A 56,867-nucleotide genomic window follows, 5' to 3' on the forward strand; every position below is an offset into this window, starting at 1 on the left:
GATCCGGGGGCCGGGGGCGTGCCGCCCGACGGACCGGCGAGGCACCGGACACGCGCCGGCGTCGCCGGGCGCACCCGCGGCGCACTGCGCCGACTCACCAGCGCCCGAAAGCGGCGCTGGGCCGTGGCAGGGCTCGCCGTGCTCGTCTGCCTGGTGGGGCTCGTCTCGTACCTCGGCACACGGTCCGGCCCGGAGCCCGGCGACGATCAGGCGGGCCGCCCCGGCGGTGTGCCCGCCGGGGCCACCCGGCCCACCGGCTTGCCGGGCGCGGAGGGACGCACCACCGAGGCTGGGCTGGCGGCACCCAATCTCCGTCCCCGGCAGCGTCCGCCCTCGCCCGACCCGACGCCGTCGGTCAGCGTGCCGGCCGCGCCGCCGCCGTCCCCGTCCGGGTCGACGCCGGTGCTGTCGGTGAGCCGGGCGGAGGTGCCCGCCGAGGTCGACCTCACCGCCGTGGGCAGCCGGGACTGGATGCACTGGGGGCTGCACGGTGGTAACTCGACGGTCCGTAAGCGCGCCGGCTCCGGAGAGATCATCGACGGGGGCGGCGCCGGCACCCGGGTCGGCTGGGACGGCAACCAGGAGGTAGTCAGCTGGCGGGACGGCACGTCGGAGCGCTCGGTGCGTGGCAGCCCGAACGGCGTCTACACCTGCGGCGCCGGCAACGGGTTCAGCCTCGCCGTCGCCGGCAGCGGTGAGCCGCGCGTCGTCCAGCTCTACGCCGGGACCTGGATGGCCCGCGGCCGGCTGGAGGCCCGGCTGTCCACCGGCGGGCCGGTCAGGACCGCGCGGCTCGAGGATCCCTACACCAGCCAGAGCGCCCAGTTCACCATCCGCTTCCAGCTGCCCAAGGGCGCCCGGCTGGTGCTGACCTGGACGGTCGAGAAGGTCTTCACCGAGCACTGCGGCAACGTCGGCATCCAGGCCCTGGCGGTGCGCTGACCGGTCGTCGTCGCCACGCTGTTCGGCCTGCCCGGCACGGGTGGCGGCAGTAGCCTGGGCGCGAGGGCCACCGACCCGTGAGGAGTGCCGATGACGTCCAGCGAGCAGGTGGTGGACAGCCCCGAGGGCTGGGTCGCCGAGCACATCCAGCGGTACGTCGAGACCGGCGGCGCCGAGGGGCACGAGTGGCGGCCGGGGGTCTACACGCTCCTGCTGACCACCCGGGGCCGGCACAGCGGCAAGCGACGCCGCACCGCCCTGATCTACGGGCGGGACGGCGACGACTACCTGGTGGTCGGCTCGCAGGGCGGCGCCCCGAAACACCCGGCGTGGGTCCTCAACCTGCTGGCCGAGCCGCAGGTCGAGGTGCAGGTCGGCGCGGAGACGTTTCCCGCGCGGGCGCGCGTCGCGACGCCCGGGGAGAAGCAGCGGATGTGGTCGACGATGACCGCCATCTGGCCGGCGTACGACGACTACCAGGCCCGGACCGACCGGGACATCCCGGTGGTGGTGCTGGAGCGGGGCTGACCTGGCGTCCGCCACGGCGCACGGGACGGCGGGACAGTTTGTCCGTCGCGGGTGGTCGGTGGCGACGTAACTTTCTGCTGTCCCCGTCTGACCATCCAGTGTGGAGGCACCGCAGATGAGCAGCAGTACCGCCCACCGCGTCCGCCCGGCCGCTACGTCCGGTGCCGGTGACTCCCCGGGGGAGGTGCTCCGCGACATTCCCCTGCCGCCGTACGTGACAGGCGAGGACACCCAGTTCGCGGTGCGGGCGGTGGTGGTGCACGCGCCCCGGCGGTGGTCCGGCGGCGTGGTCTGCCGAAACGACGCCAGCCCGCACCCGTGCCGACTGCACCGCTGGGGCACCCGGGTGCTGGCACTGCGCGGGCTGCGGGCCGCCGAGATCGCCGCGCTGATCGAGCGTGGTGACCCGACCGCCGTGGTTCCCCCACCGGATCGTCCGGCCTGACGCGGCCGGGGGCGCGGTGCGCCCCCGGCCACCGGTCAGCAGGTGATTGGCTTGACCCAGGAGCACTCCACGCCCTCCGGAGTGCGTGGCGTGTCCGGCACCTCCTGCGGCGCCACCCGCGCGGCGGCCGTACCGTTCGCGTCGTAGCCGGCCAACGCCACGGCGATCTGGTCCTCCAGCGTCTTGACGGACGCGGTCAAGTAGTTGTTCAGCAGGATGGAGAACGCCAGCAGCCGGCCGTCGGCGCTGGTCACATAGCCGGACAGCCCGGAGACCCCGGTCAGGCTGCCGGTCTTGGCGTGCACGTTGCCCGCCGCCGGCGTGCCGGCCATCCGGCTGCGCAGCGTGCCGCCGACGAACCGGTCGGGTTGCCCGGCGATCGGCAGCGCCGCGTACCAGGTGGTGAACCAGGGTTCGGCCCGGACGGCGGCCAGCAGGTCGACGAACTCCGTCGCCGGTACCAGGTTGCGCCGGGACAGCCCGGAGCCGTCGCGCTGGCGCAGCGTGCCGGTGTCCATCCCGGTGTCGGCCACGTACTCGCTGATCGCGGTCAGCCCGGCCGACCAGGTGCCCGAACCGGAGAGCACCCGCCCGACCTCCTTGGTCAACACCTCGGCGTGCCCGTTGTTGGAGAGCTTGAGGAACGGCGTCATCAGCTCGCCGAGGCTCATCGAGTCGTGCCGGGCCACCTGGTGGGCGGCCTCCGGGGTGGATTGGCCGAGCACGGTTCGACCGAGCACCCGCACGCCGTGCCGGCGCAGTGCCGCCCGGAACACGTCGGCCGCGTAGCCGGTGGGCTCCCAGACCGTCACCCAGTCGCTGGCCGGCTCGTCGCCGATCGCGATCTGGCCGCTCACCACGATGGTGTTGCTGCCGTGCTCGCGTTCGATCGAGATCGAGGTCTCACCCGTGGCGACCGTCTCGGCGCGGTTGTCGATCCGGACGTACCCGGTTGGTGGGGTGGTGTTGACCACCGCAGGAGCGCCGGCCCGGTCCGCCGGTGCGGCGTGCACGATCACGGTGCCCGCGTCGTAGTCGGTGTCCGGCGCGACGGTCAGCGCGGAGACCTGGGCGGCGTAGTAGTAGGGCTCGTCGTCCCAGGTCCAGTCGGGGCCGAGCCGGGTCCGGTCGTAACGGGTGTCGTCGGCGATCAGGTTGCCGGTCACCACCCGGACGCCGTCGGCCGCGACCTGCGCGGCGAGCGCGTCGTAGTCGGCCGCGAGCATTGTCGGGTCCCCGCCGCCGCGCAGGTAGAGATTGCCGGAGAGCAGCCCGCCGCGACGCTTGCCGGTGGTGCGTACGTCGGTGCCGAAGCGGTGCCCCTCGCCGAGCAGCTCCAGGGCGGCGGTGGAGGTCAGCAGCTTGGTGTTGGAGGCCGGGATCAGCCGCCGGTCCCCGTTGCGGTCGTAGAGGGTCTGTCCCGTGCTGGTGTCGACCACGACCACCGACGCCTGCGCGCCATTCAGCCGTGGGTCGGCGAGGATCGTGTCGATGGCCGCGCGCAGGCGGGTCGTCGCGGGGGTGGGCGACTCGGCGGTGGCTGGCGCGCCGGCCGCGGCCGCGGTGGCGACGAGCGCGACCAACGCGAGGACCCGGGGAAAGAGACGGCGATGCATGCGCTGATGCTGCCACGAAGATATTCGCCAGAAAAGGGCCTCGCGCGAAGGTTATTACCGAACGCGTTGCGCTAGACCTGGATTTCCGCTGCGGCTGGCGACCGCCAGGGACGGGCGCCGAGAAGAAGTCCGGGACAATTCGGGCGGCTCGGTGCGCGAATCGTGGCCTGTGACCGGTGCGACGGTCCGGGGCGGGCAGAGGGGCGACCCGTGCGGCGTTGTGCTCGTCGTGGACACCCACTCCGTCGACGTCGTGGTGATCGGGGCCGGCCAGGCCGGCCTGAGCGCGGGCTACCACCTGCGTCGTACCGGCTTCACCCCGGGCGCCGGCTTCGTCATCCTCGACGGTGACGACGGCCCCGGCGGGGCCTGGCAGCACCGCTGGCCGACCCTGCTGCTGGACCGGGTGCACGGCATCCACGACCTGCCCGGCTGGCCCTTCCCTCCCGGCGACCCGCAGCGGCCGGCGGCTGAGCAGGTCAGCGCGTACTTCGCGGGGTACGAGCGAGCGTTCGAGCTGCCGGTACGGCGGCCGGTGCGGGTCCGCGCCGTGCGCTCCCGTCCGGACGGGCGGTTGGACGTGCGCACCGACGGCGACCAGTGGACCGCGCGGGCCCTCATCAACGCGACCGGCACCTGGACCCGGCCGTTCTGGCCGCACTACCCGGGTCGGTCCTCCTTCCGTGGCCGGCAGCTGCACACCGCCGACTACCGGGGCCCGGACGAGTTCGCCGGCCGCCGGGTGGTGGTGGTCGGCGGCGGCACCTCCGCTGTGCAGCTGCTCGCCGAGGTCTCCACCGTCGCGGCCGCCACCACCTGGGTCACCCGACGGCCGCCGGAGTTCCGCGACGAGAAGTTCGACACCGAGCTGGGCCGGGCCGCGGTCGCCCGGGTGGACGAGGCGGTACGGGCCGGACGTCCGCCGGGCAGCGTGGTGGGCGTGACCGGGCTGCCGGTCACCCCGGAGACACGACGGCTGCGCGAGCGCGGCGTCCTCGACCGGCTACCCGTCTTCGACCGGATCACGCCCGACGGGGTGGCCTGGGCGGACGGGCGGTTCGTGCCTGCGGACGTGATTCTCTGGTGCACCGGCTTCCGCGCGGCGCTCGACCATCTCGCCCCGCTGGGGCTGCGCGGGCCGGGCGGCGGTATCACGATGGACGGCACCCGCGTGGTCGCTGACGAGCGGATTCACCTGGTCGGGTACGGCCCGTCGGCGAGCACGATCGGAGCGAACCGGGCCGGCCGCGCGGCGGTCAACGAGATCCGCGCGTTGCTCGCACCAACCCACGCTCTCGACTGATCCGCCTCTATTTGACGGATCGCCGGGCACGGGGCAACGTAGGCGGTGACGGGGCCCGTCAGCTGCCCCGACGCGATGCGACGGCGACGACCGTTCGCCCCTCCTGTCGCCTCCCACGTGTGCTCGTACGCGGACCGATTGTCCGGTCTGTGCGGTAACCGACCGCGAGCCGAGAATCCACGAGGAGTACCGCCAATGCTCACCATGACCGACAATGCCGTGCTCGTCATCCGCGACCTCGCCAACCAACAGGACGTCGCCGAGGACGGCGGGGTGCGTATCGCCGCCGACGCCGAGGCCGGATCGCTCACCGTGGAACTGGTGCCCGAGCCGGTGGAGGGCGACCATGTGGTCGACAACCAGGGCGCCCGGATCTTCCTCGACGAGGACGCCGTCGAGCTTCTCGGCGACGCCTCGGTGGATGCCACCGTCGACGACGAGGGCATCATCCAGTTCGGCTTCACCGAGAAGGCGTAGCGAGGCTCAGCCGGCCCGGCGACTCGCACCGCCGCGCGACTGCCGCAGCGACCGCCCCCGCTGCGGCGGCTCCGGCCCGGAATGCCACCCCGGGGCGGCGTCGCCGCGCGGGTGCAGCAGCGCGGTCAGCACGTGCGCCAGATGGTGCGACGTGCTCCAGGCCGCCCAGTTGGCGGCCGAGCCGGCGCCGGCGCCCCGGCGGGCCCGGCGTAGCAGCTCATGGTCACCCCAGGAGAAGGCCGCGCCGGTGCGCGGCCAGTGCGGCGCCGCGACCAACGTGCGGCACAGGTCGGCGAACCGGTCGTCGCCCCGCCCGCCCCGCCGCGACCAGCGGTAGACCCACCAACTGCCGTCGGCCGTGTACCGCACGGTGGGCAACCGGTCGCCCGGGTCACCGGTGCCGGGTACGGCCGGACCGACGCCGTAGTCGCCGTAGTCGATCCCGGCGTCGGCCAGCCGCTGCCAGAGCCGCCAGTCCCAGCGGTCCAGCCGAACCGGCTCGTCGGTCGGTAGCCGGGACAGCGTCGCCGGCATGCCGCCGGCGGCCACCGTCACCGACCGCCAGGCGTGCCGACGGGCCCAGTCCAGCAGTCGGCGTACCCGGGGCTCGGCCAGCCGTACGTCCGCCGCGCAGCACACGTCCCCCGCGTCGACCAGCAGGTCGCACTCCTCCGGGGCCAGGCGGGTGAACCGCCAGATCCGCTCGACGGCGGCGGTGCTCTCGTCCGGCCCGGCCCGGTCCTGCCCGGCGCGCAGCCGGACCAGCGCCCGCCGGGCGTACGCCCGCGCCGCCGCGCCGTGCGCGACCAGCCGGCGGTCGCTCTCCGCGAGCCCGATCACCGGCACCAGCGGTACGCCCCAGCGGGCCAGTTCCGTGTCGGGTGCATCGGGCAGGGCGCTGACGTCGACGGCGGGCAGCAGCCCGACCGGTAGCCGGCGCAGAACATCCACCGTGGCGCGATCGGCCGCACCGACCTCCAGGATCGGGGCGACCATCGGGGCGGCCGCGGGGTCGAGGTGAGTCAGGGCGTCCAGTTCGCCGCGACGGCTGGCGAGGATGGGGCGGTAGACCGGTTCCGCCGCCCGGCCCTCGTGGGCGGGCACCATACTTCAATCTAGCCAGGCATGCGCATGTGTCACAGGCCGTCGAGCCGGAATTCGGCTGCCCGGCTGTCGGCTCGGCGACTACGCTCTTCCGATGCTCGCGCCAGCTCACCGCTACCGGTCCGACGACGAGGACAGCGGCCGCTGGGCCGGCTTCCCGTTCCGGGGCGGCGACATCGTGATCAGCACCCGATCCAAGAGCGGCACCACCTGGATGCAGATGATCTGCGCGCTGCTCGTGCTCGGTACGCCGGACCTGCCGGCGCCGCTGACCGACTTGTCACCGTGGCTGGACTGGCTGGTCGAGCCGCGGGACGAGGTGTACCGCCGGCTGGCCGCCCAGTCGCATCGGCGGTTCATCAAGACGCACACGCCGCTGGACGGGGTGCCGCTCGACCCTCGGGTGCACTACGTGGTGGTGGCCCGGCACCCGCTGGACATGGCGGTCTCGCTCTACCACCAGGCCGGCAACCTGGACCGGATGCGGCTCAGCGAGCTGATCGGCCGTCCCGCCCCGGCGGGACCGCCGCGAGCGCGCGTGCCGCTGGGGCAGTGGCTGTCGACCTGGGTCGACCGGGAGGCGGATCCGCGCGCCGAGCTGGACTCGCTGCCTGGGGTGCTCCTGCATCTGAGCGACGCCTGGGCCCGCCGGCATGAGCCGAACGTCGAGCTCGTGCACTACGACGATCTGCGGGCCGATTTGGGCGGCCAGATGCGCCGGCTCGCCGGCCGGTGGGGCCTTGAGGTGCCTTCCGAGCGCTGGCCCGATCTGGTCGAGGCGGCGACCTTCGGCCGGATGCGGGAGCGCGCCGACCAGCTCGCACCGGACACGCTCGGTGTGCTGCGCGACCGCCGGGCCTTCTTCCGTTCTGGCGGCTCGGGGCAGGGACAGGACCTGTTGGACGCGGCCGCGCTGGCCCGTTACCGGGCGCGAACCGCGGCGCTCGCGCCACCCGACCTGCTCGCCTGGTTGCACCGCAGCGGCTGACCTCGACGTGGATGAGCAGCGGGGCGCGCAGACGAGCGCACGGCGCCGCTTCGACCGTGGTCGGAACGTCGCCGCGCTCTGGCCGTCTCCCACCACCGCAGCCGTTCGGCGGTACGCCAGCGGGGACCTGGCTCGACCGGCCGCTCGCACCGGTCAGGGATGTCGATCCCCGGCCGGCACAAATCCAAACCTGCCGAACGTGGGGAATTCCACCATCTGCGAGTCCCGGCGTGACGCGCCGCCGAACGGGGTATGAGCCCGGCATGGAGCATTTCACGATCGCGACCGTCGCCGAGAAGAGCCCGGACTTCCGGCGGGTGCTGTGGACGGGTGAGCACACCCAGTTGGTCATCATGACCATTCCGCCGGGCGGCGAGATCGGCGAGGAGGTGCACGAGGGCATCGACCAGATCCTGACCTTCGTCAGCGGCACCGGCGAGGCCCGGGTCGCCGGCGAGAAGCGGGAGGTCGTCTCGGGTGACCTCGTCGTGGTGCCGGCCGGCACCAGGCACAACTTCGTCAACACCGGCCCCAACCCGTTGGTCCTCTACACGGTCTACGGCCCGCCGGAGCACGCCGACCAGGCCGTGCACCGGACCAAGGAGGAGGCCGACGCGGCAGAGGAGGCCGGCGAGGACGAGCCACCCGCCGCCGCCTGACGCGACGACGGTCTGTTCCGGGCTGATCCGGGTACCCGCGGCGGGTGGAGCAGCAGCCGGCGATCTCCGACTACGGATTCCTGTCCGACTCCCGCTCCGGTGCGCTGGTCGGCAAGGACGGTTCGATCGACTGGTGGTGTCCGCCCCGATTCGACGGCGCCTCCGTGTTCGGGCGGCTGCTCGACCCGCGCGGCGGACACTTCCGGTTGGCCCCGGTGGGCGTGGGCGGGCAGGGCTACCGCGTGGAGCGCTCGTACCGGCCGGACACGCTGGTGTTGCGCACGGTGCACCACACCCCGCACGGCAGCGTGGCGGTCACCGACGCGCTCGCCGCCGAATTCGGCGCCCGCGCCCACGAGCTCGGCATCAGATCACCCGCCGTCCTGATCCGGGTGGTCGAGGGGCTGTCGGGGCGGGTTCGGATGGCGCTGGACTTCGCACCCCGCCCGGAGTACGGCCTGCTCACCCCGTACCTGCACGAGCAGCCGGACGGTGGGATCGTGGCCGCGGCGGGCCCGGTGACACTGTTGCTGCGTTGTGCGGAACTTCCGCTGCGGGCCGGCCGGGACCGGGTGACCCACGAGTTCGAGGTCTCCGCCGGCCAGGTGATCGGGATGGACGTGGCGTACGGCACGACGTACGGCGCCCCACCGGCCCGACTGGACCCGGTGGCCGCGCTCGCCGACACGGCACTGGCGTGGGAGGCGTACCGGGAGCCGCACCAGTATCCGGGCCGGTACCCCGAGCTGGTCCGGCCCAGCGCGACCGTGCTGACCGGTCTCACCTACGCCCGCAGTGGCGCGATCACCGCCGCGCTGACGACGTCCCTGCCGGAGCAGATCGGCGGCGACCGGAACTACGACTACCGCTTCGCCTGGTTGCGGGACTTCTCGATGACCATGCGCGCGCTCTGGGTTGCGGCCTGTCCGCACGAGGCGTCCCGCCTGTTCGCCTGGGTGTCCCGTTCGATCGGCCGCATCGGTGACGAGCCGGTGCCGGTGCTGTTCGGGCTGGAGGGCGAGCGTGACCTTACCGAGCACGACTGCGAGCAGCTGAGCGGCTACGCCGGCAGCCGGCCGGTCCGGCTCGGCAACGACGCCTGGAAACAGCGGCAGCTCGATGTGCCGGGCGAGGTGATGTCGGCGGTCTGGCGGCTGCGCGACTACCTGGGTGGGACGTTCGACGGGGAGCTGCGCGAGATGGTGCTCGGGCTCACCGAGCAGGTCGCGAGCACCTGGCATCTGCCCGACCGGGGAATGTGGGAGGCCCGCGACGGGGACAAGCACTACCTCTCCTCCAAGGTGCTCTGCTGGCTGACCATGGACCGGGCGGTGCGCCTCGCCGACCGGCTCGGCGAGCGGGCCGAACCGGACCGCTGGGCCCGGATCCGCGACGAGATCCGCGGCGAGGTGCTCCGCCAGGGCTGGAACGAGCGGCTCGGCGCGTTCACCGGCGCGTTCGGTTCAGTCGAGCTGGACGCCTCGGCGCTCTTTCTGCCGGTGGTGCACTTCCTGCCGGCCGACGACCCGCGGATGCGTTCCACCATCGAGGTGGTGGAGCGGGAGTTGGGCACCGACGACGGGCTGGTGCGTCGCTGGTCGACCGACCCGGCCGGCTTCGTGCTCTGCTCGTTCTGGCTGGTGGAGTGCCTCGCCATGGCCGGCGAGCGGAGCCGGGCCGAGGCGCTGTTCGAGCGGGTGGTCGGGCAGGCCAACGACGTGGGCCTGTTCAGCGAGCAGATCGACCTGAGCACCGGGGCGCAGCTCGGGAACACCCCGCAGGCGCTGTCGCACATCGGCCTGATCAACGCGGCCTGGCGGCTCACCGAGCCGTACAGCTTCTGACCCCGACTGCGCCGACCGGTGAATCCTGCAACAGACCTGCAAGCGCCAGGCATTGACGCTAATGCATGCACAGTCCTAGCCTCGAAGAGACGGGAAAGCCCTTTCCCACGGCTTTGATCCCGCTTCACCCCGCTCCGGAACCGGGCATCCGACGGGGGCGCACCGATCCCGAGTCAGGGCAGCACGCCGTGCCGGCACGTCCCCGTACGGACGGCCGTGGGATCGCCACCACACGCGTCAAGGAGGACAACTGTGCAGAAGAGACGACTCCCCGGCCGACGACCACTGCTGCTCACGGTGGGCGCCGGCGCGACCGTGGCCGCCCTCGCGGTCGGCATGACCTCGGCCTTCGCGGCCACCGTCTTCACCGACGACTTCAACGACGGCAACACCTCCGGCTGGTCCAAGTCCGGCGGCACCTGGACCGTCGACGGCTCCGGCGTGCTCAACCAGTCCAACGCCGGCAGTTCGCTGGCCCGGCAGTTCGCCGGCCAGACCAGCTGGACCAACTACTCCGTGCAGGCCCGGGTCCGGCCGGTCAGCTTCGGCTCGTCCAGCTCCCTGGTCGGGCTGGCGGCCAGGTCCAGCAGCAGCACCAAGATGTACCGGCTGGCCCTGCTCGGCTCCGGCCGGGCCGAACTCCAGGCCGTCAACGGCAGCAGCATCACGTCCATCGGCTCCGCGTCACTGGGCATCGGCACCGGCAGTTGGTACACGCTGCGCATCGAAGCCAGCGGCAGCACCATCCGCGGGTTCGTCAACGGCGCCCAGATCGCGGCCGGCAGCAACAGCCTGGTCGGCGCCGGCCGGATCGGCCTGGTCACCGCGTACGCCAGCGGCAGCTTCGACGACGTCGCGGTCGACTCGGCCGGCGGCGGCACCCCGACCACGCCGCCGCCGCCCACCACGCCGGGACCGACCAACCCGCCGCCAGCGGGCTGGCCCACGCCCACCGGCAGCCAGAAGGTGGACGCGACGATCCCGGTCTCCGGCACCCTCGACGGCGGGCTCAAGCGTTACTACGGCATCGGCGACGGGGGCCAGAGCGAGAGCCAGGACCCGATGTTCGAGCTGGCCGCCGGGGCCACCCTGCGGAACGTGATCATCGGTGCGCCGGCCGGCGACGGCGTGCACTGCGAGGGCAACTGCACCCTGATCAACGTCTGGTGGGAGGACGTGGGCGAGGACGCCGCCACCTTCCGCGGCGGCACCACGTACACGGTCGACGGCGGCGGCGCCCGCTCGGCCAGCGACAAGGTCTTCCAGCACAACGGCTCCGGCACCGTGTACATCAAGAACTTCCGGGTGGAGAACGCCGGCAAGCTCTACCGGGCCTGCGGCAACTGCTCCACCTCGTACCAGCGGCACGTGGTGATCGACAACGTGATCGTCCGGGACACCGACGCGATCGCCGGCATCAACACCAACTGGGGCGACACCGCCCGGTTCAGCCGGATCACCATCGTCGATGACCCGGACCGCGACACCTCGATCTGCGTCAAGTACCGCGGCGTGCCGAAGGGCAGCGAACCGGTCGAGATCGGGGAGGGCGCCGACGGCGTCAACTGCCTCTACGCACCGTCCGACATCACCTACCAGTAGGCCGGCACGACGGCGCCCCGCGGACCGCACGGCCCGCGGGGCGCCCGCCGGCTCAGGCCAGCACGGGTACGCCGGAGACGTCGACGGTCTCCGGATACTTCAGTCCGGCGCCGGTGTTGAGCACCACCACCCGCTCACCTGCCCGGATCCAACCACCGGCGCGCAACTGGCGCGCCGCGGTCAGGCAGGCGGCCCCCTCCGGGCAGAGCAGCAACCCCTCCCGGGTGGCGAAGTCCCGCAGGTCGGCCAGGATGTCCGCGTCGTCGACGGCGACCGCGGTGCCGGCCGAGGCCCGCAACGCGGCCAGGATCAGCTCGTCGCCCAGCGGCGCCGGCACGGTGATGCCGAACGCCACGGTGTGCGCGTCGGCCCACGGCTCGGCCCGCTCCTCGCCGGCGGCGAAGGCCCGCACGATCGGCGCGCAGCCGGTCGACTGGACCGCCACCAGCCGCGGCAGCTTGTCGCCGATCCAACCCAGGTCGCGCAGCTCGTGCATCGCCTTCTGGATGCCGATCAGCCCGACACCGCCGCCCGTCGGGTAGATGATCACATCGGGCGTCCGCCAGCCGAGCTGCTCGACGATCTCGTACCCCATCGTCTTCTTGCCCTCCAGCCGGTAGGGCTCACGCAGCGTGCCGGCGTCGAAGATCGCCCCGGCGGACTCCGCGATCAGCTCGGCCACCTTCCGGCCCGCGTCGCTGATCAGCCCGTCGACCAGGCGCAGGTCGGCCCCGGCCGCCACGCACTCCCGCCGGCAGATGCTCGGCGCGGCCAACGGCATGACGATGGTGGCCCCCATCCCGGCCCGCGCCGCGTACGTCGCCCACGCCGATCCGGCGTTGCCGTTGGTGGGCATCGCGATCCGCTCGACACCCAGCTCGCGCGCCCGGCTCACGCCCACCGCGGCGCCGCGCGCCTTGAACGAGCCGGTCGGAATCAGCCCCTCGTCCTTGACCATCAGGTCGTCGATGCCGATCTCCGCGCCGTACGCCGGGGCGCGCAGCAGCGGCGTCCAGCCCTCGCCGAGGGTGGTGACGTGTCGGGGGTCGGCGACCGGGAGCAGCTCCCGGTAGCGCCACAGGTCGGCCGGGCGCAGTGGGAAGTGCTCCGGGGTGACCGCCTTCGCCACCGCCGCCAGGTCGTAGCGGGCCAGCAGCGGGGAGCCGCACCCGCACAGGTTGTGCAACTGGTCGGCGGCGTACTCCCGGCCGCAGCGCGGGCAGTCCAGATGGGTCAGGTACACGTCGCTCCTCGCCGTCAGACCGCGTCGATGCTGAGCCAGCGCCGGCTGCGCCTGCCCGGCTCGTAGACCGAGTCCAGCCGCTTGGCGACCACGCCGGGCAGGCCCTGCTCCCGCCCGGTGCGCAGGGCCTCGTCGCCGGCGCCGGGGAACCACGGCGGAGTCTGCCAGTGCGTACCGGTCAGCGCCAGCCCGTCGAGCAGCTCCCGGCGTTGCGCGTACGGCACGTCCACGCTGCTCACGCCCTCCAGCCAGAGCAGGTCGACGAGCAGGTACTGGGCACCCGCCGGGACCCGGCCGCTGGACGGGCGCGCGGGGCGGACCCGGCCGGCGGTGTCGATGCGGACCAGCACACCGTCCAGCACCGCCTCGGTCGGTGCCAGCGTCTCGGCCAGCGCGCGCAGCCACGGGTATCCGCCGGTGATCTCCTCGTCGGTCTCCGAGAGCAGCCGCAGCCGGCCGCCGGAGACGTACGCCATCGCCCGGACCCCGTCCCAGCGCAGCTCGTACCCCCACTCGGCCCGGTCCCGGGGGAGCCCCGCGGCCGGCGTGGCGTGCATCGGGCGGACCAGGTCCGGCATCGGCGTCCAGCCGGGCGGGGCCGGGTCGGTACGCCGGACCATCCAGTCCTTGCCGCCGGTGGCGAACAGCACGTACCGCCCGGCGGTCCGCTCGCCGGCGAGGGTCACGATGACCTCGTCGTCGCGCCACTTCTCCGCGCGGTAGGTGCCCCGGTCGTGGATGACCATCCGGCCGCCGCCGTACTCCCCGGCGGGGATCTCGCCGTGGAAGTCGAGGTACTCCATCGGGTGGTCCTCGGTGTGCACCGCGAGGTGGTTGCGGCTGGGGTCGCGGGGCAGGCCGCGGGGCACCGCCCAGGACGCCAGGACCCCCTCGTGCTCGAGCCGCAGGTCCCAGTGCAGGCTGCGGGCATGGTGCTGCTGGATCACGAAGCGGCCCGTGCCGTCGCCCGCGGCGGCCCCGGCCGGGGCTCGCTCCGGCACCGGCTCCGGTGTCCGGGCCGCGTCCCGCTTGCGCCGGTACTCCTCCAGCCGGTCCGCCACACCCGCATTCTCCGGCAAACCGAACCGGCGCGCTGGGCACCCGCGTGTCCGGTTCGGTCGCATGGCGGGTACGCAGCGGGGTAGAACGGTCCTCATGGACCACAGCGACCAGCCCACCGCACTGCTCCCCGGCGACGTGCGGATGCCCCTGCTCGGTTTCGGCACCTGGAAGGCCACCGGCCAGGCCGGCTACGACTCGGTGCTGGCCGCGCTCGACACCGGCTACCGGCATCTCGACACCGCCACCCTGTACGGCAACGAGCGGGAGGTCGGCCGGGCGGTCCAGGAGAGCGGACTGCGCCGGGAGGACGTCTTCATCACCACCAAGGTCCCGCCGGACCGGGTGGGTCGGGAGCGGGAGACGCTGGAGGCCAGTCTGGAGGCGCTCGGCGTCGACCAGGTGGATCTCTGGTTGATCCACTGGCCGCCGTCCGCCACCGACAGCATCCCGATGTGGCGGGAACTGCTGGCCGCCCGGGACGACAACCTGACCCGGGCGGTGGGGGTCAGCAACTACAGCACGGCCCAGATGGACGAGCTGATCCAGTCGACCGAGGAGAATCCGGCGGTCAACCAGATCCGGTGGGGCCCGATGTTGTACGACCGGCAGCGGCACGCCGAGCACCGCGACCGGGGCGTGGTGCTGGAGGGGTACAGCCCGTTCAAGACCACCGACCTGAGCAATCCCGTACTGACCGGGATCGCCGGCGCGCACGGCGTCTCGCCGGCGCAGGTGGTGCTCCGCTGGCACATCGATCACGAGATCGTGGTGATCCCGAAGTCGGTGACCCCGGAGCGGATCAGCGCCAACTTCGACGTCTTCCACTTCTCTCTGACGGCGGAGGAGATGCGCGAGATCGACGCCCTGGGCAACGCCTGACGAGGCGCCGTCCTGCCAAATTCCTTCAGCGGCCGGCGCGGTGATGAAGGGTATCGACATCGACGGTCATGACGGTATAGCGTGCCCGTCATCACGTTCGTCGATCCGTTTCGAACCCGCCGTCGCTGGAGGATCGCCATGGCCCGGTCACCATCCATCCGTCTGCGCCGCCGAGGGATGCTCGCCATCCCCGCCCTGGTGGCCGCCGCGCTGACCACCGTCGTCCGGCCCGCCCCGGCGAGCGCCGCGCCCAAGCCCGAGTGCCTGGCCGACCTGCTCGGTGGGTCCTGATGGCCACCATTCCCTGGCTGGTGGACGTGCTGCGCGCCGCCGGGGTCCAGGTCGTCGTCGAGGGGGACTGGCTCAACCGGATGCGGCCCGGCTCCTTCGACCCGATCGGGGTGCTCTGGCACCACACCGCCTCGACCTCCAGCGCCAGCAACCCCCACCCCGCGCTCGGCATCTGCATCAACGGCCGACCGGACCTGGCCGGCCCGCTCTGCCAGGCCCTCGTCGACTACAACGGCGTCTTCCACGTCATCTCCGCCGGCCGGTGCAACCACGCCGGAGCCAGCGGCGGCAGCGGGCCGATCCCGGCCGGGGACGGCAACACGCTCATGATCGGGTGGGAGATCGACTACAACGGCGTCAACCAGGAGATGACCGCCGCGCAGTACAACGCGTCGATCGCCGCCACCGCCGCCGTGCTCACCAGACTGGGCAGGAACAGCAGCTACGCCCGGGGGCACCGGGAGACCAGCACCACCGGCAAGATCGACCCGTCCTTCATCGACCTGAACGTGATGCGGGCCGACGTGGCCGCCAAGATGACCGGCGGTGGCACCGCATGGTCCTCCACGGTGGACAACACCACCGCCGGCCGCTTCACCGCCAGCGCCAACTGGGGTGTGTCGTCGTACTCCGGCCAGCGGTACGGCGCCGACTACCGGTACGCGGACCCGGTCGCCGCCAGCGACGTCGCCTGGTACCGGTTCAACGTCCCGGCCACCGCCAGCTACCGGGTCGAGGCCTGGTGGCCGGCGAACTCCGGCTACAACAGCGCCGCGCCGTACATCGTCGCGACCACCACCGGCAACCAGACGGTCCGCGTCGACCAACGGATCACCGGCGGGCAGTGGCGGGTCCTCGGCACGTTCACGCTGCCGGCCGGCGACGCCAACCGGGTGGGCGTGAGCCGGTGGAGCAACTCGACCGGCCTGGTCATCGCCGACGCCGTCCGGCTCACCCGGGTCTGACCGGCTCTTGGCTTGATCGACTCGATTTCCAAGAAGTCGGGGTATCCCAGGTGCGAGGATGCCCCGACTTCAAGGAACCCGAGTGGACATCACCGGTGGGGCGTGACCGGGTGGCCACGCCCCACCGTTGGCCGGTCAGGAGCGCGAGCAGGTGACCCCGTTGAGCGTGAAGCTCGTCGGTGACGAGTAGGCCCCGCTCAGCGTGCCCTGATACCCGAAGCTGGCCGTGCCGCCAGGTGCGACTGATCCGTTGTGGCCCACGTTCCGGGCGGTCACCGTGGACCCGCTCTGGCTCACCGTGGCGTTCCAGGCGTTGGTGACCTGCTGCCCGCTCGGCAGGTTGTAGGTCAGCGTCCAGCCGTTCAGCGCGCTGGACCCCCTGTTGGTGATCTGCACGTCGGCCGTGAAGCCGTTGTTCCACGAGTTCGGCGTGTACTTCACCGCGCACCCGGCGCCGCCCGGCGGAGGAGTGGTCGGTGGCGGCGTGGTCGGCGGCGGAGTCGTCGGCGGCGGTGTGGTCGGGTTGCCGCCGCCGTTGACCGCGGCCGAGAACGAGGTCACCGCCAGGCCGACGCCGCCCTGCCAGGGCTCGAAGCCGGCCTGGATGCTGGTCAGGTACCAGGAGTTGGTGATCGCGCCCCGGTTACGGACGTCGTTGATGAAGTCCAGCACGCTGAAGTTCAGGCTGGTGATCGGCGACGGCGCGACGTACGAGATGACGTTGTTGGAGCCGTTGCTGCCCCGCCAGACCTCCCACGTCCGGCCGGCCAGGCTGGCCGTGCCGACCGGTGAACCGATGGGCTGGATCGAGCCCTGCCGGTTGAGCCAGATCATGATCTCCATCTGGTTCACGCCGTCCCGCCGGGGCGTCGGGTCCAGCCAGATGTCGTACGAGGCGTTGTAGGTGGCGCCGCTGACGTACCGGTAGTTGATGCTGCTGGTGGCGCTGCTGATCTGGCTCACCTGGATCGGCAGGTTCGTGCCGGGGGAGCAGTTGGTGTAGTGACAACCGAAGAACACCGACGGGTACGCCGTCGGCGCGCCGTTGGTGGGGCTGCTGCCGTTCTGGGTGGTGATCTCGAAGCCGGTGTCGGTGACGTTGATGCACTGCTGGGCCGTGGTGCCCCAGCGGTTGTTCTGCACCACGTACCGGCCCTGGATGACGGTCGAGCCGTACTGCTCGCAGATCTGGGTGTCGGCGGAGGCGTTGCCGCCGAGTGCCACGGCGACGATCGAGCCGCCGAGCAGCAGGCCGGCGGCGACCAATGCCCGAAGTGGACGTTTCATGACGCTCCTTGACTGCGGCGCGTGCCGGGCGCCGGACGGGTCGGGCGAAGACGGGAGCGCTCCCACGCTCAATGACACATTTACATGCCTGAAACTGCTGCGCAACCGTACGCGTCAAACTGGTGAAATGTGAGGATTGCCACGCCCGCGCCGGACGGCCGTCAGCGGACGTCCAGCTAACCGGTCCGGGCCGCTCAACGACCGGCTCCGGCCGGGCCGATCGGGCCCTGGTGTGCGCCGATAGCGCCGAGTAGCGTGTTGCCTCCAACGCGTGCCGCATCCCCTCCGGAGGCGTACACCACCATGGGTGGCTCCCCCCTGCGCATCCTCGTCGTCGGCGCGGGCATTGCCGGCCTGGCCGTGGCCCGGGCGCTGCGCCTGGCGGGCTTCCGGCCGGACGTCACGGACAAGCTGCCGACGGGGGAGTCCACCGAGACGGGCCTCTACCTGCCGGGCAACGCCGCCCGCGCGCTGCACCGGCTGGGCCTGCACGACCCGGTCCGCCCGCTCGGGCAGGTGATTCACCGGCAGCGCTTCTTCGACGCCGCCGGCGCGCCGCTCTGCGAGGTCGACCTCGACACCCTCTGGGCCGGCGTCGGCGAATGTCGCGCGCTGCCCCGGGCAGACCTGCACCGCGTGCTGCTCAGCGGAGCCGGCGGCGCCGTCCGCCACGGCGCCGAGGTCCGCACCCTGGACCTGCTGCCGGGACGGGTCGGGGTCACCTTCACCGACGGCACCAGCACCGAGTACGACCTGGTCATCGGCGCCGACGGGCCGCGATCCTCGGTCCGCGCCCTGGCCTCCCTCGGCGGGCCGCCCCGCCCGGTCGGGCAGGTCGTCTACCGCGCCGTGCTCCGCGACGGCCCTCCGGTCACCGAGTGGACCGCCCTGCTCGGCCAGCGCTGCGGGTTCCTGATGGTGCCGATCGGCGCCGGTCGGCTGCACCTCTACGCCGACGAGGCCGGCACCGAGGCGCCCGTCGACCCGCTGGCCCGGCTGCGGGAACTCTTCGCCGACTACCGCGGCCCGGTGCCCGAGGTGCTGGCGGCGCTCGACCAGGTACACGTCGGGATCACCGACGAGGTGGAACTGGGCCGCTGGCACCGGGGGCGGGTGCTGCTGGTGGGCGACGCCGCGCACGCCACCGCGCCGACGCTGTCCCAGGGCGCGGCGATGGCGCTGGAGGACGCCGTGGTGCTGGCCGAGTCGCTGCGCGCCGCGGGCAGCGTGGCGGCGGCGCTCGTCGCGTACGAGAGCCGCCGCCGCCCGCGTACCCGATGGGTGCGGGACCGGACCCGGGACCGCAACCGGACCCGGGACGTCCCGCCGGCGCTGCGCGATCCGCTGCTGCGCGGACGTGGCGACCGGATCTTCGGGGAGCACTACCGGCTGCTGGTCGGCCCGCTGTAGATCGTGTCCCGCCACCCCACGCGGCGCTGCGACCTGCCGGGGACTATCCTCCTTGCGGATGACGGCCCGCAGATAACCAGCGTGTGCCGAGCGGGACAACCGAGAACCGGAGGCCACTCGTGACCACCGTCGCACCCAAGCCGGTCGTGACCCGGCCCTGGCCGGTCCGGGAGCCGGTCAAGGGGTCGGCCATCGCGCGGCTGCTGCGTACCACGGACGCGAAGCAGATCGGGATCATGTACATGGTCACCGCGTTCGTGTTCTTCATGATCGGTGGCCTGATGGCCCTGATCATGCGGGCTGAGCTGGCCCAACCCGGGCTGCAGTTCCTGTCGCCCGAGCAGTACAACCAGCTCTTCACGATGCACGGCACGATCATGCTGCTGTTCTTCGCGACGCCGATCGTGTTCGCCTTCGCGAACTACATCGTGCCGATCCAGATCGGCGCGCCCGACGTCTCCTTCCCGCGGCTGAACAGCTTCGCCTACTGGCTGTACCTGTTCGGCGGCACGATGGCGACCGCCGGTTTCATCACCCCGGGTGGGGCCGCCGACTTCGGCTGGTTCGCGTACGCGCCGCTGAGCAGCGTCGAGCACTCGCCGGGTGTCGGCGCCAACATGTGGATCATGGGTCTGGCCATCTCCGGCCTGGGCACCATCCTCGGCGCCGTGAACATGATCACCACCGTGCTGACGCTGCGCGCGCCCGGCATGACGATGTTCCGGATGCCGATCTTCACGTGGAACATCCTGGTCACCAGCCTTCTGGTGATCCTGGTCTTCCCGCTGCTGGCCGCCGCGCTCTTCGCGCTCGCCGCGGACCGCATCCTCGGCGCCCACGTGTACGACCCGGCGACCGGCGGACCGATGCTCTGGCAGCATCTGTTCTGGTTCTTCGGGCACCCCGAGGTCTACATCGTCGCGCTGCCGTTCTTCGGCATCATCAGCGAGGTCATTCCGGTCTTCTCCCGCAAGCCGATCTTCGGCTACAAGGGTCTGGTCGCCGCGACCGTCGCGATCGCCGCGCTCTCGATGAGCGTCTGGGCGCACCACATGTTCGCCACCGGCCAGGTGCTGCTGCCGTTCTTCAGCTTCCTGAGCTACCTGATCGCCGTGCCCACCGGTATGAAGTTCTTCAACTGGATCGGCACCATGTGGCGGGGCCAGATCAGCTTCGAGACGCCCATGCTCTGGGCGGTCGGCTTCCTGGTCACCTTCCTCTTCGGTGGTCTCACCGGTGTGCTGCTGGCCAGCCCGCCGATCGACTTCCACGTGTCGGACTCGTACTTCGTGGTGGCGCACTTCCACTACGTGCTGTTCGGCACCATCGTGTTCGCGGTCTTCGCCGGCATCTACTTCTGGTTCCCGAAGATGTTCGGGCGGATGCTCGACGAGCGCCTGGGCAAGGTCCACTTCTGGCTGACCATGATCGGCTTCCACACCACGTTCCTGGTGCAGCACTGGCTGGGCAACGAGGGCATGCCGCGCCGGTACGCCGACTACCTGCCCAGCGACGGCTTCACCACGCTGAACGTGATCTCCACCATCGGCGCGTTCATCACCGGTATCTCCACGCTGCCGTTCATCTACAACTGCTGGAAGTCGTACAAGACCGGCCCCGTGGTCGAAGTGAACGACCCGTGGGGTCACGGCAACTCGCTGGAGTGGGCGACGAGCAGCCCGCCGCCGCTGCGCAACTTCGACCGGATGCCCCGCATCCGCTCGGAGCGGCCGGCGTTCGACGCGAAGTTCCCGGAGCTGGCCGCCGGCGGCCAGAGCCTGGCCGGCCCGCCGGAGGGTGGGTCCAAGCCGCTCACCAGCGAGTCCGACGGCGGTGCCAGCTACCGCGAGGACACCGCCAGCGACATCGACCGGCACTGACGCTCAAACAGCAGCAGTACGACGGGCGCCGCCCCCGGATCATCGGGAGCGGCGCCCGTCGCCATGTCCGTCCCTGGTCAACTCGGCCTCGCCTCGTCCGGACCCGGCGCGCCCGGCTCCCGGCCTGCCTGGCTCGGCCTGCCTGCCTGCCTGCCTCGGCCCTGCCCGGCCCTGCTCGGCCCTGCTCGGCCCTGCTCGGCCCTGCTCGGCCCTGCTCGGCCCTGCTCGGCCCTGCTCGGCCCTGCTCGGCCCTGCTCGGCCCTGCTCGGCCCTGCCCGGTCCTGCCCGGTCCTGCCCGGTCCTGCTCGGCCCTGCCCGGCCCTGCTCGGCCCTGCCCGGCCCTGCTCGGCCCTGCCCGGTCCTGCTCGGCCTGCTCGGCTCGGCGTCGGCTAGACACGCCCTACTCGAGTTCCTCCCCGGCTCGTCCGACCACCTGTCGCAGTAGAGCGTGATACCTCTGAGGCATAAATATGACTCAGAGGTATCGCGCTCTTGAGTGCATGCCGCCCGGACGCATGCCGGAACGGCTGGAGGAATCACCGCCACATCGGCGTGGGTCATGTTGACCAGCGGCTGCGCCAGGATTAGCGCCCGCCACCAGGCCCAGCGCCGGAGCAGTCGTAGCTTCGAGCCGAGGGCGGCGGCCGGTGGCCGTCAGGTGTCGGCAGTCGGCAGTCGGCAGTCAGCGGGCAGCGGGAGTGAGGTCGGCCTCGACGGGCGGGGGCAGGGTGGCCGCGTCCGCGGTTCGGCGTCGACGTAGCTCGATCGGGAGGACCACCAGGGTCACCAGCGCGCCCAGCGCACCGGTCACCACGAAGCCCCAGAGCGGGGCGCTGGCATCGATGACCGCACCGGCGAGCGGCGCGCCGACCGCGATGCCCACGGTGACCGCGGATCCGTGCAGGCCCATCGCCTCCCCGCGTACCTCGGCCGGGGCCAGGCGGCTGACCGCGTCGGAGGAGGCCGCGATGGTCGGCGCGCAGAGCGCCCCGGCCGGGATCAGCGCCAGGCAGAGCAGCCACCAGTGGGCACCGCCCAGCCCGACCGGAATGGTGCAGAGGCCGAGCGCCGCCGTCAGCACCAGCGGGGAGACCGAGCGGTGCACCGCACCGTAGGCGAAGCCACCGATCAGCGAGGCGACCGCCCAGCCGGCCAGGACCGCGCCGGTCCAGCCGACCTCACCACTCTCCCGGAGTACGGCGACCACCGCCACGTCGGTGCCGCCGAGCACGAGGGTCGCGGCGGCGCTGACGGCCAGGACAGCGAGCAGCCGGGGGGTCAGCCACTCCCGACGGGGCACCTTGCGTCGTGGGCCGGTGGGCTCGGCGGCGCCGCGGGTCGGTGGATTGAGCAGCCACAGCGCGATCCCGGCGGCGACGATGCCGGCGCCGACCAGGTAGAGGGTGGTCCGCGCGGAGATCGCGGTGACCAGGGCCACCGCCAGCGCCGGGCCGACCATGAAGGACAGCTCCACCGACATCGAGTCCAGCGCGTACGCCGGGCGGCGCCGGTCCTCCGGGACCAGCGCGGCGATGGACTGCCGGACCACCGAGAAGATCGGTAGGGCCAGCGAGCCGGCGACGAAGGCGGCCGGCAGCAGCAGCGCGTACGGCAGCGACGGCGCAGTGACCCAGAACACCGCCTCGGCGATCCCGGTGAGCACCAGGACCGGGCGCAGGCCACGCCGGTCCACCAGCCGGCCGAGCAACGGGCCACCGATCGCCGCGCCCACCGTGATGGCCGCGCCGACCAGGCCGGCCGCCCCGTAGCCCCGATCGAGGTCGAGCACCACGTGGAAAGTCAGCGTCACCCCGGTGGCGGTGAGCGGGATCCGGGCGAGGACGGCTACGAGCAGCAGCGACCGCAGGCCGGGCAGAGCAAGCGCTTCCCGGTAAGGCTTCATGTTCACGTGGGTCCGTACCTCCGGCGACATCCTCGACCGGCGGCGGACCGATGACCAACCAATTATCGCCTCATGCGGCCCTGATCACAGGTTGACCGTGCAGGGTCACCCCCGCGCCGTCCATCGCCCGCAGCGCCACGTCGGTGGTGTCCGGAGCGACCGCCGCCGTCAGTTCGAGCAGCACGGTGGTGGCGAAGCCCTCCCGGGCGGCGTCCAGCGCGGTCGCCCGGACGCAGTGGTCGGTGGCGATGCCGACCAGGTCGACCCGGTCCACGTCGTGCCGGCGCAGCCAGTCGGCCAGGCACTCGCCGTCGTCGGCATGCCCCTCGAAGCCGGAGTACGCCGCCGCGTGCTCGCCCTTGTGAAAGATCGCCTCGACCCGCTCGGTCTCCAGGTCGGGGTGGAACTCCGAGCCGCTGGTGCCGACCACACAGTGCCGGGGCCAGGACTCCACGAAGTCCGGCGGATCGCCGAAGTGCGGGCCCGGGTCGATGTGGTAGTCCTTGGTCGCGACCACGTGCGCCCACCGGTCCGGCTCGGCGGCGAGCATTCGGGAGATGCCCGCGGCCACTCCCGCCCCGCCTCCGACGGCCAGCGAGCCGCCCTCGCAGAAGTCGTTCTGCACGTCCACGATGATCAGCGCGTTCGCCATCGGGGGTTCCCTCTCCTCATGGTCGGGCGGTGATGGTCCTGCTGGGCTCAGTCGGCGGGTACGACGGTGACCGGCACGGCCGGGTCGCCGGCGGAGAGCTTCAGCCCCTCCCACGGGATGGAGATCAGGCACTCCCGCAGGTGCTCCCGCGACTCGTCGAGGGTGGGCAGCGCCACCGGTTCGCCGTCGACCACGTACGAACGCTGGAGCAACCGGTCGTTGGGCTGCCGGTCCGGCACGCCCTGCGGGCAGATGACCTCCTCGGTGGCGGTGCCGGTCGGCTTGTGCCGGCGGACCGCGACCTTCCGGCCGCCGATGGTCGCCTTGTGCTCGGAGCGCTTCACCACCGCCCGTCCCTCGACCTCGACGAGCTTGTAGACCAGCCCGGCGGTGGGCGCTCCGGAGCCGGTGACCACGGCCGTGCCGGCGCCGTACATGTCCACCGGTTCGGCGGCCAGCGCGGCGATCGAGTACTCGTCCAGGTCGCCCGAAACGATGATCTTGGTCTCGGTGGCGCCCAGCGAGTCCAGCAGTTCCCGGGACTGCTGGGCGATCACCGCCAGGTCGCCCGAGTCGATTCGTACCGCCCGCAGCTCCGGCCCGGCCACCGCGATCGCGTTGCGGATGCCCTGGCTGATGTCGTACGTGTCGACCAGCAGCGTCGTGTCCTTGCCCAGCGTGGCCACCTGCGAGGCGAACGCGGCCCGTTCATCGTCGTGGAGCAGCGTGAACGCGTGCGCCGCCGTGCCCGCCGTGGGGATGCCGTAACGCGCACCGGCGGCGAGGTTGGAGGTGAACCGGAAACCGGCCAGGTACGCGGACCGCGCCGCGGCCACCGCCGCCTCCTCGTGCGCCCGGCGCGATCCCATCTCGATGAGCGTCCGGCCGCGTGCCGCGGTCACCATCCGGGCCGCCGCGGCCGCCACCGCGCTGTCGTGGTTGAGCACGGAGAGCGCCAGCGTCTCCAGCACCACGCACTCGGCGAAGCCGCCGGAGACGGTGAGGATCGGTGAACCGGGGAAGAACAGCTCGCCCTCGGCGTACCCGTCGATGTCGCCGGTGAAGCGGTAGTCGGCGAGCCAGGCAGCCGCCGCGTCGTCGACCACCCCCGTCCGGCGCAGGAAGTCGATCTCCTCCGGGTCGAACCGGAAGTCGCGGATCAGCTCGATCAGCCGGGCCGTGCCGGCGACCACGCCGTACCGGCGTCCGGTCGGCAGCCGGCGGCTGAACACCTCGAAGACGCAGCGGCGGTCGGCGGTGCCGTCCTTGAGGGCCGCGCTGACCATGGTCAGCTCGTAGTGGTCGGTCAGCAGCGCGGGGCGGAGGGTGCTCACCGCCCCAGCCTAAGGTTCAGCTCCCGTCGCCGCCCTCGTGGCCCGGGATCGATCGCAGCGCCGCCCACAGCTCGGCCCTGCCGGTCACGCCGAGCTTGGCGTAGATCCGCTGGAGATGGTTCTCCACCGTTCGTGCGGACAGGTAGAGCCGCTCGGCGATGGCCCGGCTGGTCGCGCCGTGCGCGGCGAGCCGTGCCACCTGCCACTCCCGCTCGGTCAGCACCGGCGCCCCGGCGTGCAGCGCCGGCGTGCGGATCAGGTCGCAGCGGCTGAGCAGCCCGGCGAGGCGTTCCCGGGCGTCGCCGGCCGCCGCCGAGTGCTGCTGGCGCAGCCGGTGCAGGGCCTGGGCGGTGGCCTCGGCGGCGTACACATGCAGCTCCAGCGCCGAGTAGTCGTCGGCGACCGCGAGCAGATCCGTGGCGGAGTCGGTCACCGCCGCCCGCGCATGCCGGGCCAGCAGCGGCGGAAGCACACCGTCGACCTGCTCGGAGAGCTCGGCGAGGCGCTGCGCGACGGTGCGCCGACCGCCGTCGGAGCAGGTGGGCCCGACCGGCGCGCCGGCCTGATCCAGCCGGACCAGGTCGTGCAGGACGTGCACCTCGTGCCCGGCGAAGCCGTCCCCGCGCAGCCGGTCCACCAGGTCGTTGAGCTGTTTGATCGCGCCCGGCAGGTCGCCCGAAGCGGCGAGCACCGCGCCCCGGGCCTGCTCCAGCCACGGGTAGAGCACCGCCATGCCCGGTGCGTGGGTGCTGTCCGCCTCGGCCATCGCCTCGACGGCCTGCGCCGCGTCGCCGCGCAGCGCCGCCGCCTGCGCCCGTTCGGCCTGCGCCAGACCGGCGTAGACGCGACTGGTGGCCAGCACCGCGCAGGCGCCGAGCGACGTCCGCATCGCCGCGTCGCTCTGCCCGCGCAGTCGGGCCGCGTACGCCTGGAGGATGGCCAGGTATCCGGTGCCGAGCCGGAAGTCTCCCGCACCCGCGAGGTCGGCGAACTCGTCGGCGACGATCGCGTCGATGCCGGCCAGGTCGCCGGTGAGCATGAGCCGGGTGCCCCGGGCCAGCTCCAGGGCCAGTTGCAGGTACGGCATGTCGGTACGCCAACTGGCCGCCGCGGAGTGCACCTGGGCGATCGCCGTACCGCTGCGGGTCAGCTGGCCCTGCGCAGCCTGGACGTACGCGATGGTGCTGCGGGCCAGCTCGCGGGCGGCGACGCTGGCTGCCGGCCGGTCCAGCACCCGCTGGCTGAGCCGGACGGCGGTGGACGTGTCCAGCCGGTGCAGTCGCATGATCGCCTCGAAGGCGTGCACCCGGGCGCGGTCGGCGGAATCGCTGAGCTGCTCGACACGGGACGCGATCTCCTCCACCGTGGACTCGCGGCTCAGCCCCCAGTAGCTGACCATCCCTCGCACGGTCAGCCACCGGCAGAGTCGCCGCTCGTCGCTCGGGTCGGGGCTCACCGCGTCCAGGACCTCGATCGCCTCGTCCGGCCGGTCGGCGAACATCAGGATGGTGGCCAGCAGCTCCGCCGCGTCCGAGCCGCCGTCGGCGTCCAGCGCGGCGCGGGCCAGCCGGGTCGCCAGTGGCACGTCGTAGCGGGTGAACGCCTGCACCGCCGCGTCCACCAGCAGGGCCGGGTCCTGCGCGGTGCCCGAGTCGAGCCGCCACACCGCGACCCGCAACAGGTCGTCGCGGCGGCGCTTGCCGACCCGTTCGAGCAGCTCCGCGAGGCTCGCCTGGAGCCGCCGGGTGCGACTGACCGGGCAGCGCCGGCGCATCACCTCCCCGTAGAGCGGGTGGGCCAGCCGGACGTTGGTGCGCCGGTCGTGCTGCACCACGCTGATCAGCCCACGTTCCTCGGCGGTCTCCACGTCGGCCGGGACGGCCGCCTGGTTGAGCAGGTGCAGGCCCAGGGGCTCGCCGAAGGCGACCAGCTCGACGACCGCGCGGACGCCGTCGGTGAGCTGCCCGACCCGGGTGTCGATCAGATCGGTCAGGTTGGGCGCCAGCTCCAGCCGCCCGGTCCACTTCCAGATGCCGTAGGTGCGTTTGAGCTCCGCGCTGCCGTTGGCGGCGTGCACCAGCTCGCGCAGCAGCAGCGGGTTGCCGGCCGACAGTCGACCGAGCCGGTCGGCGGAGCCGGCGTCGACCGGACCACCCAGGATCGCCGCCAGCAGCCCGGCGGTCTCCGCCGGTGGCATCGGGGTCAGCTCGACGTGCTCGACCAGATCGTCGGTCCAGAGTGCGCGGATCGGCAGCGGGATCTGCTCGCCGTCGCGCAGGGTGCCGACCACGGTGGCGTTCTCCGCACGGGCGACCAGGTGCACCAGCGCCGCGGAGGGCGGGTCGAGCAGGTGCGCGTCGTCGATGGCGAGCACGATCCGCCGGCCGGCGGCCTGCTGTTGCAGCACGCCCAGCGCCCAGCGCAGGATGCCGGCGGGCGAGAGGCCCTGGGGTTGCTCGGCGGGGAGGACCTGCACCAGCCCGCCGAACGGCAGCGCCGCCGTGGTGGCGCTGGCCGCGATGGTCCAGATCGCGTACCGGTCGGTGGGCAGCGTGCTCAGGCCCTCGCGCAGCAGCCGGCTCTTGCCGATGCCCGCGCTGCCGCTGAAGAAGAGCCCTCGGCCGGCCTCCCCGGTCACTGCCGCCAGCAGGCGGTTGAGCTCGTCGGTTCGGCCGACGAACTGCCATCGACTCATGTCCGCAGCATATCCATCGAAACCTGTCCGCGCCCGCACCGTCACGCACCGAAGTTGAGTAATCTCGTGATTACCGGTGAGTATTCGAAGTGTTCCGCCCGGTCACCGGGCCGCCCGTAGTCTTCCGGCATCCGGGTACCGTCACCGGAATTTCCACGCGACCGGACACCCGGTCGCCTGCACCGGGAGGCCACCCGATGAAGCAGGGCCCTCTCCCCTCGGTTGACTCGCCGGGCGACATGGCCGGCCCAGCTGACCTGCCGCGCTGCGGCCCGCTACCCACCCGGATCGGGGTGACGGGCCCCGCTCCGGAGGAGCCGCTCGGCGTGGTCGCCGTCGGTCCCGCCGGTGCCGAGCGTCGCGGGGTGCTCGCCACCCTGCTCGGGCTCGACCCGGTCATGCTCACCGTGCCGGCCGGCAGTTGGCTCGTGGTGAGACACGCCAAGGCGCCCACCCGTGCGGCGTACGTGCCGGGCTATCGCCAGCCGCACTCCTACGGCGCGGACCGGGACGCCGCCGGTCCGGCGCTGGCCCGCCCGCCCCGGCGGGTCGAGCTGAGTGTGCCCGAGCCGCTGCTGCGGCACTTCACGCTGGTCGACACGCCGGACACCGGGACGCTCGGCGTCGCTGGCGGCCGGGTGCTCCTCGACGCCGTGGGCCGGGCCGGCGCGCTGCTCTTCGTGATCGCGGCCGATCAGGCGTTCACCGCCGCGGAGCTGAACCTGCTCGCCGAGGTGGCCCCGGCCCCGGTGAAGGTCGTCTTCGCGGTCACCCCCGGCGCGGCGGGCTGGGCTCCGCTGCCCGACGGCGCGGCGACGACGGAGGACGCGGGGGCGTCCGTCCCGCCCGCACGCGGTGTGCCGGGGAACGTGGACCCGGTCGCGGTGACCGTGGCGGCGCACCGCGCGGCGCTGCTGGCCGCGGTGCCTTCGCTGGCCGGCGCGCGGTGGTTCCCGGTCGACGACGCCGAGTCCGCCGCCGACCTGCGTCGGGCGCTGGTGGGTTGGGCGGCGCACGAGGGGTTGCAGCGGGCCAGCGCGGATCCGCCGGTGCTGCCGGGTCAGCACGACCGGGTGTCCGTGGTGTCCGACCCGGGGGACTGGTCCGAGCAACTCGACCGCCAGACCCGCTCCTGCGCACAGCGGATCCGCCAGCACCTCGCGCTGGAGTTGGCGAACGCCCACCTCCGGGTGGTTCAGGAGATCGTCTTCGGGGTCGGCTGCGCTGGCCTGCCGGAGTTGCTGGACCGGGAAATGGCGGCGCTGTCGCTGTTGGCCACCGCGCAGTGCGACCACGCGGTGCGGGGCATCGTGGCGGACGCCGCGGCCCGGGTGCTCGGCGCGCCACCCGCCGAGGGTGTGCGCCGCCGGATCGCCACCGCCGTGCAGTACGGCCTGACCGATCACCGGCCCGGCCGCGACCTGGACAAGGTGCTGTTGATCACCAGCACTGGCGGCGTGGCCTCGCTGACCGGCTCGGAGGCGATCGACGCGCTCGACGGCTATCCGCGGGCGTTCCGCGACGAGGTGCTCCCGCCGGTCGCGGTGGCGCTCTCCGGCGGGTGCTGGCAGCAGTGGCGTACGCCCGGCAATGACGACCACAACGCCGCGCGGGCATGGTCTCAGCGGGCGTTGCGGGAGGTCGAGCTGGGGCTGTCCCGGGAGGTTTCCCGACGGTTCGAGGTGATCCGCCTCTCGCTCGGCGCGGTGCTCTCCGATGCAGTCGATCACGGCATCCTGCTCGCCTGACGGCGTGGCTGTGCCCTGCTCCGGCCTCGTGCGGCACCTCGCGTCCGACGGCGTTCGGGGCGAGGCCGGTGAGGCTGGGTTGGGTGATCCTCGCCGGGCCGGCGTTCCGGTTCCTCGGTTCCGGGAAACCGGTGGCACGATGGGGGGCATGGCGGCTCCGCAGGTTGCACCGGTCGAGACGCCGGCCACCCACGAGGTGCCGGCGTCCGAGCGGCAGTGGGTGACGATCGTGTGGGACGATCCGGTCAACCTGATGACGTACGTGACCTGGGTCTTCCAGAAGCTCTTCGGCTACAGCCGGGAGAAGGCCGAGGAGCTCATGCTGGACGTGCACCACAAGGGCCGCGCCGTGGTCTCCACGGGCGCACGGGAGCGGATGGAGCACGACGCGTCGCAGCTGCACGCGTACGGGCTGTGGGCGACGGTGGACCGCTCGTGAGCGCGAGGAGTGAGCCGGTCCTGCGAGCCCCGCAGTCGCGAACAGGGTGTGCATCGTGAGCATGTTCCGCCGCCAGGCCGGTCGTTACGTCGCCACCTTCGCCGTCGACGAGGTGCGGGTGCTGCGCAAGGTCGCCTCCGAGGTGGTCGGTCTGCTCACCGACGGCTTCGATCACACCGACCCGGTCGTCGGCCGGCTCTTTCCGGCGGTCTACCCCGAGGACGCGGCCGGCTCCGCCGAGTTCCGTCGCTACACCGAGGGCGACCTGAAGACCGCGAAGATCGATCAGGCGGGGGCCATCCTGGCGGCTCTGCCCGACGAGGCGGGCGGCGAGGTGCGGCTGGACGCCGAGGCGGCCGAGGCGTGGCTGCGGGCGCTGAACGACGCCCGGCTGGCGATGGGCGTCCGGCTGGAGATCAAGGACGGCACCGACCTGGGTGAGGAGCTGGACGACGCGGTCGCCGAGGACCCGGCCTCCAGTCGGGTGTTCCAGCTGTCGGTCTACGCGTACCTCGGATATCTGCAGGAGTCGCTGCTCAACGCCCTGATCGACTAGGGCGTGACCGGCACCACTTCAGGGCGGTACCCGGCAGGCGTTAGGCTGGTGCACGTGCTGAGCATCGACCGGTCGATCATCGACGCGATCGTCGCCCACGCGCGCCGGGACCATCCAGACGAGGCGTGCGGCGTGGTCGCCGGTCCCGTCGGCAGCGACACCCCGACCCGGCACATCCCGATGGACAACGCCGCTCGGTCGATGACGTTCTACGAGTTCGACTCGATGGAGCACCTGCGGGTGTGGCGGGAGATGGACGACCGGGACGAGGAGCCCGTGGTCATCTACCACTCGCACACCGCCACCGAGGCGTATCCGTCGCGGACGGACGTCTCCTTCGCCGGCGAGCCGGGCGCGCACTACCTGCTCATCTCGACCCGCGAGCCCGACTCCGAGGAGATCCGGTCGTTCCGGATCGTCGACGGCGTGGTGACCGAGGAGCCGGTTCGGATCGTGGAGGCCGGGGTCGACCCGCACGCCGTCCAGTCCTACATGTTCGGGCAGAGCCCGGCGACGGTCGACTACGAGTGTTCCGGCCGCTGATCCGTCAGCGTCCGCACCCGTTCCGTCCCGTCACCCTTGGCACACCCGAATGAGGAGCACGACATCATGGCCATCGAGGTTCGCATCCCCACCATCCTGCGCAGCTACACCGGCGGCGCGAAGGTCGTCGAAGGTTCCGGCGACACCCTGAGCGACCTGCTCGCCGACCTGGACTCCCGGCACGCGGGGCTCCGCGGCCGGCTGGTCACCGAGGCCGGCGCGCTGCACCGTTTCGTCAACGTCTACGTCAACGACGAGGACGTGCGCTTCCTCGGCGCGCTGGACGCCAAGCTCTCCGACGGCGACAGCATCACCATCCTGCCGGCCGTGGCCGGCGGCGCGTTCGGCTTCGCGGCGGCAGCGGCGATCAGCCAGCACAGTGCCGCGGCGGTCCGCCGGCAGAGCGCGACGGCGGTTGACGGCGACGGCCGTCGCGGTGCCGTCGCCGCCCGCTGAGGGCGGCCACCATGGCGCGGTACGACAGCCTGCTCGACGCCTGCGGGGGCACGCCGCTGGTCGGCCTGCCCCGGCTCTCTCCGACGGTGCCCGAGGGGGCCCCGCCGGTGCGGCTCTGGGCGAAGCTGGAGGATCGGAACCCGACCGGCAGCATCAAGGACCGGGCGGCGCTGTTCATGGTCCGCGCGGCGGAGGAGGCCGGGCGACTCCGGACGGGTGACACCATCCTGGAGCCGACCAGCGGCAACACCGGCATCTCGCTGGCCATGGTGGCGAAGCTGCGTGGCTACCGGCTGGTCTGTGTGATGCCCGAGAACGTCTCCACCGAGCGGGTCCAGCTGCTCCGGATGTACGGCGCCGAGATCATCTTCTCGCCGGCGGCGGGTGGCTCCAACCAGGCCGTCGCCACCGCCAAGCAGATCGCCGCCGAGCACCCCGACTGGGTGATGCTCTACCAGTACGGCAACGAGGCCAACGCCCGGGCGCACTACGAGACGACCGGGCCGGAGTTGCTGCACGACCTGCCCACGATCACGCACTTCGTGGCCGGGTTGGGCACCACCGGCACCCTGATGGGTACTGGACGCTACCTGCGGGAGAAGGTCGACGGCATCCAGGTCGTGGCCGCCGAGCCGCGCTACGGCGAGGTGGTCTACGGCCTGCGCAACATCGACGAGGGGTACGTGCCGGAGCTGTACGACGCCTCGGTGCTCTCCCGGCGCTTCTCGGTCGGCACGCGGGACGCGGTGCTGCGTACCCGGCAGCTCGTCGACGTGGAGGGCATCTTCGCCGGCTTCTCCACGGGCGCCATCCTGCACGCCGCCCTCGCGGTGGCGCACGAGGCGGTCCGCGACGGCCGCCGCGCCGACGTGGCCTTCGTGGTCTGCGACGGCGGCTGGAAGTACCTGTCCACCGGCGCGTTCGGCGGCACGCTGGCCGACGCCGAGGATGCCCTGGAGGGGCAGCTCTGGGCCTGACCCGATGTGGTCTTCGCGTACGGGCCGTCGACGCGCATGTCGACGGCCCGTAGGCTGCTCGCAGCGCCGTGAGCGGGTGTCACGTTCGTGACAAGTTCCGTTGGATGATTCTTGCTGCCGCGTACCCCAGCGTAGGCTGCGCAGCGTGGCGTACGCGTCGGTAGAGATCATGGCTGAGACGACGGCCGGCACCGATGCTACTGACAGTGACAGCGAGACAACTCGATGCGACTGACTGTCCTGGGTAGCGCCGGCAGCTTTCCCGGCCCCGAGTCGCCGTGTTCGGCCTACCTCGTCGAGGCCGACGGCTTCCGACTGCTGGTCGACTTCGGCTCAGGTTCTCTGTCCAGCCTCCAGCGGTACGCGGGGCTGCACGCCCCGGACGCGATCCTCCTGACCCACCTGCACTGCGACCACATGTTCGACGCCGTGCTGTACGTGGTGGTCCGTCGGTACGCCCCGGACGGCCCCTATCCGGCGCTGCCGGTGTACGCGCCCTCCGGCGCTCCGGACCGGCTCAGCGCCGCCTACGGCGACGACGGCACGGTGGAGGACGTCTACCAGTTCTACGCCCTCGAACCGGGCACCTTCCCGATCGGCCCGTTCTCGGTCACCGTCGACCGGGTCAACCATCCCGTCGAGACGTACGGCGTGCGGCTGGAGCACGACGGCCGGTCGCTCTGCTACTCCTCGGACACCGCGCCCTGCGACGCGCTGCTGCGGCTGGCCCAGAACGCCGACGTCTTCCTCTGTGAGGCGAGCTACCTCGACGGCGTGGACAATCCACCGGATCTGCACCTCACCGGCCGGGAAGCCGGTGAGGCGGCGACCAAGGCAGAGGTCGGTCGGCTGCTGCTCACCCACCTGGTGCCCGCCTGGGGCAGCGAGGCGCACACGTTGGAGTCGGCGGCGTCCGCGTACACCGGGCCGCTCGAGGTGGTCCGGGCCGGCGCCAGCTACGACGTCTGACCCGGCTCGTCCCCGAGGTTCGGGGGCACCCCAGGGCAGGTGCGGCGCCGTACCGCATAGGGTGCAGGCATGGCGCGACCTGACGGGCGAGGGCCCGATCAACTTCGACCGGTGACCCTGACCCGGGGCTGGAGCACCCATCCGGAGGGCTCGGTGCTCGTCGAGTTCGGCGGCACCCGGGTGCTCTGCACGGCGAGCGTCACCGAGGGGGTGCCCCGCTGGCGCAAGGGCTCCGGGCTCGGCTGGGTGACCGCCGAGTACGCGATGCTGCCCCGGGCCACCAACACCCGCTCCGACCGGGAGAGCATCAAGGGTCGGGTCGGTGGCCGGACCCACGAGATCTCCCGGCTGATCGGCCGCAGCCTGCGCGCCTGCATCGACCTGAAGGCGCTCGGCGAGAACTCGGTGGTGCTCGACTGCGACGTGCTCCAGGCCGACGGCGGCACCCGGACGGCCGCGATCACCGGCGCGTACGTGGCGCTGCACGACGCGGTGGGCTGGTTGGCCGCCCGCAAGGCGTTGGCCGGGAAGCCGGAGAACGTGATGCACCGTTCGGTGGCCGCGGTCAGCGTGGGGATCATCGCCGGGGAGGCGCGGCTCGACCTCTGCTACGAGGAGGACGTCGCCGCCGAGGTGGACATGAACGTGGTCTGCACGGGCGCGGGCGACTTCGTCGAGGTGCAGGGCACCGGTGAGGCGGGCGTGTTCGCCCGGGAGCAGCTCGACACCCTGCTCGACCTGGCCGTCGCCGGCTGCGCCGAGTTGGCCGAAGCCCAGCGGAAGGCACTGTCATGAACAAGGTCCTGCTCGCGACCCGCAACCGTAAGAAGTTGGTGGAACTCCAGCGCATCCTGGACGCTGCGCTCGGCGCGCATCGGATCGCCCTGCTCGGGCTGGATGACGTCGAGCAGTACGAGGAGCTGCCGGAGACCGGCCTGACCTTCGGCGAGAACGCGCTCATCAAGGCGCGGGAGGGCTTCCGGCGTACCGGGTTGCCGACCATCGCCGACGACTCCGGGCTCGCGGTGGACGCGCTCAACGGCATGCCGGGGGTGTTCAGCGCCCGCTGGTCCGGCCGGCACGGCGACGACCAGGCCAACCTTCAGCTGGTCCTGGACCAGATCGCCGACGTGCCCGAGGAGCAGCGGGCCGCCTCGTTCGTCTGCACGGTGGCGCTGGTGCTGCCCGGTGGCAAGGAGCACCTGGTCGACGGCCGGCAGTCCGGGCGGGTGCTGCGTGCCCCGCGCGGCGACGGTGGCTTCGGCTACGACCCGATCTTCCTGGGCGACGGGCAGGACCGGACCAACGCCGAGCTGACCCCGAATGAGAAGGACGCGATCAGCCACCGCGGCAAGGCGCTGCGCGAGCTGGCCAAGCTGGTCGCGAAGGTGCTGCCGCCCAGCCAGGCCTGAGGCCGGGACGGTCCGGTCTGCGCCCACGGGGTGGCCGGGCGATCGGACGATGGCATGTACTGAGTCCGGGAGCCCGGGCATCCGGGTCGGCAGGCGGGCGAGGAGACGGGATGGCGTGGGCCGGTAGGCGCGGTGTGCTGGCGGCACTGATGGGTCTTGCCCTGCTGGCCGCCAGCGGTGGTGTCCTGGCCTTCTCGACCAAGACGCCGGAGGGCGAGGCGGCCGGCGCGTGGGTCGTGGAGCCCATCCCGCCGGCGCCACCGCTGATCGAGTCGCGCGACGCCCGCAGTGGTTTCGTCCACCCTGGCGTGCTGGTGCGCAGCGAGCAGTTGAACTTCGTGAGCCGGAAGGTCAGGGCTGGTGAGGAGCCCTGGCGCTCGGCGTGGCTCGCCATGCAGCGCAGCCAGTACGCCGAGCTGTCCTGGCGCCCCCGGCCGGTGCCCGTTGTGGACTGCGGGTTCTACTCCCAGCCGGACAGCGGATGCACCGCCGAGGCCGAGGACGCGGTGGCCGCGTACACCCAGGCGTTGATGTGGTGTTTCACGCGTGACCGCAGGTACGCGGAGAAGGCCATCGACATCCTGGACGCGTGGTCCGGCGTGCTCAAGAAGCACACCAACTCCAATGCGCCGCTGCAGGCGGGGTGGGGCGGGGCGACGTTCGCGCGAGCCGCGGAGCTGATCAAGCACACCTACACCGGCTGGCATCCGGACTGGTTGGCGCGTACGGAGCGGATGCTCCGCACCGTCTACCTACCGACGGTGCTCGCCGGCACGAACGCCTCCAGGGCGGGCAACTGGGAGCTGATCATGCTCGACGCGGCGGTCGGCATCTCGGTCTTCCTCGACGATCGCCCGTCGTTCCTGAAGGCCGTCGAGAGGTGGCGGCTGCGGCTGCGGGCGTACGTCTATCTGAGTGGCGACGGACCCCTGCCGTACGCGCCGCCCGGTGATGCCCTCACGACGCCACAGCTGGTCCAGTACTGGGGCGGGCAGACCTTGCTCGTCGACGGGTTCGCCCAGGAGACCTGCCGGGACTTCCTGCACACCGGGTGGGGTCTCGCGGCGGCGGCGCATGTCGCCGAGACGGCGTGGATCCAGGGGCGGGACCTGTACGCCGAGGCACGGGAGCGGCTCACCCGTGCGCTGGAGTTCCACACCGGCTTCGAGCTGGGCAAGCCGGTGCCGCCGTGGCTGTGCGGCGGCAAACTCGTCACCGGGCTGGCGCCCCCACCCGAGATCGCCCTCAACCACTACGTCACCCGGATGAAGATCGACCTGCCGAACACCCGGCGCGTGGTGGAGGCCGACCGGCCGGCCGGGCCTCCGGCCTACTTCTTCGCCTGGGAGACGCTGACCCACGCCGGTAACCCGAACTGAGCCCGCGGCGGCTCTCCCGTCCCCGCGCCCGGCTCTGTCCACTGTGTCGTAACTTCCTCCGGGCTGACCCGCACTGCGCGGTCCGTTGACCGTCCCCGGATGGAGTAAGGGCGTCACGGCCGTATACCCTCGCCGTCGCCGCCAGTGCATGGCGGTGTGGCCGGTACGCGCCACCCTTACCCCTACCGCCGTGGTGAGGCACAGTGAGCGACTCGAAGCCGACGACTCGTGGGCTGCTACGGCCGGAGATCCAAGCACTGCGGGCGCTCGCGGTCCTCCTGGTGCTGCTGTTCCATTTCTGGCCGCACCGGATCCCCGGCGGATACGTCGGTGTCGACGCCTTCTTCGTGATCAGCGGCTTCCTCATCACCGCGCACCTGGTGCGGGAGGTGGAGCAGTCCGGCTCGGTCCGCCTCCGGGCCTTCTGGGCCCGCCGGATCCGGCGTCTGCTGCCGGCCTCTCTGCTCGTCCTCGTCGCGACGGCGGTGGGCGTCTTCATCTGGGTGCCGCAGCTCTACTGGCCGCAGATCCTCCGTGAGATCGCGGCGGCGACCATCTACGTCGAGAACTGGCAACTGGCGCACGACGCCGTGGACTATCTCGCCGCGGAGAACGTCCGGTCGCCGGTGCAGCACTACTGGTCGCTCTCGGTGGAGGAGCAGTTCTACCTGGTCTGGCCTCTGTTGATCGTGCTCGCGGTGGTGATCGCCGGCCGGCTCCGGCGGACGGACCCGATGCGCGCGATCCGGGTCACGCTCGCCCTTATCGTCGCGGCCTCCTTCGCCTACTCCGTCTACGAGACGTCCGCGAACAGCGCCGCCGCCTACTTCGTCACGCCCACCCGGGCGTGGGAGTTCGGGGCCGGCGCGATGCTCGCGACCCTGCCGGGACTCGGTCGGTCGGCCGGGGAGCGTACCCGGGCGGCGGTCTCCTGGCTGGGTCTGCTCCTGATCGGTGTGGCCGCCTTCGTGCTCCATTCCGGGACACCCTTCCCGGGCTACGCCGCGGCGCTGCCGGTGGTCGGCACGCTCGCCGCCATCTGGGCGGGCGCTCCCGGCCCGCGCTGGTCTCCTTCCGGGCCGATGGCCTGGGCGCCGGTGCAGAGGCTCGGCGACTGGTCGTACTCCGTCTACCTCTGGCACTGGCCGCCCATCGTGATCTTCGAGCTGACCACCGGCGACCGGATGACCTGGCCGGTGAAGCTCGTCGTCATCGCCGGTGTGGTGGTGTTGGCCGCGCTGACCAAGCGCCTCGTCGAGGACCCGGTACGGTTCGGTCTGTTCACCCGCGGGCGCCGGCTGTGGCCGCAGTACGCGGCCGCGGCGATGTCGATGGCACTGGTCCTGTCCGTCGTCGTCGCCGGAAACCGGCTGCTCGAACAGAGCAGCCAGGCGAACACCTCGCGTCTCGATCAGTTGTTGGCGGCGGGCACGCCGTGCCTCGGGGCGGGTGCCAGGGTCGAGCCGCAGCGCTGCGCGGACGGCGTTCTCGGCCGGGAGCTGTTCCCGGAGATGTCGATGCTCACCAAGGACACCGGCTCCGCGTACCGGTGTTACGACCAGGAGCCGGGCTCCACGCTCACGTCGTGTCGAATCGGATCGCAGCGGCCCGACGCGACCCGGGTCGCACTCGTCGGAGACTCGCACGCGGCGATGCTCATTCCGGCGATCGAGGGTCAGCTCGACGCCCGGAACTGGGCGGTCGACACCTACGTCGCCCGTGGGTGCATCTGGGCGAAGGTGGAGGCCGCAGACCAGTCCGACGCGTGCTACGCGCGACGGCAGGCGATGGCCCAGCGACTTGGTGAGGGCCCGAAGTACGACCTCGTCATCGTCAGCGGGAGGCGGAACGCGAGCGCCGACCCCCGGGCGGCGGGCGGCCAGATCCGCAAGTACGTCGAGGCGTGGCGTCCGGTGTTGGAGCGGGGAACCAGGATCGTCGTGGTGGTGGACAATCCGGGGCTCGGCGCGGCCGACCTCGGCTGCCTGGTCGACGACGCGGCGAACGGCGGGGACCCGACGGGGTGCGCCGTCGACCGGCGGGCCGCGCTCGGCACCCGGGACGCCCTGGAGGAGGCCGCGAAGCGGACCGACGGCAAGGTGCGGATGGTTGATCTCACCGACCTGTTCTGCACCGCGACCCGGTGTCCGCTGGTGATCGGCAACGTCATCGTCTACCGCGACGCGCACCACATAACGGCGACCTACGCGCGCACCCTGGGGTCCCACCTCGTCGAGCGCGTCGCGGCACGCCTCGCGCTGTAGGGGCGAACCGCGACCGGTAGGGGCGGTTCACGTGGAATGCACCGGCGACCGCGGTCACCTCAAACAGATATGACGCTCGCGTATAGTGCCCCGAGGGATAGCGCTGAGAGGATCATGAAATGGACATAATGCCTCGAAAGGCGGCGACTGCCCCGACCGTGGGCAGTGGCCGGCGACTCGGGCGTTATCCGTGGGCCGCCGCCCAGATCATGGCCGTACTCGCCATGGTAATGATCGGCGTGAAATCGTTCTTCGACATTTTCGGCGAAAAGGTAGCGGCGGACACCGTGGACGCCGGCATGGTGGCGACGGTGATTGGCGCCGTTTTCATGGTGGGGTCCTTTGTCGCCCTCGTCGTGGCGATGAAGCGTTTCCCGACGGATCTGGCGCCCTCCATGGTCGCGCTGCTGGTTCTCGGCCTGTTCTCCATCATCGGCCTGCTGGCGATATCCGCGCGGGAGGACTTCCTCCAGATCTTCACCACGGCCGACGTGGTCGCGCTCTTCGGTCCGGACGTCGCGCCGAAGAGCGGGGTCATCACGCAGGGCGCCCAGCTCGCGGTCGGGTTCGCGCCGATCGTGCTGTTGGCGGTCGTGTTCCTCAAGCCGGACTGGTTCTCCGCCGAACGGCTGCGGTGGGTGCTGCTGCTCGTGGTCCTCGGCGCCGTCGCGCATTCCGTGATCGCCTGGCTGCAGGTCGCCGGAGTCGTCCCGTACACCTACTTCTTCAACCTCATGAGCGGCAAGGTCGGACGCGCGTCGGGCGGTTACTTCCACCCGGCATCCCTCGGGCGACTCCTGATTTTCGCGGTGTTCATCCTCTACGCCGCCGGTAACCGGCTACGGCTCAGTCCGGTGGCCCGCTACGCCGCCGTCGCGCTCCTGGCCGCCACCGCGGTCGTCAGCACACACCGGATCACCATCCTCTGTGTGGCGTTGGTGATCGTCGCGTTCGAGCTGCGCCGGCTCCCCGAGCTCCTCCGGCAGATCTCCGACCTGCCGTTCCGCACCGCCGTCTGGGGAGCGGTCGTCCTCCTCGTCCTCGTGGTCCTGGCGGCGATCCGTTGGGGCGCCCATCTGTTGGATCGTGCGCTCTTTCTCGTCACGCAGATCGGCTCACTCAATCCGACCAACGACGAGTTCCTGCACGGTCGAGGGCAGATCTGGTTCCGCGTAGCGGAAGTGTGGCAGGACGCGCCGTGGGACGTCTGGCTCATCGGGCTGGGCTACGAACCCTGGAACACCCACGCCGATCCGTTGCGCGTCTTCGTGGTGTGGGGATTGCTCGGGCTCATTCTCATGACGATTATCTTCGTCAACCTGTGGCGGGTGACGAAGCGGGCCATCGCAGTCGAGGCGAGGTGGATGCTGACCATCCTCTACGTCCTGACCGTCATCTCCGCTCTCACGCAGAAGCCGACCTCGTACTCGTACTTCATGTGGTTGTTCTTCCTCTCCCTCATTCTTCTCGTCCGGTTCTTCCCTCTTTCGAGCACGCCGGTCGGCGCGCCGACCGATGCTGGTGGTGATCACAGATGAGCTCCCCGCTGTTCATTTCGTGGAAGCGTTATCAGCGTCGGTCCGATGTGCTCGCGGAGGCGTTGGGCGCCGAGGTGGCGTGGCGTCCGTCCAAGGCGACGCCGAAGATCCTGCGCCCCTTCGACTACGTCGCCCACACGTGGAACGATCTCAAACTGCTCCGTACGCGTCGGCCATCGTTCGTGGTCGCGCAGGCGCAGCCCCACCTGTCCGCGCTGGCGCCCTATCTCGGCCGGGTTCCGTACATCGTCGACGCCCACAACGGGCAGTTCCAGTCGTGGTGGCGCCGGGTTCCCAGCACCGCGTCGATCCTGCGTGGGGCGCAACTGGTCCTGACCCACACCGAAGAGGCCGACGCCATCGCCCGTGCGGAGTTCCCGGGCCTGCGCACGCTCGTCGTGCACGACCCACTTCGGGAGATCCTGCCGGCCGCACCACGGGGCTGGGTGTTCGTCGTGGCCACCGTCGCCCCGGACGAGCCGATGGACGTCCTCATCGACGCCATCGAGGCGATGCCGGACGTCACCTTCGCGACGACCGCGCCACTGCACCGGCTGCCGCCGCCGCTTCGCGAGCGCGCGGAGCGCCTGCCCAACTTCACCACCCTGGGCTTCCTCGACCTCCCCGACTACGAGGCGGCCGTCGCCGCCTCGCGCGCGGTTGTCGTGCTGACCGACCGGGACGCCACGCAGCCCAGCGGCGCGTGCGAGGCGCTCAGCGCGGGTCGGCCGTTGGTCCTGTCCCGCACCCGGACCACCGAGGCTCTGTTCGGGAGCTTCGCCACGCTCGTCGCCAACCAGAGCGACGCCCTGGTCGCCGGTGTCCGGGAGGCCATCGCCGAGGACCCGGTCGCGGCCGGGCGGATCGCGGCGGCCCGCGAGGCGTGGATGAGTCGCACGGAGGCGGAGCTGGAGATGTTGCGATCGCACGTGCCGGCCAGAGTGACCGCATGACGGTCGGACGATGACCGGAGTCGAGGTGCGGACCGGCACGGCGGCAGGCGGCCGCTCCGGCAGCGGCATGGCGCGCCGCCTCCGCCAGCTGGGCCTGCTCGGGATCAGCCAGGCCGGCGTCACCGTGCTCGCGTTCCTCACCCAGGTGCTGCTCGCCCGTAGCCTGCCCAAGGCGGACTTCGGTGCCTTCATGTCGGTCATGTCCCTGGTCACGTTGGCCGGGCCACTGGCCATCTTCGGGGTCGCCGAGTTCTGGCTGCAACGGTTCGGACGCGAGGGGTCGCGGGCGTTCCGTTGGGTACGCCCGTCCATCGCGCTGGTCACGGTCACGTCCGGGCTGCTGGTCGTCGCGCTCGTCGGCTGGGGACTGCTCGACCGGCATGATCCCGGCACCGGCGACCTGCGGATCGGGCTCGCCCCGATCATCCTGTCGCTCGTCGCCATGGCGCTGTCCGGGTCGGCGCTCCAGCTGCAGGGCGCCTACGGGCGGCTCGCGGCTCTGCAACTGGCGCCGCAGGTCGGTCGACTTGTCGTGGCCGTTCTGACCCTGTCCTTCGGGCTGTCGGCACTCATGGTGGCGCTGGGCTACGCACTCGTGGCCGCCGTCACGGTGGCCATGAGTGTCCTGATGATCGCGCCGTTCTGGTACGGGCGGGCGACGCTGGAGGGCCACCCGCCGGCGCTCCGTCGCCCGACGCGGCCACCCCGGGCCCGCCACCTCGTCGCCGCCACGTGGCTGTTCCTGCTGGGCAGCCTCTTCTACCAGCTCGGCATGCAACTGGGCATCGTCGTCTCCGCGGAGTTTCTGAGCTCGGAGTCCGCCGCGGTGCTCGCCGTGCCCATGACGCTGTTGACCGCGATCTACCTGCTGCCGCGCATCGTCTACCAGCAGTACTTCCTGGCGAAGCTGCACCGGTGGTCCCGCTCCAACCGCAACGCGGTCCTCATCGCGTACCGCGCCGGCACGGTCGGGATGATCGGTCTCGGGTTGCTCCTCGGCGCCGTCGTCGCGCTGGTCGGGCGTTACGCCATTCCGCTGATCTTCGGCGCGGAGTACCGGACCTCCGTACCGGTGATGGCCATCCTCGCGCTGGCGATCCCACTGCGCTTCGGTGCGGCGAGCGTCGAGTCGCTGTTGATGAGCGGCGGCCTGGTGCGGCAGAAGGTGCTGTATCAGGGGCTGGGCTCGCTCGCCTACCTGGCCGCGCTGGCCACCGCGATCCCGCTGTTCGGGGTGGCTGGCGCCGCCTGGGCGACGGTGCTGTCCGAGGCGATCGTTCTCGTGCTGTTCTGGTCCCGAGCGAAGCGCGACGTCGTGGCGGGCGCCGAACTTCCCCCCTGGGCGGAGATCCGGCGGACGGTCCTGAGGAGCTGAGCCGGGGTGACCCAGCGGCCCCGACGTCGGTCGTCGGGGCCGCGAAGGGTCAGGCCAGCGGACCGACCTCGCGTTCGATGGCGGTACGCAGGTCGCGGTCGGACACCGTACGGCGGGCCGCCTCCATGGCCGGGGCGAGGAAGATGTCCGGGCCCGGCTCGCCGGCGAACGCCCGTACCGCCCCGACCGCGGCCCGGCCGGCCGGCGACGGCACCAGCGGCGCGCGCAGCTGAAGGCCGCGCACCGCGGCCAGCAGCTCGACCGCGAGCACGCTGGACAGGTTGTCCAGCACGGTGCGCAGCTTCTTGGCCGCCGCCCAGCCCATCGAGACGTGGTCCTCCTGCATCCCGCTGGTGGGCAGGGAATCCACCGAGGCGGGCGCGGCCAGCCGGCGGTTCTCCGCGACGATCCCGGCCGCCGTGTACTGGGCGATCATCAGCCCGGAGTTGACCCCGGCGTCGGGGGAGAGAAACGCCGGCAGCTCCCGGTTGCGGGCCACGTCCAGCAGCCGGTCGACCCGCCGCTCGGCGATCGCCCCCACCTCCGCGGCGGCGATGGCCAGGAAGTCGGCGGCGAAACCGAGCGGAGCACCGTGGAAGTTTCCGGTCGACTCGACCCGGCCGTCCGGCAGCACCACCGGGTTGTCCACCACCGAGACCAGCTCCCGGTCCGCCACCGTCCGCGCGAACTCCAGCGTGTCCCGGGCGGCCCCGGCCACCTGCGGCGCGCAGCGCATCGAGTACGCGTCCTGCACGGCGTGCGCCAGGTCGTCCCGGTGCGAGTCCATCACCCGGGAGTCCTGGAGCAGCCGGTGGATGTTCGCCGCCGAGGCCGCCTGCCCGGGGTGCGGACGGATGGCGTGCAGCTCGGGCAGGAAGGGCCGCTCGGAGCCGAGCATCGCCTCGATGCCCAGCGCGGCGGTGACGTCGGCCATGGTGAACAGGTGCGCGGCGTCGTCGATGGCCATCAGCAGCATGCCGAGCATGCCGTCGGTGCCGTTGATCAGCGCCAGCCCCTCCTTGGCGGCCAGCTCGATCGGCTTGAGCCCGGCGGCGGTCAGCACGTCCGCCGCGTCCTGGCGCTCGCCGGTCGGGCCGAGCACCCAGCCCTCGCCGAGCAGCACCAGCGCGCAGTGCGCCAGCGGCGCCAGGTCGCCGGAGGCACCCAGCGAACCGTGCTCCGGCACCCAGGGCGTGATGTCGTGGTTGAGCAGGTCGAGCAGTGCCTCGGCGACCAGCGGGCGGACGCCGGAGTGGCCGAGCGCGAGCGAGCGGACCCGTAGCAGCATCATCGCGCGGACCACCTCGCGCGGCATCGGCGCGCCCACCCCGGCGGCGTGCGAGCGGATCAGCGCATGCTGGAGCTCGGCCCGGCGCTCCGGGGCGACGAACGTGTTGGCGAGCGCCCCGAACCCGGTCGACACCCCGTAGACGGGGCGGCCGGACGACTCGATGCCGTCCACGATGGCCCGGCTGGTCGCCATCGCGTCGATGGTGGCCGGGTCGAGGACGACCTTGGCGGTGCCGCGGGCCACCGCGAGCACGTCGGCGGGGGAGACCCCGGTGGGCAGAATGGTCACGGTCGTCATTGCGGAACTCCGTTGAGCAGGACCTGGCGGATCAGTGGAACACCGGGCCGGTAGGCCAGGTGCAGGTACGACGGCGCTTCCAGGACGACCAGGTCGGCCCGGGCGCCGGGGGTGAGCACACCGATGTCGTCGCGGCGCAGCGCCCGCGCGCCGCCCAGCGTCGCGGCCCGGACCGCCTCGGCCGGGGTCATCCGCATCTCGCGGACCGCGAGGGCCACGCAGAACGGCATCGACGAGGTGTACGACGAGCCGGGATTGCAGTCGGTGGCGAGCGCGACGGTGACACCCGCGTCGAGCAGGCGGCGGGCGTCCGGGTACGGCGAGCGGGTGGAGAACTCGGCGCCGGGCAGCAGGGTCGCCACCGTGCGGGTCCCCGACCCGTCGGGGTGGGCGGTACCGGCCAGCGCGGCCACGTCGGCGTCGCTGAGGTGGGTGCAGTGGTCGACGCTGGCCGCGTCCAGCTCCACGCCGAGCCGCACGCCGGGGCCGGGGCCGAGCTGGTTGGCGTGCACCCGCACGCCCAGCCCGGCGGCCTGCCCGCAGGCCAGGATGGCCCGGGCGTGGTCGACGTCGAACGCGCCCCGCTCGCAGAACACGTCGATCCACTTCGCGTGCGGTGCGGCGGCGGCCAGCATCGGCCCGCACACCAGCCCCACGTAGTCGTCGGGACGGTCGGCGTACTCGGCGGGCACCACGTGCGCGCCGAGGAAGGTGGTCTCGGCGCTGGTCTCGGCGGCGATCCGCAGCGAGCGGGCCTCGTCGGCGACGGTCAGCCCGTACCCGCTCTTGATCTCCATGGTGGTGGTGCCCTGCCGCAGCGCCTCCCCGCGCAACCGGCGCACGGTGGCGCGCAGCTCGTCGTCGGAGGCGGCCCTGGTCGCGCCGACCGTGGTGCGGATGCCGCCCCCGGTGTACGGCTCGCCGGCCATCCGGGCGGCGAACTCGGCGGCCCGGTCGCCGGCGAAGACCAGGTGCGCGTGGCTGTCCACGAAGCCGGGCAGCACGGCGGCCCCACCGGCGTCGACCCGCCGGTCGGCGGCGGGCGCGTACGCCGCGGGCCCGACCCAGGCGACCCGGCCCTCCTCGATGAGGACGGCCGCGTTCCGGCGGATGCCCAGCGGGCCCTCGCCGGCGCCGTTGGTGACCAGCTCCCCGATGTTGTCCACCAGCAGGCTGCTCATGAGGGAGTCACCGCCTCGATCGAGGCCGACAGTTCGGCCGGCACGTCCACGGTCAGGTGCCGGCCCTCGGCCACCACCACCCGGCCGTCCACCACGACCTGTACGACGTCCGCCGCCCCGGCCGCGAAGAACGCGCCCACCGGCGGCACCCCGGCGGTGCGGGCGCTGTCCAGCCGTACCGTGACCAGGTCGGCGCGGGCGCCGACGGCGATCCGCCCGGCGTCGGCCCAGCCCAGCGCGGCGTGCCCGGCGGAGGTGGCGGCGATCAGCAGCTCGGCCGGGCTGAAGTGGCCGCGGCGCCGGGTGCGCAGCCGCTCGTCCAGCTCCACCGCGCGGGCCTCCTCGAAGAGGTCGATCACGGCGTGGCTGTCGCTGCCCAGGCTCAACCGGATCCCCGCGTCGGCCATCAGCCGGGCCGGGCCGATGCCGTCCGCGAGGTCCCGTTCGGTGGTCGGGCAGAGGCACACCCCGGTCCGGCTCTCCCCGAGCAGCGCCAGATCACCGCTGGTCGGGTGGGTGGCGTGCACGGCCGTGGTGTCCGGCCCGAGCACGCCGTGCTCGGCGAGCAGCGCGGTGGGCGTACGCCCGTGCACGGCCCGGCACTCGTCGTTCTCGGCGGGCTGCTCGGAGAGGTGCACGTGCAGCGGCGCGCGCCGGTCCCGCGCCCAGTCGGCCACCGTGCCGAGCTGGTCGGCGGGGACCGCCCGCACCGAGTGCACGGCCGCGCCGACCCGCGCGTGCCCGTCCGTCGGCTGGAACGCCGTCGCCCGTTCGGCCCAGCGGGCCGCGTCGCCGTCGCCGAAGCGTCGCTGCGGCCCGGCCAGGTCCCGGCCGTCCACGCCGGCGGTCAGGTAGCAGGTGTCCAGCAGGGTGAGCCGGATTCCGGCGTGCGCGGCGGCCTCGACCAGCGCCTCGCCCATCGCGTTCGGGTCGTCGTAGGCGCCGCCGTCGGGCCGGTGGTGCAGGTAGTGGAACTCCCCGACGCAGGTGATCCCGGCCAACGCCATCTCGGCGTAGACCGCCCGGGCCAGGGCGAGGTAGGTGTCCGGGTCCAGGCGGTCCGCGACGGCGTACATCCGGTCCCGCCAGCTCCAGAAGTCGCCCCGGCCGCCGTGGGTACGCCCGCGCAGCGCCCGGTGGAACGCGTGCGAGTGCACATTGGCCAGGCCGGGCAGCGTCAGGCCTGGCAGTCGGGTCGCGTCCCGCAGCACCTCGACGCCGGCGGCCGGGCTTCCGGCCCCGACGAGTGGCGTGCGCGCCGTGATCCGGCCGTCCTCGACCTCGATCAGCACGTCCGGCGTGGGCTCGGCGTACTCGGGCAGCCAGGCGTACTCGGCCAGCCAGCGGGTCACCGGCATGTCAGCTCCTCAAGGACCCGGGCCAGCGCCACCACGCCGGCGGCGCAGTCCGCGTCGGTGGCCGCCTCGGCGGGGGAGTGCGACACCCCGGTCGGGTTGCGCACGAAGAGCATCGCGGTGGGCAGGTGCGCGGCCAGCACCCCGGCGTCGTGCCCCGCGCCCGTCGGCAGCACCGGCGCCCCGAGCAGCGTGGCCAGCCGGCCGGCCAGCCCGCCGTCGAAGGCGACCAGCGGGGTCACCGACTCCTCGGTCACCGTCACCGCCGTACCGTCGCGGCGCGCCCGCTCGGCGAGCTTGCCCCGCACCGCGTCGACCAGCCCGGTCAGCGTCTCCGGGTCGGCGGCGCGGGCGTCCAGCCAGCCGGTCACCCTCGACGGGATGGCGTTGGTGGCGTTCGGCTCGACGGCGACCCGACCCACCGTGGCGTGCGCGCCGCGCAGCCGGGCCTCCTTGTTGGCCGCCAGCACCGTGAACGCGTAGGTGAGCATCGGGTCGCGGCGGTCGGCCATCCGGGTCGTACCCGCGTGGTTGCCCTCGCCGACGACGTCGAAGCGCCACCGCCCGTGCGGCCAGATCGCGCTGGCCACCCCGACCGGCACGTCGGTCTCGACCAGCGCGCGGCCCTGCTCGACGTGCAGCTCCACGAAGGCGCCGAACCGGCCCAGCAGGTCCGGGCGGGCGCCCGCGGGCTGGTCGCCGAGCGCCTCGGCGAAACTCACCCCGGCCGCGTCGCGCAGCCCGGCCGCGCGGTCGGCCGGCAGCGCCCCGGTGAGCAGCCGCGACCCCAGGCACGGTACGCCGAAGCGCGCGCCCTCCTCCTCGACGAACGCGGCCAGCACCAGTGGTCGGCCCGGCGTGACGCCGGCGGCCCGCAGCTCGTCCACGGCGAGAAACGCGCTGACGATGCCGAGCGGCCCGTCGTACGCCCCGCCGTGCGGCACCGAGTCGAAGTGGCTGCCGGTCAGCACCGCGTCCCCGGCCTCCGGGTCGCCCCAGTGCGCGAACAGGTTGCCGTTGCCGTCCTCGGTGACCGGCAGGCCGCGCTGGTCAGCCTGGGAACGGAACCAGGTCCGCAGCTCGAACTCGGGCGCGGTCAACGCGTAGCGCAGGTAGCCACCGCTGCCGGCGTCCCGCCCGACCGGCGCGATCTCGTCCCACAGCTTCCGGAATCGAACGGCAAGGTCGTCGGTCACGCCGGGCCCTCTGCCATCGGGGTACGGACGCCGGTGCGGGTCGCGACCTCGCGGGCGATGTCGTAGCCGGCGTCGACGTGCCGGATGACGCCCATCGCCGGGTCGTTGGTGAGTACCCGCTCGATCTTCTGCCCGGCGAGGGCGGTGCCGTCGGCCACGCAGACCTGCCCGGCGTGGATGGACCGGCCGATGCCCACCCCGCCGCCATGGTGGATGGACACCCAGGAGGCGCCGCTGGCCGTGTTGACCAGCGCGTTGAGCAGCGGCCAGTCCGCGATCGCGTCGGAGCCGTCGGCCATCGCCTCGGTCTCCCGGTACGGGCTGGCCACGCTGCCCGCGTCCAGGTGGTCCCGGCCGATGACGACCGGCGCGGAGAGTTCTCCGGAGGCGACCATCTCGTTGAACCGCACGCCCGCCCTGTCCCGTTCGCCGTAACCGAGCCAGCAGATCCGGGCCGGCAGGCCCTGGAAGGCGACCCGCTCGCCGGCCAGCCGGATCCACCGGGCCAGCGACTCGTTCTCGGGGAACAACTCCAGGATGGCCCGGTCGGTGGCGGCGATGTCGGCCGGGTCACCGGAGAGCGCCGCCCACCGGAACGGGCCCTTGCCCTCGGAGAACAGCGGCCGGATGTACGCCGGCACGAAGCCGGGGAAGTCGAAGGCCCGCTGGTAGCCGGCGAGCTGCGCCTCGCCCCGGATCGAGTTGCCGTAGTCGAAGACCTCCGCGCCGGCGTCGAGGAAGCCGACCATCGCCTCGACGTGCCGGGCCATGGACGCCCGGGCCCGGTCGGTGAACTCGGCCGGCTTCGCCGCCGCGTACTCCCGGGCGTCGGCCAGGTCCACCCCAACCGGCAGGTACGACAGCGGGTCGTGCGCGCTGGTCTGGTCGGTCACGATGTCGATCGCGACGCCCCGGCTGAGCAGCTCGGGGAACACCTCGGCGGCGTTGCCGACCACGCCGACGGAGAGCGCCCGCCGGTCCCGCTTCGCGGCCAGCACCCGCCGCACCGCGTCGTCCAGCGAGTCCGCCACCTCGTCCAGGTAGCGGTCGTGCACCCGGCGGTCGAGGCGGGTCCGGTCGACATCCACGATCAGGCAGGCGCCGCCGTTCATGGTGACGGCGAGCGGCTGCGCGCCGCCCATCCCGCCGCAGCCGGCGGTCAGCGTCAACGTGCCGGCGAGGGTGCTCTGGAACCGCTTGGTGGCGACGGCCGCGAACGTCTCGTAGGTGCCCTGGAGGATGCCCTGGGTGCCGATGTAGATCCACGAGCCGGCGGTCATCTGCCCGTACATCGTCAGGCCGAGCTGTTCGAGGCGGCGGAACTCCGGCCAGGTCGCCCAGTCGCCCACCAGGTTGGAGTTGGCCAGGAGCACCCGGGGCGCCCACTCGTGGGTGCGCAGCACACCGACCGGGCGGCCGGACTGCACCAGCATCGTCTCGTCCTCGCGCAGGTCGGTCAGCGTGCGGACCAGCGCGTGGTACGACGGCCAGTCCCGCGCGGCCTTGCCGGTGCCGCCGTAGACCACCAGGTCCTTGGGGCGTTCGGCCACCTCGGGGTCGAGGTTGTTCATCAACATCCGCAGGGCGGCCTCCTGCTGCCACCCGCGGGCGGTGAGCTGGCTGCCCCGTGCGGCACGGACGTGCTGGGTCATCTCTGATCTCCTTCGGGTCAACCGAGGAACAACTGACGGCGGGCCGCGGAGGCTTCGAACGCCTCCAGGCGGCGCTGGGTGTCGGCCGGCGCGGCGTCGCAGATCGCCTGCAACAGCACCATGGCCAGGGTCATCGGGGCGGTGTGCAGGTCGAAGACGAGCTGGGCGCCGACGGCTGCGGGGAGCACCACGTCGGAGTGTTCGGTGGCCGGGCTGACCGGCGAGTCGGTGATCGCCACCACGGTCAGCCCGGCGGCCCGCGCGTCGCGCAGCGCGTCCAGGGTCTCCCGGGGATAGCGGGGCAGCACGAAGGCCAGGACCGCCGAGGCACCGGCCTCGGCGGCCTGCTCCAGGCGGTCGGCGAGCAGGCTGCCACCGTCGTCGAGCACCCGGACGTCCGGGTGCACCTTGGCGGCGAAGTAGGCGAAGTACGCGGCCAGCGGCGCGGCGGCGCGCAGGCCGAGCACCGGTAGCGGGCGGCTGGCGGCGAGCAGCCGGCCGGTTTCGGCGATCCGGTCCCGGTCGGCGAGCTGACCGGCGAGTCGGTCCAGGTTGCCCATCTCGGCGCGGACCGCCTGCTGGAGTTCGTTGCCGGCGTCCGCCGGGCCGCCGGGGGTGGCGGTGGTGAGGTCGCGCAGCCGGCGGCGCAGCGCCGGGTAACCGTCGTGGCCGAGCGCGACGGCGAACCGGGTGACCGACGGCTGGCTGACCCCGGCCAGCTCGGCCACCTCGGCCGCGGACAGGTACGCCACGGCGGAGGCGTGCTGCACCAGGCAGTGGGCGATCCGACGCTGGGTCGGGGTGAGCCGCACGCCGTGGAACAGGCCGAGCACCCGCTCGGTGGGCGCGGCGACAGCTCCTTCATTCACGGCATGACTCTATGCATGAAAACTTTCAGAGGGCAACCGTTCCTTCGCCACACGTTCCACTGACCGGTCGGTGGGCCGACCGGTGGGCGACCGGGCGAGCGTCCCCTCTGTAGGATCCGCACGGCGGTCGAGCAGAGGAGTGCGCATGCAGTCGGTTGGCCCGTACCGGTTCACCCACATGTTGGGCACCTGCCCTGTGGGCAAGGCCTGGGCTGCCATCGACGAGCAGGGCCGTTTCGTGACCGTGGCGGTGCTGGACGCCGTGGCCGCGAGCACGCCGGGGTGGCGTGAAGCGTTCGCCGGGACAGCCAACGCCATGTCGCAGAGGCCGGGCGGCCAGGCTTTCGCGTACGCCGACTTCTTCGCCGCCGAGCCGTGGGCGGCCTATCCCGCGGAGGCCGGCCAGGGCGCCGAGAAGTTGTTCCGCGCGCTGGGGCAGGAATACCACCCGGCGCCGACGGAGAACAGCGGCTCGCCCGAGGACGGCGGCTCGACGGAGCCGGTCACCGGGGTGCCGCGGCAGGTCTCCGGACCGCCGCAGTCGGTGTCCGGCCCTCCGCAGCAGGTCTCCGCGCCACCGCAGCCGGTGTCCGGCGCCCCGCTGCCGACGTCCGGAGCACCGTTCGCGCCGTGGGCGCTGCACGCCGGCGGGCTGCCGACCGTGCCGCCCGCACCGACCCCGTCGCCCGCCACCGACGCGCCCCAGTCACCCGCGCCGGTGTCCGCCGCTCCGGCGGATCCGCCTCCCTACGACCCGTTCAACGCCTCGGCCCGGCGCATCAAGCCGTCGGAGCCGCCGCCGCGCCGTACCGGGCTCTGGGCGGGGCTGGCCGCGCTGGTGCTGGTGGCGGCCGTGGGCAGTGGAGTGGCCATCTGGTCGATCGCCGGCAAGGACCAGCCCGATCCGTACACTCCGCCGACCGCGATCGCCACGGCGTCCTCCGGTGACGCCGCGGCCGAGCCGGCCCTGAAGCCGTGGGCGCAGGCCACCCTGTACAGCCCGGAGGAGCACGCCCTCGCGGTCGCCGCGCCGTCGCTGGTCTTCATCGAGGCGGTCTTCACCGGATACGTCCGCGACACCAGGACGAACGCCCTGGTGTACCCGCGGCCCGTCTCCTTCATCCGTCGGTGCAGTGGCTTCGTGGTGAGTCCGGACGGCCACGCCGTCACCAACGGGTCCTGCGTCAAGCCGACGGAGGGGCACGCCCGCTGGCTCGCCGTCGACGCGCTGGCCAGGGTGCTCGTGCAGGAGAAGAAGCTTTCCGCCGCGCAGATCTCCACCTACATCGCCACCAACCTCGCCAAGGTGCGGTTCACCGGCGTGGAGCCGACCACCGAGCCGACCAGCGCGGTGTACGGCCAGCTCAACACCGCGAAGGGCAACGTGACGGAGGCGCCGGCCATCCCGGCCGAGATCGTCCGGAGCCTGCCCGAGGACAGCGGCAACACCGCACTGATCAAGCTCGCCCAGGGCGGTCTGCCCGCGGTGGAACTCAACCCGTCCGCCAGCCTGGCGGCGGACGCCTCGGTGCGCATCCTCGCCTTCACGACCACCGACGTCGTCTTCCGCAACGCCACCTACCGTCCCCAGTCCAAGCTGGTGACGATCACCGGTACGAGCGAGCGCGGACCTGTCTCGTTCTACCTCATCAACGAGGATCTCGGCACGGTGTCACACGGGGGCATCGCCCTCGATCCCGCCGGTCGGGTGGCCGGCCTGATCTACCAGGATCAGGCGAGTCCGGACCGCGCGAACCGAGCGGTGCTGCCGGCGTCGACGATCGCCGCGCTGCTGGCCGAGGCCGGGGTCGGAAACGCGCTCGGCGACTCCGACAAGCTCTACCGCGGCGGGCTGGACGCGTACTTCGGCGGCGACTCGTCGAGCGCCATCACCCAGCTTGAGGGCGCTGCCGCCGCGTCGCCCGCCAACCTGCTCGCGCAGGCCTACCGGCAGAACGCCGCCGAGCGTCAGCGGTTGGAGAGCGCGTCGCGGGCGCAGTCGGACACCCTCGTCCTCGTGCTGGTCGGCTCCGCGGCCGTGCTGCTCATCGCCCTTGTCGTCCTGGTCGTGATGCTCGTCCGTCGCCGCCACCACTGAGCGACCGACGACCGGACAATTTCGCCGGATCGGACACATCGGAATATAAGCGTTGATGGTCCGTCTCGGCGATCACTCTCATTGGTCATTCCCGCAGTGAAAAAACCGTGCCGCCCAAAAAGTCAGATGTTCGGGTGAGTTCGAATCCACCGGACGGCGTGCCGTGGCCGGCCGGCCCTTGCCAGGGTCTGCACGTGGGCTGATCCGAGCGGTGACCAGCGAAATCCCTTGGTGGGCAAGCGATTTCCGCTCGACTTCACGACGCCCGGCAGGTGATGGTGTGCCGATGCGGCGATCGCTATACTCCGTCTTGTTGCGCGATGGATCTTCATTGTCGTCGATCGAGGGAACGGTCCTGCGAACGCGTCGCTGAAAATCGCTGCGAATGGTGGCTTTCATGGGGGTGGCGAAGGTGAGCGTGTCGGATCGTCGTGTCTTGTGGACTGGCGGGGCTGGCCGGCTGAGCGGTCAAGGCAGTCCGGGCGGGCTGCGAAACGGCGTCCGTCCGTGACGAACCACCCCGCATACTCGCCCCCCTCCTTGCGTGACGCCGCTGGCAGCACACTCCCCTCCGGTGACCGGCCTCCGCTGCCGATGATCGATGGGCCCACGGTGCCGTCGATGCCGGCCGTCGGCGCCTCGACCCTCCCGCTCACCCGTGTGGCGGACCAGGTGACCCCGGCGATCTCGGTCTGCATCGCCGTCCGGGACCGGCCCGAGCTCCTGGTGAAGTCCATCCAGAGCGTGCTCGCCGGCAGTTTCGACGATTTCGAGCTCATCGTGGTCGACGACGGTTCGGCCGTACCCGCTCAGGACGGGTTGGCCGAGGCGGGCCTGCTCGCCGACCCGCGGATCCGCCTCATCCGGCAGCAGCCCACGGGGATCAGCGCCGCGCGCAACGCTGCCCTGCGCGTCGCGCGCGGCAGGTTCATCACCGTGCTCGACTCGGACGACGAGTTGGCCCCCGACGGTCTGGCCCGGATGCAGGAATTCATCGCACGGACGGGTGCGCGCTGGGTCTACACGGACTACGAGGAGATCGTTGGCGGTTCGGCGAAGGTGATCAGGCTCCCCTCCTATCCGGATGCCCGTCGCATGCTCCGGTCCGTGCTGACCCGGCCCCGGCTGCCCTTCAAGCACTCCGGCATGACGATCGACCGTGAGCTGCTGCTACAGCTCGGCGGGTACGACGAGCAGATGTCCATCAAGGTGGATGTCGAACTGGTCCTGCGCGCCCTCAGCAACGGGGTCCACCTGCGGCGACTCGACGAGCCGATCGTTCGATTCCATCGGCACAGCGGCAGCATCAGCCGGCGGCGCATCGCCGGCCTCGTCGCCTGGCGCAAGATGATCAAGATGTACAGCCGTCCGCGTGTTCCGGGGCTCGCCCTGGCCGTCGTGACGGTGCGCGCGGTGAGTGAGATCGGCAAATGGTTGGTCACGGCCCTCGGGCGGTGATCCGCCCCTGCACGGGACGGCGTCGTCGACCGCATGGATCGGCTCCGCCGTCGATGGCTCCACGCCGGTCGAGCGGCACCGCGAGAAGCCGACTCATGACGCTCTGACATCCCGGAGCTGTCGGCGTGGCGCGATACCTCGAAGGACTGATCGGATCACAGCAGGAGCGCCCGAACCGCCACTAGGCAGGACGCCTTTCTGCCGCATAGGGTGCACGTCGCGATCTCCCGACGGGGGCGATGTGGGAAAGGAAGGTCGTGTCCGCGCACACTCAGTTCCTCACGGCTGTCACACCACAGCAGACACCGAGGTTCGATCCCGATCTGGGGGTGATCACGCCTCCCTCCAACGGCATGGCACGGTCCGTGTTCGCACGCCCGGTCGCACCGCGGGCCAACTGGCGACGGCGCTACGTGGCCTGGCTGGTCCTGCTCGACGCGCTCGCGGCCCTGGCCGCCAGCCGGACGGTCGTCGCCCTGCTGGCCGAGGCCGACGCCGGCTTCTGGGACCAGCGGGTGCTCGGGAACGTCAGCTCCTTCACCCTCGTGGCGAACATCGGCGTCCCCCTCGGTTGGTTGCTCCTGCTCGTCGCCGCCGGGGCGTACGACCAGCGTGCGCTCGGGCTGGGCACCGAGGAGCTCAAGCGGGTGGCCCGGGCCAACCTCGCGATGGCCGCCACGGTCTCGTTCCTCGCCCTCGGCTTCAAGAAGGACCTGTCCCGGGCGACGGTCGCCGCGATCATCATCTGCCTGCTGCTCTACACCCTGGTGGCTCGCTTCGCCGCTCGGGTCGTGCTGCGCCGGATCCGGCGCACCGGGCGGGCGTCGCAGAAGGTGCTGCTGGTCGGCCGGCTTTCCGACGCGCTCGCGCTGCACGAGGTGGTGACCCGCAACTACGGCGCCGGGCTCCACCCGATCGCCATCCACCTGCCACATCACCCCCGACCGGGCGAGCGGGTGAACGCCCCGGTGCCGGTCTACGTGGGCTGGGACCTGGTGCCGCTGGTCCAGCAGCTCGGCGCGGACACCATCGCGGTCTGCGGCCCCGCCAGCCTGGAGTCGTACGAGCTGCGCAAGCTCGCCTGGCAGTTGGAGGGCACCGGCCTGAACCTGGTGGTGGTTCCCCAGGTCACCGACGTCACCGGCCCGCGCATCCACGTCCGGCCGATCGAGGGCCTTCCCCTGCTCAATGTGGACGAGCCCACCATCTCCGGCCTGTCGCTGCTGGCCAAGACCGTGCTCGACCGGTTCACCGCACTGCTCGGGCTGGTGCTGCTGAGCCCGGTGCTGCTCGCCATCGCCCTGGCCATCAAGTTCAGTGACCCGGGGCCGGTGATGTTCCGGCAGACCCGGATCGGTCACGAGGGCCGCGCTTTCAAGGTCTGGAAGTTCCGGACCATGTACACCGACGCCGAGCAGCGGCTGGCCGCCCTGCAGCATCGCAACGAGAGCGACGGCCTGCTGTTCAAGATGAAGGACGACCCTCGGGTCACCCCCATCGGCCGGCACCTGCGGGCGCTCTCGCTGGACGAGCTGCCCCAGCTGATCAACGTGCTGCGGGGGCAGATGTCACTGGTGGGCCCGCGCCCGCTGCCCACCGAGGACGACGACTACCGCGGTGACGTCCGCCGGCGGCTGCTGGTGCGGCCGGGCATCACCGGCCTCTGGCAGATCTCCGGCCGCTCCGACCTGACCTGGGACGACGCGGTCCGGCTGGACCTGCACTACGTGGACAACTGGTCGCTGGTGTACGACCTCGCCATCCTGTGGAAGACGGTCAGCGTGGTGCTGGCCCGGCGGGGCGCGTACTGATCCGGAGTTCCGGAGACGTCGAGGGGCGGTGGCCTTCCGGCCACCGCCCGTCAGTGTTCGTGCCGCCGCCCGCCACCGGCAAAGCGCCGGCGGGCGGAGGGACCTACGGCTTCTTCGCGCCGGCGAGGATGTCCGGGACCGCGTCCCGGCGCACCGCGTCGTAGAACGACTTGACCCGGTTCGTGTCGGCCAGGACGACGCTCTCCGAACCGATCCGGCCGGTGCCCTTGGTGGGGCTGGTGACGAAGGTCAGGTTGCTGCCGCGGACGCCGCGCATCTGGTTGGCCGTCTCCAGCAGGGACAGCTCCTTGTCCACCGACACCGAGTTCGAGGTGGCCTTGAGGAACGAGTTCAGCTTGCCGGGGTTGGTCAGGAGGCCACCGGAGGAGGCCTTGTCGATGATCGCCTTGATGACCTGCTGCTGGTGCCGGATCCGGGCGAAGTCACCGTCCGCGAACTGCTTGCGCTGGCGTGCGTAGTCGAGCGCCGCCTCGCCGTCCATCCGCTGCATTCCCTTCTCGAACGTGCGGAACGGCGCGTGGATCGAGGTGAACCGCTTCTCCGAGTTGACCTCGATGCCGCCCAGCGCGTCGATGATTTCCTTGAACCCGGCGAAGTCGATCAGAGCCACGTGGTCCACCCGTACCTTGGTGAACGACTCCACGGTCTGCACCATGAGCGGCACGCCGCCCCAGGCGTACGCGGCATTGATCTTGGCGTCCCGGCCGCCGTTGTTGCCGTCCGCGGATCGCGGCACCGACACCCAGGTGTCCCGGGGAATCGAGATCAGCTGGGCGCTGGACCGGTCCTTCGGCAGGTGGGCGAGGATGATCGTGTCGGTCCGCGAGCCGGAGGTCTTCTCCGGGTCACGCGAGTCGCTGCCCAGGATCATGATGTTCATCGCGCCCTCGACCGCCGCCTGCGGGCGACCCTCCTCCGGCACACCCTGGAACGCGTCCACGCGATCGATGTCACCCTCGACCGAACGCAGGTAAAGGCCGCCGGCGATCACCCCTCCTCCCCCCACCAGCGTCACCACCAGCAGGCTGATCAGGAGAATCCGCCGCCAGCGGCGTCGTTGGGGTGGCTGCGGGCCAACCGGCTCGCCGTCGTCCACTCGCAGTGGCTGGCCGGCGGTCCCGGTCGAGTAGTACGCGCCGGGCTGCGCGGTCTCATTGTGACGTGGCATGGCGCGATGCTACTGACTCGGCTTTCGGCCCGAGTACCCTCGTCCGGCCGGCACCGCCCGCCGACGGGTTGAACTGTCGACCGAACTCAATGGCAACAACCCCTGCCGCAAGGCCCGCCGGCCTGATAAGAAGCTCCGGTGGACGCAACGAAGCTCCGACGGGCCATCGCCCGCACCCCGCTCGCGCCCGTCGCCGCCTTCCCGAAACGGCTGGCCCGTGTCGCCCGGCACGACGCCAAGGTGCTGCGCACCTCGGCCCGATGGCTGGTCACCTCGCGGGAACACCACAACTACACCTACGACCTGACCAAACTCAGCCGCCACCACCTGGCCTGGTTCGTCAGCGTGATCTGCGACCGCCCGGTCGAGCAGGTCCGCGGCTGGTTCGACGAGGTCGAGTCCGACCAACCCCTGCGACAGCACATCGAGCAGGCCACGGCGGGCTCCGCCCGGCGGGGGCTGGCCGACCGGCAGGTCCGCTACGCCCGCCGGATCGGCTGGTACGCGATGGTCCGGGCCACCCGCCCCGCACACGTGGTGGAGACCGGCGTCGACAAGGGGCTGGGCAGCTGCGTCCTGGCCGCGGCGCTGCTGCGCAACGCGCAGGAGGGCCACCCGGGCCGGGTCACCTCACTGGACATCAATCCCGAGGCCGGCTACCTGGCCCGCACCGCCCCCTGGTCGGAGGTGGTCGACCTGGTGATCGGCGACTCGATCGCCTCGATCGGCGCTCTGGACCGCCCGGTCGACCT

49 protein-coding genes (1 of these 49 running past the window's edge) are annotated in these 56,867 nt (G+C 72.1%); 32 read left to right on the plus strand and 17 right to left on the minus strand.

What is annotated here, in order from left to right:
• The 3 genes from EAD98_RS01750 to EAD98_RS01760 form a co-directional block, all read left to right on the plus strand.
• A partial coding sequence (locus EAD98_RS01750; protein ID WP_368666141.1) for a hypothetical protein occupies nt 1–942 on the plus strand: 942 nt, incomplete at its 5' end.
• Between the two features lie 90 nt (nt 943–1,032).
• Complete coding sequence (locus tag EAD98_RS01755) at nt 1,033–1,470, plus strand: nitroreductase family deazaflavin-dependent oxidoreductase (RefSeq protein WP_121652327.1); 438 nt, start codon at nt 1,033–1,035, stop codon at nt 1,468–1,470.
• A 115-nt stretch (nt 1,471–1,585) separates the two neighbouring features.
• Complete coding sequence (locus EAD98_RS01760; protein ID WP_199723227.1) at nt 1,586–1,915, plus strand: hypothetical protein; 330 nt, start codon at nt 1,586–1,588, stop codon at nt 1,913–1,915.
• 35 nt (nt 1,916–1,950) lie between these two features.
• On the opposite strand, the gene dacB is transcribed toward EAD98_RS01760, so the two are convergent.
• On the minus strand, nt 1,951–3,531 hold the full coding sequence (dacB, locus tag EAD98_RS01765; RefSeq protein ID WP_121652328.1) for a D-alanyl-D-alanine carboxypeptidase/D-alanyl-D-alanine-endopeptidase: 1,581 nt from the start codon (nt 3,529–3,531) through the stop codon (nt 1,951–1,953).
• Nucleotides 3,532–3,760: 229 nt separating this feature from the next.
• On the opposite strand from dacB, the gene EAD98_RS01770 reads away from it, so the two are divergent.
• Together EAD98_RS01770 and EAD98_RS01775 are read left to right on the plus strand one after the other, a co-directional pair.
• A complete protein-coding gene (locus tag EAD98_RS01770; RefSeq protein WP_199723229.1) occupies nt 3,761–4,834 on the plus strand; it encodes an NAD(P)-binding domain-containing protein in 1,074 nt (357 codons plus the stop codon).
• A gap of 195 nt (nt 4,835–5,029) precedes the next feature.
• On the plus strand, nt 5,030–5,311 hold the full coding sequence (locus EAD98_RS01775) for an adhesin (RefSeq protein WP_121652330.1): 282 nt from the start codon (nt 5,030–5,032) through the stop codon (nt 5,309–5,311).
• A 6-nt stretch (nt 5,312–5,317) separates the two neighbouring features.
• On the opposite strand, the gene EAD98_RS01780 is transcribed toward EAD98_RS01775, so the two are convergent.
• Nucleotides 5,318–6,418 carry a beta family protein gene (locus EAD98_RS01780; protein WP_199723231.1) on the minus strand — a complete coding sequence of 367 codons (1,101 nt, stop codon included), beginning with the start codon at nt 6,416–6,418 and terminating at the stop codon, nt 5,318–5,320.
• A 91-nt stretch (nt 6,419–6,509) separates the two neighbouring features.
• Here EAD98_RS01780 and EAD98_RS01785 point away from each other — a divergent pair, with 91 nt between their 5' ends.
• The 4 genes from EAD98_RS01785 to EAD98_RS01800 all read left to right on the plus strand — a co-directional run bounded on the left by EAD98_RS01785 (nt 6,510) and on the right by EAD98_RS01800 (nt 11,508).
• Nucleotides 6,510–7,403 carry a sulfotransferase domain-containing protein gene (locus EAD98_RS01785; protein ID WP_121652331.1) on the plus strand — a complete coding sequence of 298 codons (894 nt, stop codon included), beginning with the start codon at nt 6,510–6,512 and terminating at the stop codon, nt 7,401–7,403.
• Nucleotides 7,404–7,666: 263 nt separating this feature from the next.
• Nucleotides 7,667–8,062 (plus strand): cupin domain-containing protein, encoded by a 396-nt coding sequence (locus EAD98_RS01790; protein WP_121652332.1) that lies wholly within the window; start codon nt 7,667–7,669, stop codon nt 8,060–8,062.
• Between the two features lie 44 nt (nt 8,063–8,106).
• The gene (locus EAD98_RS01795) at nt 8,107–9,906 is read left to right on the plus strand and encodes a glycoside hydrolase family 15 protein (RefSeq protein WP_121652333.1); all 1,800 of its coding nucleotides are present in this window, start codon (nt 8,107–8,109) and stop codon (nt 9,904–9,906) included.
• Between the two features lie 252 nt (nt 9,907–10,158).
• Nucleotides 10,159–11,508, plus strand: coding sequence for a pectate lyase (locus tag EAD98_RS01800; protein WP_121652334.1), 1,350 nt, complete (start codon nt 10,159–10,161; stop codon nt 11,506–11,508).
• A 52-nt stretch (nt 11,509–11,560) separates the two neighbouring features.
• On the opposite strand, the gene EAD98_RS01805 is transcribed toward EAD98_RS01800, so the two are convergent.
• Complete coding sequence (locus tag EAD98_RS01805; RefSeq protein WP_121652335.1) at nt 11,561–12,751, minus strand: threonine synthase; 1,191 nt, start codon at nt 12,749–12,751, stop codon at nt 11,561–11,563.
• Nucleotides 12,752–12,765: 14 nt separating this feature from the next.
• Nucleotides 12,766–13,812, minus strand: coding sequence for a DNA polymerase ligase N-terminal domain-containing protein (locus EAD98_RS01810; protein ID WP_121652336.1), 1,047 nt, complete (start codon nt 13,810–13,812; stop codon nt 12,766–12,768).
• Nucleotides 13,813–13,906: 94 nt separating this feature from the next.
• Between EAD98_RS01810 and EAD98_RS01815 the strand changes: the two genes are divergently transcribed.
• The 3 genes from EAD98_RS01815 to EAD98_RS01820 all read left to right on the plus strand — a co-directional run bounded on the left by EAD98_RS01815 (nt 13,907) and on the right by EAD98_RS01820 (nt 15,948).
• Nucleotides 13,907–14,692: an aldo/keto reductase gene (locus tag EAD98_RS01815; RefSeq protein WP_121652337.1), complete on the plus strand. Its 786-nt coding sequence runs from the start codon at nt 13,907–13,909 to the stop codon at nt 14,690–14,692.
• 138 nt (nt 14,693–14,830) lie between these two features.
• Nucleotides 14,831–14,983, plus strand: coding sequence for a hypothetical protein (locus EAD98_RS31165; RefSeq protein WP_172898999.1), 153 nt, complete (start codon nt 14,831–14,833; stop codon nt 14,981–14,983).
• Nucleotides 14,983–15,948: an N-acetylmuramoyl-L-alanine amidase gene (locus EAD98_RS01820; protein ID WP_121652338.1), complete on the plus strand. Its 966-nt coding sequence runs from the start codon at nt 14,983–14,985 to the stop codon at nt 15,946–15,948. The genes EAD98_RS31165 and EAD98_RS01820 overlap by 1 nt, the downstream gene beginning before the upstream one ends.
• A gap of 135 nt (nt 15,949–16,083) precedes the next feature.
• Here the strand turns inward: EAD98_RS01820 and EAD98_RS01825 are convergent, their stop codons facing one another.
• Nucleotides 16,084–17,235 carry a cellulose binding domain-containing protein gene (locus EAD98_RS01825; RefSeq protein ID WP_121652339.1) on the minus strand — a complete coding sequence of 384 codons (1,152 nt, stop codon included), beginning with the start codon at nt 17,233–17,235 and terminating at the stop codon, nt 16,084–16,086.
• A 303-nt stretch (nt 17,236–17,538) separates the two neighbouring features.
• On the opposite strand from EAD98_RS01825, the gene EAD98_RS01830 reads away from it, so the two are divergent.
• Together EAD98_RS01830 and ctaD are read left to right on the plus strand one after the other, a co-directional pair.
• Complete coding sequence (locus EAD98_RS01830; protein ID WP_121652340.1) at nt 17,539–18,645, plus strand: FAD-dependent monooxygenase; 1,107 nt, start codon at nt 17,539–17,541, stop codon at nt 18,643–18,645.
• A 119-nt stretch (nt 18,646–18,764) separates the two neighbouring features.
• Complete coding sequence (gene ctaD / locus EAD98_RS01835) at nt 18,765–20,525, plus strand: cytochrome c oxidase subunit I (protein ID WP_121652341.1); 1,761 nt, start codon at nt 18,765–18,767, stop codon at nt 20,523–20,525.
• A gap of 682 nt (nt 20,526–21,207) precedes the next feature.
• Here ctaD and EAD98_RS01840 read toward each other — a convergent pair.
• The 4 genes from EAD98_RS01840 to EAD98_RS01855 are packed head-to-tail and all read right to left on the minus strand — an operon-like array spanning nt 21,208 to nt 27,109.
• A complete protein-coding gene (locus tag EAD98_RS01840) occupies nt 21,208–22,458 on the minus strand; it encodes an MFS transporter (RefSeq protein WP_121652342.1) in 1,251 nt (416 codons plus the stop codon).
• A 40-nt stretch (nt 22,459–22,498) separates the two neighbouring features.
• Nucleotides 22,499–23,080 (minus strand): isochorismatase family protein, encoded by a 582-nt coding sequence (locus tag EAD98_RS01845; protein WP_121652343.1) that lies wholly within the window; start codon nt 23,078–23,080, stop codon nt 22,499–22,501.
• Nucleotides 23,081–23,127: 47 nt separating this feature from the next.
• Entirely contained in the window at nt 23,128–24,414 is a 1,287-nt protein-coding gene (locus EAD98_RS01850) for a nicotinate phosphoribosyltransferase (RefSeq protein WP_121652344.1), read from the minus strand.
• 16 nt (nt 24,415–24,430) lie between these two features.
• Nucleotides 24,431–27,109, minus strand: a complete 2,679-nt coding sequence (locus EAD98_RS01855) for a LuxR C-terminal-related transcriptional regulator (protein WP_121652345.1) — start codon at nt 27,107–27,109, stop codon at nt 24,431–24,433.
• A gap of 239 nt (nt 27,110–27,348) precedes the next feature.
• Here EAD98_RS01855 and EAD98_RS01860 point away from each other — a divergent pair, with 239 nt between their 5' ends.
• From EAD98_RS01860 to EAD98_RS01925, 14 genes are all read left to right on the plus strand, one after another.
• Nucleotides 27,349–28,857, plus strand: coding sequence for a hypothetical protein (locus tag EAD98_RS01860; RefSeq protein WP_233578300.1), 1,509 nt, complete (start codon nt 27,349–27,351; stop codon nt 28,855–28,857).
• 148 nt (nt 28,858–29,005) lie between these two features.
• Nucleotides 29,006–29,296: an ATP-dependent Clp protease adapter ClpS gene (clpS, locus tag EAD98_RS01865; RefSeq protein ID WP_121652347.1), complete on the plus strand. Its 291-nt coding sequence runs from the start codon at nt 29,006–29,008 to the stop codon at nt 29,294–29,296.
• Between the two features lie 61 nt (nt 29,297–29,357).
• Nucleotides 29,358–29,852 (plus strand): DUF2017 domain-containing protein, encoded by a 495-nt coding sequence (locus EAD98_RS01870; RefSeq protein ID WP_172899170.1) that lies wholly within the window; start codon nt 29,358–29,360, stop codon nt 29,850–29,852.
• Nucleotides 29,853–29,906: 54 nt separating this feature from the next.
• Entirely contained in the window at nt 29,907–30,395 is a 489-nt protein-coding gene (locus EAD98_RS01875) for a Mov34/MPN/PAD-1 family protein (protein ID WP_121652424.1), read from the plus strand.
• Nucleotides 30,396–30,461: 66 nt separating this feature from the next.
• Nucleotides 30,462–30,851 (plus strand): MoaD/ThiS family protein, encoded by a 390-nt coding sequence (locus tag EAD98_RS01880; protein WP_121652348.1) that lies wholly within the window; start codon nt 30,462–30,464, stop codon nt 30,849–30,851.
• Between the two features lie 11 nt (nt 30,852–30,862).
• Nucleotides 30,863–31,828: a PLP-dependent cysteine synthase family protein gene (locus EAD98_RS01885; RefSeq protein WP_121652349.1), complete on the plus strand. Its 966-nt coding sequence runs from the start codon at nt 30,863–30,865 to the stop codon at nt 31,826–31,828.
• 225 nt (nt 31,829–32,053) lie between these two features.
• On the plus strand, nt 32,054–32,797 hold the full coding sequence (locus tag EAD98_RS01890) for an MBL fold metallo-hydrolase (RefSeq protein WP_121652350.1): 744 nt from the start codon (nt 32,054–32,056) through the stop codon (nt 32,795–32,797).
• A gap of 69 nt (nt 32,798–32,866) precedes the next feature.
• On the plus strand, nt 32,867–33,592 hold the full coding sequence (gene rph, locus EAD98_RS01895; RefSeq protein WP_121652351.1) for a ribonuclease PH: 726 nt from the start codon (nt 32,867–32,869) through the stop codon (nt 33,590–33,592).
• Nucleotides 33,589–34,209 (plus strand): RdgB/HAM1 family non-canonical purine NTP pyrophosphatase, encoded by a 621-nt coding sequence (rdgB, locus tag EAD98_RS01900; protein ID WP_121652352.1) that lies wholly within the window; start codon nt 33,589–33,591, stop codon nt 34,207–34,209. Before rph ends, rdgB begins: the two co-directional genes overlap by 4 nt.
• A gap of 110 nt (nt 34,210–34,319) precedes the next feature.
• Nucleotides 34,320–35,588 (plus strand): alginate lyase family protein, encoded by a 1,269-nt coding sequence (locus EAD98_RS01905; protein WP_121652353.1) that lies wholly within the window; start codon nt 34,320–34,322, stop codon nt 35,586–35,588.
• A 203-nt stretch (nt 35,589–35,791) separates the two neighbouring features.
• A complete protein-coding gene (locus tag EAD98_RS01910; RefSeq protein WP_121652354.1) occupies nt 35,792–37,852 on the plus strand; it encodes an acyltransferase family protein in 2,061 nt (686 codons plus the stop codon).
• A gap of 128 nt (nt 37,853–37,980) precedes the next feature.
• Nucleotides 37,981–39,390: a hypothetical protein gene (locus EAD98_RS01915; protein ID WP_158609757.1), complete on the plus strand. Its 1,410-nt coding sequence runs from the start codon at nt 37,981–37,983 to the stop codon at nt 39,388–39,390.
• Nucleotides 39,387–40,343, plus strand: coding sequence for a glycosyltransferase (locus EAD98_RS01920; protein WP_121652356.1), 957 nt, complete (start codon nt 39,387–39,389; stop codon nt 40,341–40,343). Before EAD98_RS01915 ends, EAD98_RS01920 begins: the two co-directional genes overlap by 4 nt.
• Nucleotides 40,344–40,353: 10 nt before the next feature.
• Complete coding sequence (locus EAD98_RS01925; RefSeq protein ID WP_121652357.1) at nt 40,354–41,718, plus strand: lipopolysaccharide biosynthesis protein; 1,365 nt, start codon at nt 40,354–40,356, stop codon at nt 41,716–41,718.
• Nucleotides 41,719–41,767: 49 nt separating this feature from the next.
• On the opposite strand, the gene hutH is transcribed toward EAD98_RS01925, so the two are convergent.
• From hutH to EAD98_RS01955, 6 genes are read right to left on the minus strand one after another with little or no spacing between them, the layout of a single operon-like run.
• A complete protein-coding gene (gene hutH, locus EAD98_RS01930) occupies nt 41,768–43,306 on the minus strand; it encodes a histidine ammonia-lyase (protein ID WP_121652358.1) in 1,539 nt (512 codons plus the stop codon).
• Nucleotides 43,303–44,487 carry an imidazolonepropionase gene (gene hutI / locus EAD98_RS01935; RefSeq protein ID WP_121652359.1) on the minus strand — a complete coding sequence of 395 codons (1,185 nt, stop codon included), beginning with the start codon at nt 44,485–44,487 and terminating at the stop codon, nt 43,303–43,305. Before hutI ends, hutH begins: the two co-directional genes overlap by 4 nt.
• The gene (locus EAD98_RS01940; protein ID WP_199723252.1) at nt 44,484–45,839 is read right to left on the minus strand and encodes a formimidoylglutamate deiminase; all 1,356 of its coding nucleotides are present in this window, start codon (nt 45,837–45,839) and stop codon (nt 44,484–44,486) included. Before EAD98_RS01940 ends, hutI begins: the two co-directional genes overlap by 4 nt.
• Nucleotides 45,836–47,038: an allantoate amidohydrolase gene (locus EAD98_RS01945; RefSeq protein ID WP_121652361.1), complete on the minus strand. Its 1,203-nt coding sequence runs from the start codon at nt 47,036–47,038 to the stop codon at nt 45,836–45,838. The genes EAD98_RS01940 and EAD98_RS01945 overlap by 4 nt, the downstream gene beginning before the upstream one ends.
• Nucleotides 47,035–48,690 carry a urocanate hydratase gene (hutU, locus tag EAD98_RS01950; RefSeq protein WP_121652362.1) on the minus strand — a complete coding sequence of 552 codons (1,656 nt, stop codon included), beginning with the start codon at nt 48,688–48,690 and terminating at the stop codon, nt 47,035–47,037. The genes EAD98_RS01945 and hutU overlap by 4 nt, the downstream gene beginning before the upstream one ends.
• 17 nt (nt 48,691–48,707) lie before the next feature.
• Complete coding sequence (locus EAD98_RS01955) at nt 48,708–49,559, minus strand: MurR/RpiR family transcriptional regulator (protein ID WP_121652363.1); 852 nt, start codon at nt 49,557–49,559, stop codon at nt 48,708–48,710.
• Nucleotides 49,560–49,704: 145 nt separating this feature from the next.
• Here EAD98_RS01955 and EAD98_RS01960 point away from each other — a divergent pair, with 145 nt between their 5' ends.
• Nucleotides 49,705–51,657, plus strand: a complete 1,953-nt coding sequence (locus EAD98_RS01960) for a trypsin-like peptidase domain-containing protein (RefSeq protein WP_121652364.1) — start codon at nt 49,705–49,707, stop codon at nt 51,655–51,657.
• 78 nt (nt 51,658–51,735) lie between these two features.
• Here EAD98_RS01960 and EAD98_RS30640 read toward each other — a convergent pair whose 3' ends face one another.
• On the minus strand, nt 51,736–52,056 hold the full coding sequence (locus EAD98_RS30640; protein ID WP_147457315.1) for a hypothetical protein: 321 nt from the start codon (nt 52,054–52,056) through the stop codon (nt 51,736–51,738).
• A 222-nt stretch (nt 52,057–52,278) separates the two neighbouring features.
• Here EAD98_RS30640 and EAD98_RS01965 point away from each other — a divergent pair, with 222 nt between their 5' ends.
• Together EAD98_RS01965 and EAD98_RS01970 are read left to right on the plus strand one after the other, a co-directional pair.
• Nucleotides 52,279–53,115, plus strand: a complete 837-nt coding sequence (locus tag EAD98_RS01965; RefSeq protein ID WP_158609758.1) for a glycosyltransferase — start codon at nt 52,279–52,281, stop codon at nt 53,113–53,115.
• Between the two features lie 353 nt (nt 53,116–53,468).
• A complete protein-coding gene (locus EAD98_RS01970; protein ID WP_233583679.1) occupies nt 53,469–54,926 on the plus strand; it encodes a sugar transferase in 1,458 nt (485 codons plus the stop codon).
• Between the two features lie 103 nt (nt 54,927–55,029).
• On the opposite strand, the gene EAD98_RS01975 is transcribed toward EAD98_RS01970, so the two are convergent.
• Nucleotides 55,030–56,115, minus strand: a complete 1,086-nt coding sequence (locus EAD98_RS01975) for an LCP family protein (protein ID WP_121652367.1) — start codon at nt 56,113–56,115, stop codon at nt 55,030–55,032.
• A 138-nt stretch (nt 56,116–56,253) separates the two neighbouring features.
• Here EAD98_RS01975 and EAD98_RS01980 point away from each other — a divergent pair, with 138 nt between their 5' ends.
• A protein-coding gene (locus EAD98_RS01980; RefSeq protein WP_121652368.1) for a class I SAM-dependent methyltransferase crosses the window boundary here: on the plus strand, nt 56,254–56,867 show its 5' portion. 220 nt of this gene lie beyond the right edge of the window; only the first 614 of its 834 coding nucleotides appear in the window; it begins with the start codon at nt 56,254–56,256; the stop codon falls past the right edge of the window.

The organism is Micromonospora sp. CV4, assembly GCF_003667455.1.
Lineage (GTDB): Bacteria > Actinomycetota > Actinomycetes > Mycobacteriales > Micromonosporaceae > Micromonospora.

Excerpts from the sequence above, each read along its gene's own strand:
- EAD98_RS01915 (WP_158609757.1), top strand. The coding sequence starts at position 37,981 with ATGCCTCGAAAGGCGGCGACTGCCCCGACCGTGGGCAGTGGCCGGCGA.
- EAD98_RS01755 (WP_121652327.1), top strand. The coding sequence starts at position 1,033 with ATGACGTCCAGCGAGCAGGTGGTGGACAGCCCCGAGGGCTGGGTCGCC.
- EAD98_RS01885 (WP_121652349.1), top strand. The coding sequence starts at position 30,863 with ATGGCGCGGTACGACAGCCTGCTCGACGCCTGCGGGGGCACGCCGCTG.
- EAD98_RS01925 (WP_121652357.1), top strand. The coding sequence starts at position 40,354 with ATGACCGGAGTCGAGGTGCGGACCGGCACGGCGGCAGGCGGCCGCTCC.
- hutH (WP_121652358.1), bottom strand. The coding sequence starts at position 43,306 with ATGACGACCGTGACCATTCTGCCCACCGGGGTCTCCCCCGCCGACGTG.
- rdgB (WP_121652352.1), top strand. The coding sequence starts at position 33,589 with ATGAACAAGGTCCTGCTCGCGACCCGCAACCGTAAGAAGTTGGTGGAA.
- EAD98_RS01960 (WP_121652364.1), top strand. The coding sequence starts at position 49,705 with ATGCAGTCGGTTGGCCCGTACCGGTTCACCCACATGTTGGGCACCTGC.
- EAD98_RS01905 (WP_121652353.1), top strand. The coding sequence starts at position 34,320 with ATGGCGTGGGCCGGTAGGCGCGGTGTGCTGGCGGCACTGATGGGTCTT.
- EAD98_RS01785 (WP_121652331.1), top strand. The coding sequence starts at position 6,510 with ATGCTCGCGCCAGCTCACCGCTACCGGTCCGACGACGAGGACAGCGGC.
- EAD98_RS01880 (WP_121652348.1), top strand. The coding sequence starts at position 30,462 with ATGGCCATCGAGGTTCGCATCCCCACCATCCTGCGCAGCTACACCGGC.
- EAD98_RS01820 (WP_121652338.1), top strand. The coding sequence starts at position 14,983 with ATGGCCACCATTCCCTGGCTGGTGGACGTGCTGCGCGCCGCCGGGGTC.
- EAD98_RS01845 (WP_121652343.1), bottom strand. The coding sequence starts at position 23,080 with ATGGCGAACGCGCTGATCATCGTGGACGTGCAGAACGACTTCTGCGAG.
- EAD98_RS31165 (WP_172898999.1), top strand. The coding sequence starts at position 14,831 with ATGGCCCGGTCACCATCCATCCGTCTGCGCCGCCGAGGGATGCTCGCC.
- EAD98_RS01760 (WP_199723227.1), top strand. The coding sequence starts at position 1,586 with ATGAGCAGCAGTACCGCCCACCGCGTCCGCCCGGCCGCTACGTCCGGT.
- hutU (WP_121652362.1), bottom strand. The coding sequence starts at position 48,690 with ATGACCCAGCACGTCCGTGCCGCACGGGGCAGCCAGCTCACCGCCCGC.
- EAD98_RS01840 (WP_121652342.1), bottom strand. The coding sequence starts at position 22,458 with ATGTCGCCGGAGGTACGGACCCACGTGAACATGAAGCCTTACCGGGAA.
- EAD98_RS01780 (WP_199723231.1), bottom strand. The coding sequence starts at position 6,418 with ATGGTGCCCGCCCACGAGGGCCGGGCGGCGGAACCGGTCTACCGCCCC.
- EAD98_RS01790 (WP_121652332.1), top strand. The coding sequence starts at position 7,667 with ATGGAGCATTTCACGATCGCGACCGTCGCCGAGAAGAGCCCGGACTTC.
- EAD98_RS01830 (WP_121652340.1), top strand. The coding sequence starts at position 17,539 with ATGGGTGGCTCCCCCCTGCGCATCCTCGTCGTCGGCGCGGGCATTGCC.
- clpS (WP_121652347.1), top strand. The coding sequence starts at position 29,006 with ATGGCGGCTCCGCAGGTTGCACCGGTCGAGACGCCGGCCACCCACGAG.
- EAD98_RS01870 (WP_172899170.1), top strand. The coding sequence starts at position 29,358 with ATGTTCCGCCGCCAGGCCGGTCGTTACGTCGCCACCTTCGCCGTCGAC.
- EAD98_RS01975 (WP_121652367.1), bottom strand. The coding sequence starts at position 56,115 with ATGCCACGTCACAATGAGACCGCGCAGCCCGGCGCGTACTACTCGACC.
- EAD98_RS01775 (WP_121652330.1), top strand. The coding sequence starts at position 5,030 with ATGCTCACCATGACCGACAATGCCGTGCTCGTCATCCGCGACCTCGCC.
- EAD98_RS01970 (WP_233583679.1), top strand. The coding sequence starts at position 53,469 with ATGGCACGGTCCGTGTTCGCACGCCCGGTCGCACCGCGGGCCAACTGG.
- dacB (WP_121652328.1), bottom strand. The coding sequence starts at position 3,531 with ATGCATCGCCGTCTCTTTCCCCGGGTCCTCGCGTTGGTCGCGCTCGTC.
- EAD98_RS01860 (WP_233578300.1), top strand. The coding sequence starts at position 27,349 with ATGGCCGGCCCAGCTGACCTGCCGCGCTGCGGCCCGCTACCCACCCGG.
- EAD98_RS01825 (WP_121652339.1), bottom strand. The coding sequence starts at position 17,235 with ATGAAACGTCCACTTCGGGCATTGGTCGCCGCCGGCCTGCTGCTCGGC.
- EAD98_RS01855 (WP_121652345.1), bottom strand. The coding sequence starts at position 27,109 with ATGAGTCGATGGCAGTTCGTCGGCCGAACCGACGAGCTCAACCGCCTG.
- EAD98_RS30640 (WP_147457315.1), bottom strand. The coding sequence starts at position 52,056 with ATGAAAGCCACCATTCGCAGCGATTTTCAGCGACGCGTTCGCAGGACC.
- EAD98_RS01965 (WP_158609758.1), top strand. The coding sequence starts at position 52,279 with ATGCCGGCCGTCGGCGCCTCGACCCTCCCGCTCACCCGTGTGGCGGAC.
- EAD98_RS01815 (WP_121652337.1), top strand. The coding sequence starts at position 13,907 with ATGGACCACAGCGACCAGCCCACCGCACTGCTCCCCGGCGACGTGCGG.
- hutI (WP_121652359.1), bottom strand. The coding sequence starts at position 44,487 with ATGAGCAGCCTGCTGGTGGACAACATCGGGGAGCTGGTCACCAACGGC.
- EAD98_RS01890 (WP_121652350.1), top strand. The coding sequence starts at position 32,054 with ATGCGACTGACTGTCCTGGGTAGCGCCGGCAGCTTTCCCGGCCCCGAG.
- rph (WP_121652351.1), top strand. The coding sequence starts at position 32,867 with ATGGCGCGACCTGACGGGCGAGGGCCCGATCAACTTCGACCGGTGACC.
- EAD98_RS01920 (WP_121652356.1), top strand. The coding sequence starts at position 39,387 with ATGAGCTCCCCGCTGTTCATTTCGTGGAAGCGTTATCAGCGTCGGTCC.